This window comes from Spirulina subsalsa FACHB-351 (assembly GCF_026130165.1).
GTDB classification, from domain to species: domain Bacteria; phylum Cyanobacteriota; class Cyanobacteriia; order Cyanobacteriales; family Spirulinaceae; genus Spirulina_A; species Spirulina_A subsalsa_A.
In genome coordinates, this window is sequence record NZ_JAIHOM010000016.1 from 1 (window position 1) to 56,242 (window position 56,242).

The following is a 56,242-nucleotide window of genomic DNA, read 5'->3' on the forward strand; positions in this document are numbered from 1 at the left end:
CGGTAGGGCATACCGGATCTAAAGCTTGGGGAGATTTGCCCTCTAGCCTGGTTGGAGCAATCCTGCTAGGTTATGGCGAGTCTGTGAACCAAGAATCCTCGTGCCTTTAGGCCGAGGAGTGTCAAAAGCTAAAATTACCAAGGTTGGGTTCACCCTAACCCTAACTCTCGCTTCAATAAATTAATCGATTTTTCCCCGATATAATTTTCACTACAGACTAAGTTAGGATGACGAATTAACTCATCTCTTGCGTCTAAAATGGCTTGTTTAACGGATCCATAACTGGCTTTGTCACATACAATGGTGTGGGCGCTGCGAATTAGGGCGTTGACTTTATAGGTGTCTTGAAGTTGGGCAGAAATGACTAATAAATCTTCCCCCCGGAGACTATGAACTAAGATTTCCGCAATGCCTAAAATGCCTGCACTGAGACTGACTAAGCCTAAACAACTATCGCGGGGCAGTTTGCGCACTAAGTCTAATTCTTTGCTGTAATCGTAAATATCAACGGGGATGACGCGCACGGAACGGGGGGCGGCTAAGGCTTCGGCTTGTTTGATAAAATAGCGACTGGTGACGACGGTTCCTGAGTGGGTTTGTTCGAGGATATTACTTAACTCCTCCATGGGGACTAATTGAACGGGAATATTGAGGGCTTTTTCAATTTCTTGTACCATCAATTCTCCTGCGCCGAGATCCCTTGCTGGGACGGTGACTAGGACTCTAGCGCTACAACGTAAACGCCAGTCAATTTCTGAGAGAAATAAGTCTCTGGCTTGGGAGAGGGTACAGCCTTGAGACAGCAGTTCATCTAAACTTTTTTGGACTAATTTATGGGCTTCTGGATTTTGGGTGGTGGGGGAGGAATTGCGTTGGGTGCCGCCTTCGTGTCCTTGGGCTTTTACATAAATCCCGGACCCGGCGAGGGATTCGACGAGGCCGGTTTCTTCGAGTTGGCGATAGACTTTGCTGATGGTGTTGCGGTGGAGTCCGGTAATTTGGGCGAGTTGTCGGGTGCTGGGGAGACGATGACCGGGGGGGTATTGGCGGGAGGCGATCGCAAATTGAATCTGGTCGAATAATTGTTTAGAGGCGGGGATTTCGCCGTCTATTTGGATGTGGAATTGCACTTTACCAGCCATCTTAACCATTCACCCCATAAGGATCTACATCTAGTGTAGGCTGATTGGAGAGACTTGTGAACTCTCATCGGCACTTTTCCCATGACTACTATTCAAACTCAATCGGTACAGGTTCAAAATGGCGACCTCGCTATTGAAGCCTATTTAGCCATGCCCCAAGGTGAGGGGATTTATCCGGCTGTAATTGTGATTCAAGAGGTCTTTGGGGTGAATGAGCATATTAAAGATGTGACCGAACGTTTCGCCCAAGCGGGGTATATTGCGATCGCCCCCGCCATTTACCAACGCCTCGCCCCCGGTTTTGCCGTAGGGTACACCCCCGAAGGACTCGCCCAAGGACGGGAGTATAAAGAACAAACGAAAGCCTCAGAACTCCTCAGCGACCTCCAGAGTACCCTCCATTACCTGCACAGCCTCCCCCAAGTGAAACCCGGTGGTGTGGGCTGTATTGGCTTTTGTTTTGGCGGTCATGTCGCCTACCTCGCCGCTACCCTGCCCGGTATTCAAGCCACAGCCTCCTTTTATGGGGCCGGAATAGCCACCCTCACCCCCGGAGGTGGAGAACCGACCCTCCGCCGCACCTCAGAGATTCAAGGCACTCTCTACGCCTTTTTCGGCGAAGAAGATCCCCTCATCCCCTTAGAACAAGTGGAGCAAATTGAGGCGGAGTTGCAGAAACAGCAAATCTCCCACCAAATTTTCCGCTATGCCGGGGCGGGTCATGGTTTTTTCTGTGACCAGCGCCCAGACTACCGGGAGGCAGCCGCTCAGGATGCTTGGCAGAAAGTGTTACAGTTGTTTAGCTCTACCCTTTAAGCGGCCGCTTGTCGAGTTACCTTATAAAATGAGCAGATGGAACAGAGCAATCCGTCCTCACTTCTGCCCAACTATCAACAGCAGTAACTCCCGAAACTTCTTGGGTGTGCTATTCGTTTATAAGCTGTTGGCGGAAGGCTTCCTTAATTTTTAACCTTTACACTGCTATGACTTCAGAATCCACCCGTCCTCCTAAAGCTAATGTCGCTTTTTCTATGGACGACTTTGCCAAAGCCCTCGAACAGGAACAATATGATTATGTTTTCCAACGGGGACAAGTTGTGCGCGGCAGGCCATTGGAATATACCCCCGAGGGAGTCTATGTTGATATTGGGGGCAAGTCGTCGGCCTTTGTCCCCAAGGACGAGGCCGCATTAGGAGCAGTGGCGGATCTTCGGGAAGTCCTGCCGATGGAGGAAGAACTGGAGTTTGTGATTATCCGGGAACAGGATGCCGATGGTCAAGTGATTCTCTCCCGTCGTCAGTTGGCTCTGAAGCAAGCGTGGAGCGATTTGGTGGAAATGCAGACCACGGGGGAATCTTTGCAAGTCCGGATTAAGGGCGTGAATCGGGGTGGTGTGATTGGGGAGGTCTGGGGATTGCGGGCTTTTATTCCGCGATCGCACCTCATGGAAAAAGAAGACCTAGAAAGCTTAATCGGTCAACAATTGACCGTGACTTGTTTACAAGTAGACCCGGAGAGCAAAAAACTGGTACTCTCCCAACGAGAGGCCGCCCGTTCCCAAGCCATTAAAAAAGTCGAAGCGGGGGGCGTAGTATCCGGGAAAGTAGTCAGTCTCAAGCCCTATGGGGCTTTTGTGGAAACTCAAGAAGGGGTGACGGGACTCCTCCACATTACCCAGGTGAGTGGTTTACCCATTCATGACATCCACACGGTTTTACAAGTGGGACAACAAATCAAGGTGGTGATTACCGAGATTGATGAGTATAAAAATCGCATTTCTCTGTCTACCAAGATTTTAGAAGCCTATCCCGGCGAATTGTTGGAAAATTTGGCGGCTGTGATGAGCAACGCGGAGGAACGTCTCGCGGCAGCTAATAATCCTTCTGAGGCTACGGAAAGCCCGTCCTCACCGGAGACAGAGTAGGGGCGCAAGGTTGGGGAATGGGGAGCAGGGGAGAGGGGGAGCAGGGGAGCAGGGGAATTGATAATTGACAATTGACAATTGATAATTATTTCCGATTCCCTATTACCTATTACCTATTCCCTATTCTCTATTCCCTATTACCTATTCCCTATTACCTATTACCTATTACCTATTCCCTATTACCTATTCCCAATTGGGCGCTAAAGCGCAACTACAAACCCGGAGCGCTAAAGCGCAACTACGAACCCGACTCCCCCTCAATGATCAACCTTGGAGATTCAGAAACTATGGTAAACGAAGCACTTATTCCCGTCGTTGTTAATGGTGCCGCAGGCAAGATGGGGCGCGAAGTGGTGAAAACTGTCGCCCAAGCGGACGATATGATGCTGATTGGGGCGGTCGATCATAATCCCGAAGTGTTAGGACAAGATGCCGGGATTGTGGCCGGATGTGGGGAGTTAGAAGTCCCCATTCTCAACGATTTACAAAGTGTGTTAGTCCTGGCCACTCAGGAGAAAGTGCAAGGAGTGATGGTGGATTTTACCCACCCCGATGGGGTGTATGAAAATGTGCGGAGTGCGATCGCCTATGGAGTCCGTCCCGTCGTCGGCACCACCGGACTTTCCCCCGAACAACTCGACGACCTAGGAGAATTTGCCGAAAAAGCCAGCACCGGAGCCCTCGTCATCCCCAACTTTTCCATCGGCATGGTACTCCTCCAACAAGCCGCCCTCCAAGCCTCTAAATACTTCGATCACGTCGAAATCATCGAACTCCACCACAACCAAAAAGCCGATGCCCCCAGTGGCACCGCCATCAAAACCGCCCAAATGCTCGCCGAAATGGGCAAAACCTACAATCCCCCCAGCGTCCAAGAAAGTGAAAAACTCCCCGGCGCCCGAGGCAGTGTAGGGGAGGAAAACATCCGCATCCATAGCGTCCGTTTACCCGGCCTCCTCGCTCATCAAGAGGTGATCTTCGGCGCACCCGGACAGGTTTACACCCTCCGTCATGATACGAGCGATCGCGCTTGTTATATGCCCGGCGTTCTCCTCGCCATTCGCAAGGTCACAGAACTAAAATCCTTAGTGTACGGTTTAGAAAAAATCCTCTAGTCCCCCTGCCCCTATGCTCATCCCCCTGACTCGCGAAAAATTTGAACAACTGGTGCCAGCCGTCGCAACAGGAGCGCAATATGCCGCGATATGGGGCAGTTGGCAAAACTTTCTCGGCCGTTTACTCATCTCCGCCGTCGGAGTCATTATTATCTGGCTGCTTTACCTCGTCTTTGGCGACCTAGGCGGTCTTAAACTCCTCTTGACCATTATTGTGGGACTTTATTGGCTCTGGTCTCCCGTCTACTTCGCCAGCGTGCGCAATAGCAAATATCGGCGCTTTAAATATAGTGGCTTTTGGCGCGGTCAGGTTTTAGATGTCTTTATATCCGATGATGTCGTCAGCGAGGCCGAAAGCTTCAATCAACGGGGAGATTTAGTCATTGTTGAAAATCGGGAACGTCGGATTAACCTAGAAATCGGTGATTCGACCGGATTCCGCACTATCGTTAAAGCCCCCCTTCGTCGCACCCACAAACTCCTCAAACCCGGTCAACAGGTGGAATGTTTAGTCATGTCCAACCAACCCGATTTGAGCCGCATTCAAGAGGTCAGCGATGTTTATATTCCCAGTCAAAATCTATGGGTGGGAGAATATCCCTGTATCCGGCGAGATTTTTTTGTTGACATGAGTGAGGATATCCGCCAAAATCGCGGCCGTCCCTCCCAACCGATTCGCACCCGTCAACGTCCCCCGGAGTGGGAAGAAGAAGACTATCCCCCCCGTCCTCCCCAACCGATTCGCACCCGTCAACGTCCCCCGGAGTGGGAAGAAGAAGACTATCCCCCCTGTCCCTCCCAACCGATTCGCACCCGTCAACGTCCCCCAGAGAGAGAACAAGAAAACTATCCCCCCCGCCCATCCCAACCGATTCGCACCCGTCAGCGTCCCCCGGAGAGAGAACAAGAAAACTATCCTCCTCGTCGCCCCCCTGCACCCCGTTCCGAACGTGAAAGCAGAGCCGTCCCTCGTCGTCCTCCCCGCCCAGAATCCCGCCGCGAGGATGAATTTGACCCTCCTCCCAGAACTCGCTCCGCGCCCCCTCCCCGCCCTAGGGATTATCCCCCACCCCCGGCCGAGGATTGGGACCAAGAGGAAGACAACACCCCCATGAGTGACTATCGTCGAGACTGGGAACAAGAGCAACGGAGAGGTTGATTCCCGACCATAGCCATCTATCCTAGGGGTAATGTATAAAGTATGGCAACACTGTTATAGAATCTTAGTTCCCGGAGGTAGATTAGTGTGTGTGGTGGGAGATGTTTGTCTATCTCGGCGAAAAAATAAGGGAAGACATACAGTCATTCCCCTTCATGCTGCCATTCAAGAACAATGTCGTCAGATTGGTTTTGATAACCTCTCTCCCATCATTTGGCATAAAATTAGTAATGCTAACTATGAAGCATCTGGCAATGGGGCCGGTTTTTTAGGCAAACCCTATGAACCGAATGGAGTCATTAAAAATGATATTGAGTACATTTTAATGGAACGTAAACCCGGAGGATATAGAAAACCTTCTCTAGAAACTCGTGTACTTTCTCTCATTTCGGCTGAAAATCATCAACAATGGTTTCAATCCATTTGGTCTGGAATTCCCGGTCAATCGACTCGCCATCATCCCGCTCCTTATCCTGAAGTATTAGCGAGTCGTTTGATTAGAATGTTTAGTTTTGTGGGAGATACTGTGGTTGACCCTTTTATGGGAACTGGAACCACTATAGTAGCGGCCGCAAACTGGGGTAGAAATAGCATTGGCATTGAAGTTGATCCCTATTATTTTAAATATGCTGAACAACGAATTCATCAAGCTACATCGTCCTTGTTTTGTCCTGCCAAAATCATTTTGAGCCTAGTTGAGTTGTGAATATTAGCGCGATTTTACCGACCTTTGTTGTCACCCTGCGAGAAGGGTTTGAAGCCGCCTTAGTGGTGGGAATTGTCATGGCTTGTTTACAAAAAGCCCAACAAACTCGCCTCTACCCTTGGGTCTATGGGGGGATTTTCGGAGGGGTGATCACGTCTTTACTGGTGGGGATTCTGTTGGGGGGGATTTTGCAACAGTTGAGTGTGTCTGATCAGCCCTACGCCCCGGTCATTCAGGAGTTTTTAGAGGCTAGTTTTGGGTTGTTGGCGATCGCACTCCTCAGCTGGATGCTCATTTGGATGACCCAACAGGCCAAAACCCTCAAAGCCGAAGTCGAAGGAGCCGTGACCCAAGCTTTGCAAGGGGAAGGGGCGGGCTGGGCTGTCTTTAGCCTGATTCTCATTGCTGTCCTGCGAGAAGGATTTGAGACAGTATTATTCATCGTGGCCAAATTCCAAAGCGGCTTTACTACACCTACCCTCGGAGCCGTTTCTGGGCTATTATCGGCCACCCTTTTGGGCTATCTCCTCTTTCAGTTGGGCGTGAAAATCAATATCCGCCTGTTTTTCCAAGTGATGGGAGTTTTCCTACTCCTGATTGTCGGCGGATTAGTTGTCGGAGCCCTCAAACATATTAACGGCGGCGTTGACCTACTGACCGCCTTAAATCCTCAATATGCCGCCCTCTGTTGGGGAGAAACCACCTGCTTACTGGGGGGGCTGGTATGGGATACCTCTAGCATCTTGCCGGATAAAGCCTTTCCGGGCATTGTCCTGAAAGCCCTCTTCGGGTATCGGGATCATCTTTACGCGATGCAGGCGATCGCCTATCTCGCCTTTTTGTCCCTCGTGGGGGGGCGATACTTCCAAAGTTTGCGCCCCTCCCCGCCAAAAGTCTCTAGCCCCTAACGGATCAATGTCCCCTCCTTGTGCTACCCTAGGAAGGCTGTACAAAAACTCGCACATCTAGACCTTCGGGTGTTTCGTCAAGAAAGACAAGTCTAGATGGAGGATTAACCCGAACAAGGAGAAAAAAAATATGGCAGTTGTTTCCCTAGCTAATTTGCTAGAGTCCGGGGTTCACTTTGGGCATCAAACCCGCCGTTGGAACCCTAAAATGGATCCCTATATTTATACATCACGCAACGGGGTTCATATCATCGACTTGGTGCAAACCGCCGAGTTAATGGAAGAAGCCTATGATTATATGCGGAACGCCGCATCTCAAGGCAAAAAATTCATGTTTGTGGGGACTAAACGACAAGCCGCCGGAATCATTGCCCAAGAAGCCGCTCGTTGTGGTTCCTACTATGTTAACCAGCGTTGGCTGGGGGGGATGTTAACCAACTGGGAAACCATCAAACACCGCATTGACCACCTCAAAGAACTCGAACGCCTCGAAGAAACAGGCAGCATCGAAAAACGACCCAAAAAAGAGGGGTCTGTTCTGCGTCGGGAATTAAGCAAACTGCGGAAATACCTCGGCGGGATCAAAAGTATGCGTCGCCCCCCGGATGTAGTGCTAATTGTGGATCAGCGTCGGGAATATAACGCCATTTTGGAATGCCAAAAACTCCACATTCCCATTGTGTCCCTGTTAGATACAAACTGTGATCCTGACTTAGTGGATATTCCCGTCCCGGCTAATGATGACGCTATTCGTTCCATTAAACTGATTGTGGGACGATTAGCTGATGCCATCTTAGAAGGTCGTAGCGGTGGCAAAGATATCATCGAAGAAATCGACTACTCCGGAGAAATCGACTACGAAGACGATTTTGAGGATGATGAGGACTTCGACGTAGAAGACGACGACAGCGAAGAATAAAACCCCTCGTTGTTTTCTGCCTTGCCTCTTCTAAATAGGGTCTGCTGAATAACACGCCTACGCTAGACCTAACAGGGGAACAGGAAACTGATAATTTCCCGACTCCACTTCGACTAAGCTCAGTGACCCCGATTCCGAACTTTCGGACTTATTCAGCAAGCCCTAACTACGAGGGGATGCAGTCTTGCCCCTGCCCTTTTCAACAAGGGAGTGCAACAATAGTGAGCAGATCAACCCTACTCCAACAGAATCATGGCTAAGAAAGACAAAAAAACGAAAGGAAAAGAAAAAGCAGCGAAAGCCCCAGCACCTGCACCAGAAGAAACTAAAGTAGAAGCCCCTGCCGCCGCCCCAGAGGCCGCTCCTGCTCCTGCCCCGGAGGCCGCCCCTGCCGCCAAAAAACCAGCCGGAGGAATATCCGCCGCCCTCGTGAAAGAACTCCGGGAACAAACCGGGGCCGGGATGATGGACTGTAAAAAAGCCCTGACTGAAAACGACGGCGATATGGAAAAAGCCGTGGAATGGCTGCGTAAGAAAGGGATCGCTTCGGCGGATAAGAAGGCCGGACGGGTCGCGGCGGAAGGTCTGGTAGACAGTTATATTCACACCGGGGGACGAGTGGGCGTTCTGGTGGAAGTGAACTGTGAAACCGATTTTGTCGCCCGTGGGGATAAGTTCAAGGCTTTGGTGCGCGATATCGCCATGCAAATCGCTGCTTGTCCTAATGTGGTTTATGTGAAATCCGAGGATGTAGATCCGGAGTTTGTGGCGAAAGAAAAAGCCATTGAAATGGGACGGGAGGATTTAGCGAGTAAGCCCGAAAACATCCGCGAAAAAATTGTACAAGGGCGTATTGATAAACAACTCAAGGAAATGTCTTTGATGGATCAGCCCTATATTAAAGACCAAACGATCACGGTGCAAGAGTTGGTGAAACGCACGATTGCTGATTTGGGAGAAAATATCCAAGTTCGCCGTTTTAGCCGCTTTGTCTTAGGGGAAGGCATCGAAAAAGAAGAAACCAACTTTGCCGAAGAAGTCGCCGCCCAAGCGGGTCAAAAATAAGCTGATTTTAGTCTGGACTATGGGGACAGATTAACAAATCGGGCTGGGAAAAAGGTAAAAGTTAGAAAATTTTTGCTTCTACTTTTGCCTTTTTCAGGTTTTTACTGATTATATTGTCTGGATTGTCTGGAAAGCCCCTACTATACAGTGGAGTGGGGTCTTTTCAATCTTCTCAATATTGCGGTATCGCAGATCATTGTAAATGGGGATCAGACTATGGCTAAAGCTTTAGATAAAATTAATCAAGAGTTGACGGCTTTAGAGGAAAAGGTCGAGGGGGTTAATCGGGAAATACGCGGTCAATATGGGGAGTATTCTGGGTTAATTGCTCAAACGGTTAAGCGACAGTTGGTGACGTTGTTTTATCAAATTAGCACCCATGTCTATCCTGAGAATTTTTTAAAATTATCGCTCTCGGAACGGGAAAGGTTACAGCAGGCTATTCGAGATTTAGGTCAAACGGGGAGTCTTCTTTTTGAGGAGAATTTAGAAAATCCCCTAGAAGTTCCGCCGGAGAAAAAGGTGGATTTTCGCTCAGAAATTCTCAAGAAGTTACCGATTACGCCGGAACAGTTGGAAAAGGTGCGGCAACATATTTTAAAGCGGAAAGATGCTGAGTTAGCAGGAGAGGACAGTTCTAGTTCTGAGGAATTTATTGTAATTGGTAAGTTGGAGGATGGGGAGGAGTTAGAATTAGATGTTCAGTCGGACTCTCTTGATTCTGATCCTCTGGATTTTATGGATGAGGAGGATGATGAGGATGAGTTAACGGATGAGGAGGATGATGAGGAGGAGGAGGAGGATGAGGACGAAATAACCCATACGTTGCTGGTGTTGGTGCGTTGGTTAAAGCAGGTGGAACGGGGTTTAAATCAGGTTCTGAAGCAATTGTCTCAGGAGGGAAATCAAATTTTAATCCGGGCGCGGATTTTCCCTTCTCAAGTGCCGTCTAAGGTGCTGGAGGCAGCTATTCAAGCGGAGGAAGGGGGTGCCACCGGAAATGCTCCGAATTTGCTAAATTTATTGATTGAGGGGGGACGGGAGCAGGTGGTTCCGGTGACGGCTTTACGCTTGCGTTTGTCGGAGTTGGAGTTTGGGGATCCGATGTTGGCGCGATCGCGCAGTCGCATCCGGGAGTTGAATGCTCAAGTGAAAAGTCTGCATAAACAGTATCAGCAGTTACAACGGGAAAAGGCGATCGCAGAGGCTGAGGCGGCTTGGCGTGCGAGTTGGTATGAGGAGAATTGAGACTTGACTATTGACCATTGACCAATGACTCAGATTCCGGACTGGTTACGTTTAAAAAAAGCACTCACGGTGGAGGCCGAGCGGGGTTTTCAGGACTTACAAGGCAATCAGTACCGCTTTAGTGAGTTTATGACCCTCAGCTTGGGGGAAAGTCTGGCCGTGGGGACATCGGATCATCGTCGCCGTTGGCAGAGTTTGGCGCAGGAATTTGCTCTCTATCCTCAAATGGATCAAAGCCAACGGCAAGCTCTGATCGCCAGTACAAGGCAGTTCCTCCACCAGTTCCAAAAAGACCTAGAAACTCCCCCTGAACCTCCTAAAACCCCAAAAACCCAGCCCTTGGGCATCCGTGAGCCTCACAGCCCCACCTCCGGCAACATTCCCCCCCTAGATGCACCCCTCAACTCTTTGCTGGAGATTGACCGTCGCTGGACGGGGGATGCCTTGGCGCGTTTGGGGTTATATACGGTGCGGGATGCACTGTTTTACTATCCGAGGGATCACATTGACTATGCCCGACAGGTGAATATTGCCCAGTTGGTTGATGGGGAGACGGTGACGATTATTGGCACGATTAAGAGTTGTTCTTGCTTTACCAGTCCGAAAAACAAGAAATTGTCGATTCTCAATGTTCAACTGCGCGATCGCACCGGACAGATTCGACTCAACCGTTTTTTTCATGGGGCTTATTTCACCAATCGGGGCTGGCAGAAGCGTCACGAACTGCAATATCCTGTAGGTGCGATCGCCGCCGCATCCGGACTGGTGAAAAAAAACAAATACGGCATCACCCTAGACAATCCCGAAATCGAGATTCTCGACAGTCCGGGGGGCAGCATTGAATCCCACAAAATTGGCCGCATTCTGCCCGTCTATCCCCTCACAGAAGGCGTTTCCGCCGATATTGTCCGCAAAGCCATTCTAGCCGCCCTCCCCGCCATTCAGCACCTCAAGGATCCCCTCCCCCCCGTCATCCAAAATCAATATAGTTTAATCCCCCTGCAACAAGCCCTCACCCATTTACATTTCCCCCCCGATCAAACCGCTCTCAGCCAAGCTCGTCGTCGTCTAATTTTCGACGAATTCTTTTATCTACAACTCGGCTTTTTACAACGTCGGCAACAACAAAAACAAATTCACAACAGCGCCATTCTCGCCACCACTGGAGAACTGATTGAACAACTAAAAAAAATCCTCCCCTTTGAACTGACCAACGCTCAAAAACGAGTGATTAATGACATTTTAAATGACTTAAATGCACCCATTCCCATGAATCGACTGGTGCAGGGAGATGTCGGTTCAGGAAAAACCATTGTCGCCGTCTTTGCCATTTTAGCCGCCATTCAATCCGGCTATCAAGCCGCCTTAATGGCCCCCACAGAAGTCCTCGCCGAACAACATTATCGTAAATTAGTGAGTTGGTTTAATATACTCTATATTCCCATTGAACTGCTCACCGGGTCTACAGGAGTCCGCAAACGGCGAGAAATTCATTCCCTCTTAGAGACAGGAGAACTGCCGCTTTTAGTGGGAACTCATGCCCTGATTGAAGATCCCATTCAATTTAGAAAACTCGGCTTAGTGGTCATTGATGAACAGCATCGTTTCGGTGTAGAACAGCGCGCCAAACTATTAGCAAAAGGCAAATCTCCCCACGTCCTCACCATGACCGCCACCCCTATCCCCCGCACCCTTGCCCTCACCTTACACGGGGATTTAGATGTATCCCAAATCGATGAATTACCCCCCGGCAGACAACCGATTCAAACCACAGTTTTAACCACAAAACAACGCCTGCAAGCTTACGAGTTAATCCGTCGCGAAATTGCCGACGGAAGACAAGCTTATGTCATTTTACCCCTCATTGAAGAGTCAGATAAATTAGATGCGAGAGCAGCCGTTAAAGAGCATAAACGGTTACAAGAAGTGATTTTTCCGAATTTAAAGGTGGGGTTATTACATGGTCGGATGAATTCTGCTGAAAAGGACGAAATTTTAACTCAATTTCGGGACAATGTGATACAGATTATTGTTTCGACTACGGTGATTGAGGTTGGGGTAGATGTTCCCAATGCTACGGTGATGATGATTGAAAATGCGGAACGTTTTGGACTGTCTCAACTCCATCAATTACGGGGTAGAGTGGGGCGCGGTTCTCATAAGTCCTATTGTTTATTGATGAACAATGGGAAAAGTCCTGACTCTCAGCAAAGATTGGCGGTTTTAGAACAGTCTCAGGATGGTTTCTTTATCTCAGAAATGGATTTACGCTTACGGGGGCCGGGGGAAGTTTTAGGCAAACGACAATCGGGATTATCGGATTTTGCCTTAGCCAGTTTGGTGGAAGATCAAGATGTGTTGAATTTGGCACGGAATGCGGCGGAAAAGATGATTTTAGCAGACGAAAATTTAGAGGGTTTTCCGTCTTTGCAGGAGGAGTTAGAAACCCGGTATCAAAAGATGATCAGCGGGTCAATTCTAACATGAGGTAAGGGGGGTAAGATGACCCGCCATAACCGAATCGCTATAATCAAACTGTCCCCTCATCTTTGGTCGATACTATGCAGCTTCAATCTCAAATCTATCCGCCTTTGGAAAATGGCGATCGCCTCAGCTACCGAGAATTTGAGCGACGTTACAGCGCCATGCCTACGGGTCAGAAAGCAGAATTAATTGAAGGAGTCGTTTATATGGCATCACCCCTGCGGTTTACCACCCATGCCAAACCCCACGCCGATTTAATCGGATTGCTTTGGACTTATAAAATGGCAACCCCAGGGACAGAAATAGGCATTGAACCCACGGTTCGCCTCGACTCCGACAACGAATTTCAACCGGATGGAGTTTTATTGATTCCGGGGGGAAGTTCTCAAATCAGTCCAGAGGGGTACATTCAAGGCGTACCGGAATTGGTGGTAGAAATTGCCGCGAGTAGTGCCGCCATTGATTTAGGGGATAAACAACGGGTTTATCGACGCAATGGGGTGCAAGAATATCTGGTTTGGCAAATCTTTGAGCAGAGACTGGATTGGTTTTATCTAGAAGAGGGAGTTTATCAGTCTCTTGCTCCCAATGATGAGGGGATTTTGTGCAGTCGGGTGTTCCCGGGTTTATGGTTAAACCGAACGCAACTATTAGAAAATAATCTCGCCGCCGTTTTAGAAACCCTACAAACCGGATTGGCATCGCCAGAACATCAGGCTTTTATCAGTTAAGACTTTCCCAGCGTCCGCTTTTCCTGCCATTAGAATGGAGTCACGCCCAAACCCGATTCAGACTGAGGGTAAACCCCGGTAACACCGTTTCCCCGGATAGTGTATTGGGATTCTCCAAAACTTCCACCCCTTGCCCCGGACGGTAAATTTCCACTCGTTTATTTTTAGGGTCAATGAGCCAGCCCAACTTAGTACCATTCTCGATATATTCTGCCATTTTGCTCCGGAGGTCTTGGAGGGTATCGCTCTTGGAGCGCAACTCCACGACAAAATCAGGACACAAGGGGATGAATCCATCTTGCTGTTCTGGGGTCAGGGCATTCCAGGGATCTGGGCTGACCCAGGCGGCATCAGGGGAGCGGTTTGCTCCATTGGGCAACTCGAAACCTGTGGAAGAGTCAAATGCTCTGCCATCGCCCCCTTCTTCCTCAATCCAGCGAACCAGGAAGTAATTGATTTTGCTGTTGTGGTAGCCAGTATTGCCGCCTGTGGGTGGGTTCACAATGAGTTCTCCTGTTGCAGTGCGTTCCAGCCGTAGCTTACGGTTGGCGGCAGCGAGGGCGGCAAACTGCTCGGTGGTGACTCGCAGAGCAATTTGCTCAGGGAGTTGGAGAGATAACGGTTCAGGACGACCTCGTACCATCATTCACCTCATGCTACTGGATTCCTTCTCCATTTTACAGGACGAAAACAGACTCAAATCTATCCGCCGTTGGACAATGGCGATTCTCGTGCCGCGCTCACGGCTACCGGGCAGCACCCACAGGCTTCTTGACCATAAGAAGGGACTGACCGCCCTAAGCGGTCAAACTGTAAACCTAATAAAGAGTGGAAAACTCCAATGGATAAGAAAAACATCACCCCCAACCCCCAACAGCCCGTTGACCGCGTTCCTTCGGGTCAACTGCCTAGTGCTTTGGCGGAATTGAGTGAAGAGGCGATCGGCTCCCTGGCCCTTCCCGCTGAGGGCCCAGCGGGGATGTGTTCCTGTCGGTGTGTGTGTTCCTATGAGGGTGACGACGAGTAGTCGCGGTTGATTCTACCACAACCCTTTTCGATCCTCAAATCGGCTGTTGAGTCAGCCAGGGCGCTTGGTTCGCCTCGATGAATTGACGGGCAACTATACCTCGGGGCTTTCCGATACCTGGCACGCTGCTGGGGTGGAGGGAGCATCACTCCCTCTGCCCCTCTTCCCCCGACCCAGAGTTTTGTTGGACGGAATTGGGTACTACCCCAAACGAGAATTTTCGTGCCGCGCTCACCGCTACCGGGCAGCACAAACAGGCTTCTTGACAATAAGAAGGGACTGACCGCCCTAAGCGGTCAAACTGTAAACCTAACAAAGAGTGAAAAACTCCAATGGAGAAGAAAAACATCACCCCCAACCCCCAACAGCCCGTTGACCGCGTTGCTTCGGGTCAATTGCCTAGTGCTTTGGCTGAATTGAGTGAAGAGGCGATCGGCAAGCAAGCCCAGGCCCTCATGGACAGGGATACCCTGGGGACAGAGGTATGGGACAGCGAGACCTTGTTGCTGTGGGGGTGTTCCTACGATGGGGACGACGAGTAGTCTCGGTTGATTTTTTCACAACCCTTTTCAATCCTCAAACTTCTTGTGAGGACAGCCAGGGCGCTCGGTTCCCCGCGATGAATTGACGGGAAACCGTTGATACCTTGGGGCTTTCCGATACCACCGCACAGGCTGCCGAGACGGGAAGACTGGTCGAAGTCGTTCTCATACGGAATCCGGTTGTCAAAGGTCTATCAAAACCCACAGGCTGAAGCCTGGGGCTATACGGACAAAGCCCGTGGTTCGACTCCCTTCGACTCTTCGACTAGCTCAGAGCTCAGGACAGGCTTCGACATGGCTCAGAGCTCACCAGAGCCCTGCGCGGGCTAAAGAGTAAAAAGGCTTTTACCAACCGTATTTGGTATCACCTCGTCTCCCTCTCTCCCTTTCACTCCGTCACCTTGCAAATATCCTCAAGTCCAAACCCGATTCAGACTGAGGGTAAACCCCGGTAACACCGTTTCCCCGGATAAGGTATTGGGATTCTCCAAAACTTCCACCCCTTGCCCCGGACGGTAAATTTCCACTCGTTTATTTTTAGGGTCAATGAGCCAGCCCAACTTAGTACCATTCTCGATATATTCTGCCATCTTGCTCCGGAGGTCTTGGAGTGTATCGCTCTTGGAGCGCAACTCCACCACAAAATCAGGACACAAGGGAATGAATCCCTCCTGCTGCTCTTGGGTCAGAGCATCCCACCGCGCTTGGCTAACCCAAGCTGCATCGGGAGAGCGGTTTGCGCCATTGGGGAGTTCAAAGCCGGTGGAGGAGTCGAAGGCTGCACCAAGGGTTTCGTTCTCTTCAAACCAGACACTCAATTGTCCTGTAATGCTGAGATTACGCTTGCCAGTCTTGCCGCCTGTGGGTGGGTTCACAATCAGTTCTCCGGTTGCAGTGCGTTCCAGCCGTAGCTTACGGTTGGCAGCAGCGAGGGCGGCAAACTGCTCGGCCGTGACTCGGAGAGCAATTTGCTCAGGGAGTTGGAGAGATAACGGTTCAGGACAACCTCGTACCATCATTCACCTCATGCGACTGGATTCCTTCTCTATTTTACCAAAAATCTGGGTCTAAAGCCCCGTCCTTCTAGGACGGCTTTTTAGGGTTTATGATTAGCATAGCGGATCCTGAAAGTACCCGCACTGCCCGGATTTGAAAATGCGATCGCCCTGTCACCCAATCCCCTTCCCTACTCATCAGTCAGCGATCGCTGTTGGCTTGAAAATCGCCGAATGCGGCTTTGAATTTCCTCTATGATCCTGTCCACTTCTGTCAGGTCACTGGGTAGGAGATGGGCAGACAGGATTTTTAGCAGGTTCTCAAGATCGACTGAATAGTTCAACAGGAGGAGAAGAATGTCGTTTTCATAAATACTGGCTCGACTAAATTGCCCCTGTCGATAAAGAGACGGTAGGGCATAGCATTTCAGCAGCACAAGTCCTTCTACTGTGGCACAGTGAATGATGCGATCGCCAAATTGTCTATCTATCGCAAATTTTTCTAAAACTTCTTGGAATAGCTCATTTTGGGTCAACAAAATATCAACCTGTAATTGGTCAAATAAGCCCCGTATAAAATGATTATTTTCATCATTGATGACTACTTCGGGCAGAACATCCAAATCCGAGGGAGCCAGAATCAAGTTAATGTCTTGAGTATTGCGACCTTCCACATAGCTCAGGAGGGCGACTCCTCCAACCAATAAGTAATTGATGTTTCTGTCAGCCAATGTGTTAAACAGCAATTCAACCGTTTGAAAAAAAGCGTCTCGTTCAGGCATTGCATTTGACCAGTTTTTTACATCAAATAAGATACCATTGCTAATGATTTCCCCAATGGCTGCTGTCATTTCCTTCCCTCTGTAACATTACCCCTCTAGAACTTATGCGTACCTATCCCTTTGCGGTTTCCCTCAATTCCACCATTCAGGTCAGCACTACGGCAGACGGCTATGCCCTCAGCCCCGCGAATCCCGATCCTGGCCAATCCATTGCTCCCTCTATGGTAACTCTCCCTGCCATCACCGGGATGGGCGATGCCCTGGCCCACTTACAAGCAGGAACCGCAACCCTCCAGCAGTTGACCCAAACCCTGAGCGAACAGGAGGGGGCGGAAGCCCGGGAACAGTTAGCCGCCACATTGCAACAGATGGGCGATCGCGGTTGGTTGCAATATGCGGTATTACCGTTGGCGATCGCCGAGCCAATGGTAGAGTCCGCTGAACTTGACCTTAATTCCCCCCACTGGACACAAGCCAAGGTCAGCCTCTCCCGCTTTGCCTACCAACGCAGCCATGCCGGGGGGATGGTGCTGGAATCCCCCTTATCCAAATTTCGAGTCAAACTGTTGGACTGGCGATCGAGTGCAATCTTAGCCCAACTCGCCCAGCCCCAACCCCTGGGTTGGGTCACACCACCCCCCCCAAATCGGGGCAGAAACCGCCTATCAATTCTTAAATTTATTATGGGCGACAGGGTTTCTCACCGTCGAAGCCGAAGCCCCAGAACTGAAACTGTGGGAATTCCATAACCTGCTGTTTCACAGCCGTTGTCGCCAAGGTCGCCACGACTACCTCACAGGCGATATTGCCGCCAGTTTGGATATTTGGGACGAGTTTCCCGTAGTCAAACCACCTATGAGCGGGCAAATTGTCCCCCTACCCCAACTGAGCATTGATGCCATTCGCCAACGGGATAAAACCCTGACGACGGCCATTGAAAAACGGGCATCGATTCGCGAATATGACGAAAATCACCCGATTACGGTTGAGCAATTGGGAGAGTTACTCTATCGCACCGCCCGGGTTAAGGAAATTTATACCCATGATGCCGAACAAATCGAACTGCTCAAAGCCCAATTCGGTGAAGATTTCGACTGGGGGGAAATCAGCCGTCGCCCCTATCCCTGTGGCGGCGCAATGTATGAACTAGAAATCTATCTGGCGGTGCGTCGCTGTGCAGGGGTGAAACCGGGACTTTATCACTATGATCCCCTCAATCACCAACTGGCTCAAATTGATGCGGCTGATGCCGATATTCAAGCTCTGATTAAAGATGCTCACCAGTCCACTGGTGAACAGGGAATGCCCCAAGTTTTGCTGATCATCACCGCTCGGTTTGGGCGGCTGTTCCGCAAGTATCGATCGCTGGCTTATGCCCTGGTTCTCAAGCACGTCGGGATACTGTATCAAAACCTCTACTTGGTGGGGACAAATATGGGGCTGGCATCCTGTGCGGTGGGGGCGGGAGATAGCGATCGCTTTGCCCAAGCGACGGGATTAGATTACGTTGTCGAGTCTTCTGTGGGAGAGTTTATGTTAGGTTCGCTGCCGAATCGAGAGATTGAATCCAGTGGGATGGATCATTCAGCAACGGAGGTTGTGAGTGCTGCTGAATTGGAGATAGAAGTTGAAGCCGAATCCCCATCTGTTGAATCCAGTGAAATCGAAATCCAACCCACGATTAACCCCTCCGAATTGGATGCAGCAATTGAAACAACTGAAGTTGAATCGGATGCTGTCAGCTTGAGCGAAGTCGAAACCGAAGCAACCGTTACCCCCTCCGCCGCTTCTACTGCCCAACATCCCCACGACTTGGACGATCGCATCCCCGGACTGGCGGAACTCCGTAACCAAACCCTCGGCGACTCCCGCATCACCATCGTCATTCTCGATGGCAACCCAGATCACACCCTCTCCTGTTTTGAAGGAGCGGAAATCTCGAAAGTTTTCCCCTACTGGCATCCCCCGGCTGAACCCGTTCCCAACGAGGCTTATCATCAATTTCAGGCGATCGGCAATGATGACACTTTAGATAAAGACCAAAAAGCCGAAGCCCAAAAAGCCGCCTTGCCCGAACCGCTCCTCCAACGCATCCACGGCGATAACCATGCCTGTCACATCACCAGCACCATTGTTGGACAAGAAAACACCCCCTCGCCCGGACTGGCTCCTCGCTGTCGTGTGATTAATGTCCCCCTCAATACCAGTGGCATGGATGAAGAATTCATCTCACCCCTCAATCTGGCTCGTGCCTTTGAACTCGGTCTGGAATTAGGGGCGAATATCATCCACTGTGCCGCCTGCCGTCCCACCCAAACCGGGGAAGGGGAAGAACTCCTCCTGCGAGCTTTGAAGAAGTGCCAGGATAACAACATTCTAATAGTTGCCCCTGCTGGGAATAACAAGGGAGAATGCTGGTGTATGCCCGCTTCCCTGCCCGGAGTCCTGTCGGTGGGGGCGTTGAAACCCGACGGCACACCCTATAAGTTCAGCAATTGGGGCGGTAACAATGCCTTGGAAGGCATCATGGCTCCGGGAGGTGAAATTCTGGGGGCACAACCCGCCAATGAAGAACCTGTGCGCCTTCTGGGAACGAGTATGGCGGCTCCGGTAATGACGGGGTTGTGCAGTTTGCTGATGAGTCTGCAACTGCAACAGGGTAAACCTGTGGATGCGGAGGCGGTGCGAGCAGCGCTGCTGAATACGGCAATCCCCTGTACCCCTGACGATACCGACGAACCGGAACGCTGTCTACGGGGTAAGGTCAATCTCCCCGGTGCGATGGGGTTATTGTTCGGGTCTGCGGTGACGGTTTCTTTTGCCGGTGAGCAAGTCACCCGGACTGAGCATACCGCCATTGATGTCAATGTCACGGCGGGCGAAGTGGGTATTGAGACATCTTCTGTTGGGTTTCGTTCCTCAAGCCAACCTACGGTAGTCGCTCCTGGCGCTTCCCTGATGCCTTCTGGTGTCAAACCGAGCACGGCTCACTCGGGGCACGTTTTCGCCCTTGGCACAATTGGCTATGATTTTGGAGACGAGGCGCGGCGGGATACGTTCAAGCAAAATATGGCTCCGGTGGATTTGAATGGGGTGATGGTACCGCCAGACCCCTATGATGCTCGCCAGATGGTGGAACATCTCGATCGCCATCCGGAAGAGGCTCACTCCCTGATTTGGACGCTGAACCTTGAGCAAAATACGATCTATGTTCTTGATCCCAAAGGCCCATTTGCTAATGATATTTATGAGATGTTTTTGTTGATGCTCAATGGGCAGCTTGAACCGAAAACCAGTGCTGAGTTTATTGAGCGAGTCAGTGTCCCTGGGCGACAAACTGACCGAACCGTAGAACTTTTTTCTGGGGAAGTGGTTCCGGTGCTGAATGTTCGTCATCCTCGGGGGATGTATGGCTGGAATGTGAATGCTTTGGTTGATGCTGCTTTAGCCACTGTCGATAATATAGAAGCGGTGGGGGTAGAAAATCTCCGGGAAGGGCTGAGTGCTTTTTTTAATCGGGTGTATTACGATTTGCATAATATTGGGCAAACTTCTCGCGATCGCGCTCTGAATTTTGCGGTTACCAATACGTTTCAGGCGGCGGCTACCTTTGCTCTTGCGATCGCCTCTGATCGACAACTGGATGCGATCGAAGTGGAAAAAAGCCCCTATTGTCGTCTGAATAGTGACTGCTGGGATGTGCTACTCACGTTCTTCGATCCGGAAGATGGGCGGCGATCGCGTCAGGTGTTTCGCTTCACCATTGATGTGGCGGATAGTATGCCGGTGACGGTGGGGAGTATCAAACGTTGGGCAATTCCGGGTAAAAAGCGAACCGAGGGCGATCGCGCTTCACTCTCCCACGAGTGATTTAAAATAGGGACGCACTCCCCCACTTCGCCGCCAAACAGTGGGGGAGCGTTCATGCCTTTAAAGGACGAAAACAGACTCAAATCTATCCGCCGTTGGACAATGGCGATTCTCGTGCCGAGACGCTTCGCGATCGCCTCAGTTCCCGAGAAGTTGAGCGACGTTACGCCGCCATGCTTACGTTCCCAGTTGCTGCTTCAGATCACGAATGGCTGCACTGGTATTCCTCTGATAAGCAATGACTAAACATTGAGCAACGAGATCGGCTGGGTTTACCGCCGGGAAATATTGGCTTTGGGATGTGATGCTGTATTCATTGCCCTGAAGTTGGTAAATCATCAGTTGCTGGTTCCGAAATAGCCAGACTTCTGGCACTTGATAGGGCAGATAATCCTGCACGTCTGAGTAGCTGGTGATGTCAATTTCTAACACCAAATCTGGCGGGGGGTCATTGCACCAATCAATCCGTTCCTTGCCGGAAATCGCTTGCCAATGGTCAATATAAAAACAATAATCCGGTTCAATTCCGCTTTCTTCTGGTCGTTGCATGGTCACAGGTGTAAAAGCATCGTATTCTCGCCCCTGATTATCCAGCAAGGTTGTAATGATGGCAGCAATCAAATGAGCATCACGACCATGCTTAGGTAAAGGCGACATCAACAATACTTCTCCAGAACGATATTTAAGCCGGGGAATGGAACCCTCTCCGCGCTGTTCACACAATGCTTGATATTCTTGCCAGGTGGCAGGCGATCGCATCACTGTTCCGGCCGAAAGATAAAGTTTTTGGGGTGAAACGATGGTCAACATTTCTTCACCTCTAGATTTTTGCCTGATCCGTATTGTACTCGCCCTATGACGGAGAAGGGGTTACGTCGCAGAATTCGCCAACAAGTTTTAGCCGGAGCGATACCGTTTTGAGAAGGGATCTTGAAAAGTTACTGGACATATTGGAAGCTATAGCGTTTCCAAATCATTGATGAACTCTCAGAGAAGTTTATCATAATACTTCAAGCTCCTTGTAACCCTTGTATACTGTTCCCTGTTCCCTATTACCTATTACCTGTTCCCTTTGCTTTCCCTTGTGGATTACAAAACTCAAATGGGAACGCTATATAGAACTCCCTCACCGTCCGCGCATCCACAGACAATAAACCACCGTCAGCAGCAACCACCCCGATACGCAGCCCAAACCCGCAAACATCACCGGAACACTCGGCACGGACTGCACCCGCACCTCAATCAACTGATTAATCTGAGGTTCCACAAAATTACTATAGGCGTTTTCTAAGGCTTCCCGTTGTTTGAATTTATTCTGAATTCCAAGATAAAAATCACACTTTTTTGTAGAGTTAACATTCATCTAAAACTTCCTCAAAGATGAGCTGAATCAGGCTTTTAGGCTTGATGTATTCACCTTAAAAAAGAAAAAATAGATATTAAATTAGCCACAAATAGAAAACAAATAGATTTTTCCTATTTCCCTTCAATTAAGAAACCCGGTTTCTTTTAATTTCTCCAGCAACCCATCAAAAATGACATCAGAAACCGGGTTTCTGGGGCATCTACAATCAGCCATAATCAATCAAGGCAACCTGACCCAAATCTGAGTTAAAATCAAAACAGTTTGAGCTATCTTGGAAAATGAGTAATCCAGAGCCGAAAAAGCAGTTTTTAGAAGACCTAGCCACCCAGTACAAGTTTTATGGCGATACACGGACGGCGTTTTTAGGTCGGTTTGCTCCCGAGAATGCGGATAAGGCTAATAATCAACTGCGACTAACTTGGCAAAAAGACCCGGTAACTCCGCAACAAAAAATCCAAGATGAATTAAAGAAGATTTATCCAGTCTTGCGGGAAAATGGCTGTGATATTCCAGAAACTCGGAGAGGCCGATATCCCAAGGGTGAAAGTCCTTGGGAACTGGGGTATAAGTGGTTATGGGAAGTTAAATTTCCAGAGTGGCAACAGGGAAAAACTGATATAGAGAAACCGACGGCGACTCTAAAACGTTGCATCCTAGGACTGATAGAGAAACCGACGGCGACTCTAAAACGTTGCATCCTAGGACTGAAGGGCAACTACCAAGAGGCGCAACAGAAACTCACGGAAATCACCCAAACGCTGCAAACTCGCCTCAAGGATAAAACGCTCTCTATTGCCAAGGTTGAGAAAGGCAGTATTATCCTGATTGTGGAGAGTTCCCAAACCGGGTATGAGCAGATTAAAACCCTGATTGGTCAAGAGATTGCAGGTTTTCCGGTGGAATATGCGATCGATGAATGGCAAGATATTTGCCGTCGGATGTTACTTGACCGGAAACCCTTAAGCAGCAATACGGTTTTAGGTCAGGTTTATGGCGATCGCAACTTAATCGATGATGATTTATTTGTCGATTTAGCCCTGGTGAAACCGAAACGCAGTCACAACGAAAAACACCCCCAAGATATTGACTCGGAAAAGGGTTCAGACTTCTTCACCCGTCAGGAAGAAACCATCGAGAAACGCTTTGCTTATCAGGAGTTTCTCGATGAAGTCATTAGCAAACGCACCGAGAAACAGATGGCTATTATTGGGGAACCGGGGGCGGGAAAAACGACGTTACTCCAGAAATTAGCCTTTTGGTTATTGCAAAAAACGGATGATTTGGTGGTTTGGGTGGATTTGGCAGAATTGGGGAGTCAACCCCTGGGAGAGTATTTAGAAGCCCAATGGCTCAAGGAGGCGTTAGGGCCATCCAGAGAGGGGATTAAGGGAGATTGGAAAAAGAAATTTGAGGGGGGTGCAGTGTGGTTGTTGTTGGATGGTTTGGATGAGATGAGCCAGAGTGACCTACAGGGGTTAAATTTCCGAGGGTGGGTGACAGATGCTCGGATAATTGTCACCTGTCGCTTGAATTTGTGGCAAGCCAACCCCAGCCAGTTACAGGGGTTTCAAACCTATCTCACCCAACCGTTTCAGGATGAACAAGTGCAGGAGTTTATCCGGCGGTGGTTTTCGGGGGAAGCGGAATCTTTGTGGTTACAGTTACAGGCGGCGGGGCAGGAACGGATTAAGGATTTATGCCGCAATCCTCTGCGGTTAACGTTGTTATGTGCGACTTGGAAGGTAGAGAATGCGCTACCGGACACGATGGCGGAGTTATATGCGGAGTTTGTCGAAGCGATCTATAGATGGAAGAAAAAAGAGTTTACTGTAACAAAAGAGGAAAAGAAACAGTTAAATACAGATTTGGGGGCGTTGGCGAAGGCATCATTAGATGCGGAAACAGGCCGCTTTCGGTTAACTCATCAGTTCGTATGTAAATACTTTGAAGAACTCGATGAAGATTCCTTAGTATTACGGTTGGGTTGGTTGAATGAGGTGGGGGTGGCGGCGGAAAATCGGCGGGAGAAGGTGTATGGGTTTTATCATGCGACGTTTCAGGAGTATTTTGCGGCGTTGGCGGTGGCGGATTGGGATTATTTTTTACCGAAGGATCATGTGGATCGTCCGGTGGAGGGGAAACGGTATCGGATTTTTGAGAAGCAATGGAAGCAGGTGATTTTGTTGTGGTTGGGGCGTGAGGATGTTAAGCCTGAGGAGAAAGAGGAGTTTATTCGGGCGTTAGTTGAGTTTAAGGATGGTGTTAAAGATTTTTATAAATATCAAGCCTATTTCTTGGCAGCGGCAACAATTAATGAGTTTAAGAACTTTTCCCTTGCGGCTGAGATTGTGCGGCAGGTGGTGAGGTGGGGGTTTGGTGATTTCAATATTGACAAACAGAAATGGCAAACATTTTTAGATCCAATTGAAGAGGGTGCGAAAACTGTTCTTGGTGAGACGATTCGGGAAACGGCGATTACTGCCTTAGTGGAAATCTTACGGGATGCTGGGGCTGATGATTACACCCGTAGCCAAGCAGCCGAGAGTTTAGGGGAAATCGACCCAGGCAACCCAGATGCAATCGCTGACTTGCTTCAAGTCATCCGCACCCCTGAGAATGAACATACCCTTTGTCAGGCAGCGTATACTTTAGGAGAAATTGATCCAGGAAATGCCCATGCAATCGCTGGCTTGCTTCAAGTTATCCGCACAACTGAGGATGAATTGACTCGTTGGGACGCAGCAGAGAGTTTAGAAGAAATTGGACAAGGAAATCCTGATGCCATCGATGGTTTTTTTGAAATTATCCGCACGGCTCAAGATGAATCTATCCGTTGGGTGGCGGCAGAGACCTTAGGGGAAATCGGACAAGGAAATCCCGATGTGATCACTGGCTTACTTGAAATTATTCGCACAACTGAGGATGAATGGATTCGTTGGAAAGCAGCAGAGAGTTTAGCGAAAATCGACCCAGGAAATCCGGATGCGATCGCTGGCTTTCTTCAAGTTATCCACACCACTGAGGATAGTTGGGCTTATTTGGCGACAGAGACCTTAGGGGAAATTGGACAAGGAAATCCCGATGTGATCGCTGGCTTGCTTCAAGCTATCCGCACCACTGAGAATGAATCTACCCGTTGGCGAATAGCATACAGTTTAGGAAAGATAGACCCAGGAAATCCGGATGCGATAACTGGCTTACTTCAAATTATCTGCACAACTGAGAATGAATCGACTCGTAACGTAGCGGCAATGAGTTTAATGCAAATCGGACAAGGAAATTCTGATGCAATCACTGGGTTGCTCGAAATTATCCACAACACTGAAGATGAACATACCCTTAGCCAGGCGGCAGAGAGTTTAGGAGAAATCGACCCAGGTAATCCCGATGCGATCACAGTGTTAGTCAAACTTATCACCACCACTCAGAATGAAAAAATCCGGTATCAGGCGGCAGAGAGTTTAGGGAAAATCGACCCAGGCAACCCAGAGGGGATCGCCGCATTAAAGGAAATTTTACGGGATGCTGGAGCTAATAATATTATCCGTCATCAAGCAGTCTTGAGTTTAGGGGAAATTGCCCCAGGGAACGAGCAGGTGATCTCCGCATTAGTGGCAATTTTACGGGATGCTGGGGTTGATCTTCCCACCCGTAGACAAGCAGCCCAGAGTTTAGGAAAAATCCTTACTACACGCAAGCACTATGCAGGGTTTGTTTCTGCTTTAAAAGACTGTCTCAGCAATGAAATTTACGAAAGCAACTTTGATCAATTCGATGAATGCTACACACTCATCTGGAACTGTGCCGAAAATCTGCCCTATCCTGACTTTTATCAAGCCTGGCACAATACCCCCACCACCCCCCACCCCGAAATCATCGACCAAACCCCCCATAACAGCCAAACAACCCCTGCCACCCCCTTCACCTGCGAATCCCTAAAACACCTGCCCATTTATTGCCTCAACGCCAAACCCCTCGCCACCGAAACCCGCGAAAGCGAAATCGCCCTCACCCTCAGCGAACTCATCTGGGACACCACCTGTCCCGACGAAGACCCCCCCGAACCCACAACCCCCGCCCAACTGCGCCGCGCCCTCAAACAACTGCAACGCCGCCAACTCCTCCCCCACCGCGCCCTCCTCCTCACCAACTGCGAACATCCCACCCCGGAACTCATCACCTTCTGTGAAAAATTCACCGACACCCTAGCCATAGCCCTCCTCACCCACCAACCCCTAGAACCCCCCTTAAAAGGCTTCCCCCCCAATCAATCCAACCTCTTATCTGCCATCAAAACCTGGCTAGAGGAGCTTTGAGAAACCGAGTTTCTAACCCCTTAATAAACTTCCTCATGGCTGCCGAAATCAACAAAAATAGCCTTGTTATCTTCGGTAAGATAAAATAATACTCTCACGTCGTAATCTACAGTGAAACTCCATAAATCCTTCAGCTTTCCTGATAGCTTATGGGTTCTTAATCTCGGATCGTAAGGGTCTGACGTAAATATTTCTAGTTTTTGCCAAAACTTTAACTCTAAATTTTCATTCCCTTTAATCCTTTTTTTAAAAGCCCGTTTAAAAGCTGAACTGAAACTGACTTCCACGATTATTCCTTAATCAGTTGTCTCAATTCGTCAATCTGGTTAGAAAACTTGAGGTTTCCTTGTTGTTGTTCTTTCTGGGCTGCTTGGAAATTCTCATAAATCTTATCGCGACGTTCTTCACGGAGATACTGCTGCAACAATGATTGAATTTCTTCTTTTTCATCGGTAGAAAGACTTTTAATTCCTTCAACTACATCATTAAATGTCATCATTGACGAAGCCTCACGGTACTAAATCACCTTTAATGATATTCTACTTCACCACTTAGCCGCACCCCCCACCACACCCCATCCTGGGACACCCCATGTCCCGACGAAGACTCCCCGGAACCCACAACCCCCGCCCAACTGCGCCGCGCCCTCAAACCACTGCAACGCCGCCAACTCCTCCCCCACCGCGCCCTCCTTCTCACAGACGGAGAACATCCCACCCCGGAACTCATCGCCTTCTGTGAAAAAGGGGGTCATTGCCGTTGCCTTCCTCACTGACGACCCCCTAGACGCGCCGTTAAAAGGCTTTACCCCCAATCAACCCAATCTGATATCCGCTATTGAAACCTGGTTAGAGAAGATTTGAGGATTTGCATTTTTTAGGTTAAAATATCCATAGTTTTATAGACAAAAGAAGATTGAAAATGGTTAACTCCTTTGAATTTAAAGCGCAAATTAAACAAGGTATGATAGAAATTCCGCCCGAATATCAACAAAATATTCAAGAAGGAAGTGACGTTAAAGTGATTATTTTTTCAGAAGAAACAGCCAAACCCAGATTAATGGATCAATTAGCAGAACAACCCATTAGTGTGAAAGGGTGGAGCAAACCCACAAGAGATGAAATTCACGAAAGAAAATCATGATTCATCAAACAATATTTATTGATTCTAATATCTGGTTATATCGTTTATTAGCGGATCAAGACCCAAATCCCCAGGAGGATGCTAGAAAACGCAAAATAGCCGTTTCATTAACCAACCTAAACAATATCGTAGTCAGTACACAGGTTATTAATGAGACTTGCTCGGTTTTAAGGAAAAAAGTTAATTTTCCTGAAACCCAAATTAGTCAACTGATTGAATAATTTGAACAACAATGTCAAGTGATAGATGTAACAACAGATATTCTGAAAAGAGCATCCCAATTGAGAATGAATTACCATCTATCTTTTTGGGATGGATTAATAGTGGCCAGTGCTTTATCTGGTAATGCAAACATTCTTTATTCAGAAGATATGCAAGATGGTTTAATGGTAGAGCATCAATTAACTATCATTAATCCTTTCAAAATCTAGTTTCTCAAAGTCGAATTAACATTTTTTGGCTCAATGCCCCCTGCACCCTCGCTACGCCGCCACCTCAAACCACTGCAACGCCTCCAACTCCTCCCCCACTGCGCCCTCCTCTTCACGGACTGCGAACATCCCACCCCGGAACTCATCACCTTCTGTTAAAAACTCACCAGGGTCATTGCCGTTGCCTTCCTCACCGACGAACCTCTAGAAGCGCCATTTTGAAACTGAAATTCAGCAAACCTTGAATCAACCCGATGCCATTTACCAAAGTCAGCGCGATATTAATGTTTTGCTATTTTATCGCACTATCAAAGCACAAAGATGGCTAGTTGCTGTTGCTCGGCGTTTAAATGGCGAGGGTTACTTGATTACAGCTTACCAAACTGATGCAATAAAAACCGGAGCGAAATTATGGCCCAAATAAAAGTATTTTACGAACCCGAAACCGAACTGTTAACCATTTTTTGGCAATCTCCCCGCCCCAATCAAATTGCGACCGAACTTGAAAACGACATCATCCTGTTTAAAGATGGAGATACCCATGAACCCATTGGCATCGAAATCTTGTCCTATCGTCCTGGCGATGACCGCATCAGTGGCATTTCCCTAGAACTCGGTCAACAAAATCTTGTTAATACCTGAAAAAAATCAACCGAACTCACATCCAAGCAAAAATCGCTTTCCTCACCCACGAACCCCTAGACGCGCCGTTAAAAGGCTTTACCCCCAATCAACCCAAAATGATATTCTACTTCACCACTTAGCGGCACCCCCACCACACCCCATCCTGGGACACCCTATGTCCCGACGAAGACTCCCCGGACACTAAAACCCCCGCCCAACTGCGCCGCCACCTGAAACAACTGCAACGCCGCCAACTCCTCCCCCACCGCGTCCTCCTTCTGACGGACTGCGAACATCCTCGCTTATGTTGCTAATACCATACAACAGGACGAAGACAGAGGTTAGAATTGAAAGGGACAAGAGCTAAATCCCAGATAGGGTTTAGGATCTAGCTCCTGCAACCTTTACTGATAGGCTTCCATCCCCACACAGGAACAGACTAAATTGCGATCGCCAAAAGCATTATCAATCCGTCCGACAGGAGGCCAATACTTAAAGGACTTTAACCAAGGAGCCGGGTAGGCCGCCGCTTCCCGGGTGTAGGGGTGATTCCACTCGCCACAGATCAGGGATTCTGCGGTGTGGGGGGCATTCTTCAACACATTATCAGCCCCGTCTACCTTGCCCTCTTCAATGGCGATCGCCTCCTCATAAATAGCTAACATAGCATCACAGAACCGATCCAACTCCGCCAAAGACTCACTTTCCGTCGGTTCCACCATCATAGTCCCAATGACCGGCCAGGACATAGTAGGGGCATGGAATCCGTAGTCCATCAGGCGTTTAGCCACATCATCCACTTCCACCCCAGCCCGCTTTTTCAAAGGTCGCAAATCAATAATACATTCATGAGCCACTAGCCCCGACTGCCCTTGATAGAGAATGGGATAAGCTCCCTCTAAACGTTTGGCCATATAGTTCGCGCTCAGGATAGCCGCCTTCGTTGCCTCTGTTAAGCCTTGAGCGCCCATCATGGCAATATACATCCAAGAAATGACCAAAATACTGGCACTGCCCCAAGGAGCGGCGGAAATCGCCCCAATTCCCTGACTATGACCTAAATCCACCACACAATGATTGGGTAGGAAAGGAACTAAATGAGCCGCCACCCCAATGGGACCCATCCCCGGCCCACCGCCCCCGTGGGGAATACAGAAGGTTTTATGTAGATTCAGGTGACACACATCAGCCCCCATATCGCCCGGACGACATAGCCCCACTTGGGCGTTCATATTCGCCCCATCCATATAAACCTGTCCCCCATAGTGATGGATGAGGGCGCAAACTTCCTGAATCGTCTCCTCAAACACCCCATGAGTGGAGGGATAGGTAATCATCAAGGCCGCCAAAGCCTCTTGATGTTTTTCCGCCTTTTGTTTTAAATCCGCCAGATCAATATTGCCGTTTTCGTCACACTTCACGGCCACCACCTTCATCCCACACATCACCGCACTGGCGGGGTTTGTGCCGTGGGCAGATTCGGGGATTAAGCAGATATTTCGTTCCCCTTCCCCCCGATGGTGATGATAGGCGCGAATGACTTGTAAGCCCGCATATTCCCCTTGGGATCCGGCATTGGGCTGTAAGGAGATGCCTGCAAAGCCCGTAATTTCGCCCAGCCAGGCCTCTAACTGTTTAAAGAGGGTTTGATAGCCTTGGGTCTGTTCCGGGGGCGCGAAGGGGTGAATTTTGCCCAACTCTGGCCAGGTGACGGGGAACATCTCGGCCGTGGCGTTGAGTTTCATGGTACAAGACCCCAGGGGAATCATGGAGGTGGTGAGGGAGAGGTCTTTACTTTCGAGTTGGTGGAGGTAGCGCAACAGTTCGGTTTCGGAACGGTGGGTGTTGAATACCCCATCCGTGAGATAGGGGCTGGTGCGGGTGAGATGGGGGGGAAGGGTGAAGGGCTGGGGCTGTTCAGCTTTTAGCTCTTCGACGGTAAAGGGTAGGCTTTCCCGGTGGGCGAAGAGGTGCCAGAGGTCGAGAACGTCTTGCAGGGTGTGGGTTTCATCAAAGGCAATGCAGACATAGCCCGGTTCTAATAGACGGAGATTAATGCCTTGGTGGGCGGCTTCCTTGACTAAGGCCTGGGCCCCTTGAGCGCCGACTCCGACGCAGATGGTATCAAAAACGGGTAGGTTTTCGACGGTGTAGTTGAGGTGTTTTAGCCCTTGGGCAAAGAGGACGGCGAGATCATGGATGTTTTGCGCGATCGCCTTTAAGCCACTAGCCCCATGATAAACCCCATACATCGAGGCAATCACCGCTAATAACACTTGGGCGGTGCAAATATTACTGGTGGCCTTATCCCGGCGGATATGTTGTTCCCGAGTTTGTAAGGCCAATCTTAGGGCGGGTTTTCCTTGGGCATCTTTAGACACCCCCACAATACGCCCCGGCATTTGCCGTTTATAGGCTTCCTTGGTGGCGAAATAGGCCGCGTGGGGTCCCCCAAAGCCTAGGGGAACACCAAAGCGTTGGGTACTGCCTACGGCAATATCTGCCCCTAATTCACCGGGGGGCGTGAGGAGGGTTAAGCTGAGGGGATCGGCGGCCATAGTGACCAATGCCCCAATGTCATGGGCGTTTTCAATAAAGGTGCGATAATCATAGACGGCCCCATCGCTGGCGGGGTATTGGAGGAGAACACCAAAAACGGGGGTTTCGGTAAAGTCGAAGGTGTGATGATCTCCCACGACAATTTCTAAGCCCAAAGGTTCTGCCCGTGTGACCACCACATCAATGGTTTGGGGGTGGCAAGCGTTGGAGACAAAGAAGGTCTGGGATTTATTTTTACACAGCCCATAACTCATGGTCATGGCTTCGGCGGCCGCGGTGCCTTCATCAAGGAGGGAGGCGTTAGCGATTTCTAGCCCCGTCAGTTCAATGATCATGGTTTGGTAGTTGAGGAGGGCTTCCAAACGACCTTGAGCGATTTCCGCTTGATAGGGGGTGTAAGCGGTGTACCAGCCCGGATTTTCTAGAATATTGCGCTGAATGACGGGGGGAGTGATACAGTCGGAATAGCCCATGCCGAGGAAGGAACGGGCGATTTGGTTTTGAGTGGCGATCGCCTTTAAACTCTGGAGTGCTTCATATTCCGTTTGGGCAGCGGGGAGATTTAAACGAGAATTTAAACGAATGCCACGAGGCACTGCATCATCAATCAGTTGATCTAGGCTGCTATAGCCTAAAACCCTTAGCATAGTCTCCACATCCGCCCCCCGAAGACCAATATGACGCTTCACAAAGCGATCGCCTTGATGCGCTGTTTCGGCGCTCGATGGGGTGGTTTCGGCTAATAACAGCGCCGTAGATTGGGCGTTGGGCAGTGTCCGATCTAGATTCAGCATTCTTGACTTAAAAGTAAAGATAGAAAGTTAAATATTGTACAGTAATCCACTCGCTCAGATGGTGGGCAAGTTTTCCCCCTACTATAGCTTGTCTCTTCGAGAGGGGGGATAGTGGAGTTAATGATAGAGCATCGGAAAGGGGCTGAAACCTTAGTTTTCCAACCTTGAGGGGAAACATTCATGACAACTGAGGACTCATTAGCAAGACCTGAATGTTTATGATTTGAGCTGCTTTAGAACAGTTGAAGGGAATACTGTAGATTATTAGACTGGAATTCCTGCCATAGCTCCCATGCCTGATGAACAACGTGCCGACTACGATTCTCCTTGGAAAGAAGCCATTTCCCTCTACTTTCCTGCCTTTCTAGAATTCTTTTTCCCTCACGTCTATCAAAGTATTGACTGGAGCAAAAACTACGAATTTTTAGACAAAGAATTCCAACAAATTATTCGAGACACCGAAACCGGACGGAGAGATGCCGATAAACTGGTTAAAGTTTGGCTCAAAAATGGTCAAGAAATGTGGATTCTAATTCACATTGAGATTCAAAGTCAAGTTCAAGCTTTATTTGGCGAACGTATCTACATTTACAACAGTCGGATTTACGATGTATATCGCCGTCCTGTGTTAAGTTTAGCCCTGTTAGCTGATGAGCAAGAAAGCTGGCGACCTAACAGCTACAGCTACGAAATCCTAGGGGGTAGAATGACCTTAGAATTTCCCATGGTTAAACTCTTAGACTATGCCACAGAAAGCTTAGAGTCCAGCGTAAATCCCTTTGGGGTGATAGTCCTAGCGCACCGAGAAACCCAAAAAAGTAGTAAAGACCCCCATCGTCGATATAGAGAGAAATTGAGAATAGCCAAAAGTTTATATCAACGAGGTTATGAGAGAGCGGATATACTAGAATTATTCAGACTGATTGACTGGATGATGAGGTTGCCGGAGTCGTTTCAGTCGGGATTTCAAAGAGAAATAGTTCGTTTTGAGGAGGAAAGTCAAATGCCGTATATCACCAGTATTGAACGTTTTGCCCGTGAAGAGGGATTACAACAAGGATTACAACAAGGATTACAACAAGGATTAACACAAGGAATTGAGCAAGGGATTCTCCAAAAGAGTCGAGAAGACATTCTAGAGGTGCTAGAAGTGCGTTTTAGCTCGACCCGTGAAACAATCGTTGAGTTACTCAATCAAATTGAAGAGAAAACTGTCCTGTCCTCTCTCCTTCGGCAATCGATTACAGTGGATTCTCTCGACACATTTGAGGGAATTGTTATGGAACAGGTGTCCGATTGAACCTACTTGTTATCTGCCAACTTGGAGGTAGTAGAGGGAATACTGTAGATTATTAGACTGGAATTCCTGCCATAACTCCCATGCCTGATGAACAACGTGCCGACTACGATTCTCCTTGGAAAGAAGCCATTTCCCTCTACTTTCCTGCCTTTCTAGAATTCTTTTTCCCTCACGTCTATCAAAGTATTGACTGGAGCAAAAACTACGAATTTTTAGACAAAGAATTCCAACAAATTATTCGAGATACCGAAACCGGATGTAGAGATACTGACTGTTCCATCTGGTTGAAACTGAAACCACAAGGGATCGGAAAGACCATTCCCAAAATGACCCCCAATTTCTGACCAATGAAACCCATAAAAAAGGGCTGAATTTTCTCCTTTAGGTTGGACAAATTTCCCGGCGTACAGTCCCGAAATTAACACTTTTGCCTTGGTTGTAAACGGTGGAAACTCTTGACAATCAAGAGAAACTGGTTCAGATACATGATAATAAGTTCCCGTGACACATTGACTCGGATCGGCCTCATACCGTTGGGCAGAACAATCTTTAGCTTGCGCCGAAAAAATCAGATAAAGTCGTTTAAAGTGACCGTTTTTATGCCAAAATACCTGGGGAACTTCCATTTGATAAAATTCTGGTGATTCTATTAAAATGTGGGGCTGATTGTCCCACTGTTCTAGGTGATCGGAAACACAATAAACGACCATCCCTCCTCGATCAAGTGGCGCAGATTGTGACCGAGTACAAATAAAGGCATAATAGCGTTGATCTTCTCCTTGGATGACATAGGGATCTCGCCAGGCCACACCGTCTAAACCTGCGGCTGTGCCGGGATTGGCCAGGATGGGATTATGGGGGAAACGTTGCCAGTGGCGCAGATCTTCTGAGGTGGCTAAACCAATGTGTTGGGGGCGTTGCCACTCGTGGGCTGTCCACTGGGGGGCATCTTGACGACGGCGACCTGTATAAAAAAGATAGTATTTTTGATCTTGTTGGATAATGCTACCGCTCCAGATGGCTAAATCATCCCAAGTGCCGGGTTTTCCGGGGGAAAAAGCGGGTTGAGGATGGGGGATGGTTTGCCATCCCCAAGGGGTGAGTTGACTATGGCCGAGGACGGCCTGATTATGTCTGCGTTCTGGGTTATAGTGGCACTGGCTGGGGGAGGCTTGTAAGTAGAATAGATGCAGGGTGGAGTCTTGCCAAGTGAACCAGAAGTCCCAGATATATTGGTTTAAGGGGAACCACGGCATAGGGTGTTTGAGGTTAGTTAACGATTTTGTGTTTGTCGGACTTGTTGGGCATAGTCAGCAGGACGAAGTTTCCGCCATCGGTTTAATAGGGTACGGCTGAGGGGCAGGGGAAGGTAAGATAAAAGAATAGCAAGGGTTGCTTTACGAGAGCCTCTGGTGTACTGACTGGACTGTTGAATGAGGTTTCGACCTTGGCTGTTGTGTCCGGCTTCAATGAGGCGCAATCCTAACATGAGTTGGCTTTCTGCGAGACGCGATCGCCTATTTTTTTCCAAAGACTCCCCATCAAACTGGAAATACTCTAAATAAGCCACTTTATCGGCAAGGTAGCGAATATCCCGTTGTAGGCCTTGTTGTTCGCCGTGGAAACGGTATTCCATGAGTAATTCGGGTAAGTAGTAGGCGACTTTTCCGGCTAAGGCTAACCGTACAAATAGGTCGTTATCTTCACAGTTTTGTAGGTTCGGTCGCATAAAATCAACGGTTTTCAAGGCGGAATACCGAAATAAGGTCGCCCCGACTTGAAAACTTTGTTGAACAAAGACTACTTCTAGGAGATTGTCTACAATCCCGGAGGGTAATTGATGTCGTCCCCAGCGTTGGGAATTGGCTTTAGTGGCTTCAGGATTCCGTTGATTTTGTTCATCAATTAACCAGTGATCGGTTCCGACAAAATCTACTTTAGGATGTTGATCTAAAATGGCGCTGGTTTGGCGTAAAAAGTCGGGAGTGAGTCGATCATCATCGTCAAATTTAATAAAATACTCCCCGGTTGCGGCTTCATAACCGGATCTCATGTTATTGCTTTTGCCGATGTTGGTTTCATGGCGAATGTAGCGAATTCGGGGATCTTGGTATTCTGCCATCATTTGAGGGGTGCCATCGGTTGAACCATCATCACAGACTACTAACTCCCAATCGGTATAGGTTTGAGCTAGAACACTGGCGATCGCAATACTTAGAAAATGTTGACGGTTGTAGGTGGGGACGCAAACGGTAACTTTTGGCATAATTTGTCAGTGGAAGGAGAGGGACTGGAAGATAGCATAGACTAGGATAGGCAAGGAATCCCAAGGACAGAAGGTTGAATCATGAAAATCTTAATGCTATCGGCGACCTTTCCCTATCCTCCCACAAGGGGAGGGACTCAAGTCCGCACGTTTAATTTACTCAATTATTTGCGCGATCGCCACTCTATCACTCTTGTCACCCAAAACACTCCCGATGTCACCCCCTCAGAAATAGAAGTGTTGCGGGAAAAGGTCGCCCAATTGCAGGTATTCCCCCGTCTGGCTCCTGATGCAGCGACAGGGGGCCTCTGGGGCAAAATCCAGCGCTTTACGCAGTTTTGGCGGGAAGGCACTCCCCCCAGTGTTTTAGCGGTGTTTTCGCCCCTGATGCAAGCTTGGATCACTGAACGGGTAGAACAGGGATTGTTTGACGTGATTACTTGTGAACATAGCGTTAACGAGATTTTTGTTCAACCCCAATGGAAAAATCAGGTCAGGACTGTGGTGAATATTCACAGTTCTGTTTATGCGACTTGCCAGCAACAACTAAACACCCAGACGGCCGATAATCCTCTGCGCGATCGCCTTAATCTGCCCCTGCTCAAAAAGTACGAACAAAAATACTGCCACAAATTCTCCCATCTTGTGGCCACCACCCCGGAAGATCAAGCGTCCTTACAGCAACTGAGTCCCTCCTCTTCAATTAGCGTCATTCCCAACGGTGTAGACTTAGAACTGTTTCCCCCTCGCAGCCAAGATCCCGGAGGACAGAAATTAGTCTTTATTGGGGCAATGGATAACACCCCCAACATTGACGCAGTATGCTTTTTCAGTCGGGAAATTTTCCCACAATTGAGGCAAAAATATCCCGAAATTACCCTAGATTTAGTGGGCGCTCGTCCTGTGTCATCAGTGCAGGAATTGAGTCGGATTCCGGGGGTTAATGTAACCGGAAAAGTGCCGTCTATGGTGGATTATTTGCATCAAGCTACGATTTGTGTAGTCCCTATGCGGACGGGATTTGGGATAAAAAACAAAACCCTCGAAGCGATGGCCGCCGGAATTCCTGTGGTAGGGAGCGATCGCGGTCTAGAAGGATTAAGGGTGGATGAAACAGGAGTTCCCCTCGCTGCCTTACGAGCAAATACCATTCCCGAATATATCAGCGCGGTGGATCGTCTTTTACAAGATGCCACCTTACGAGCAGAAATTTCCCAAAATGCCCGCCAATTAATTGAGGAAAATTACACTTGGGAAGAGGCAGGACGGCGTTATGAGCAGGTTTTACTAGGGAATAGGTAATAGGTAATAGGGAATAGGGAATAGGGAATAGGTAATAGGGAATAGGGAATAGGAAATCGGAAATAATTATCAATTGTCAATTGTCAATTATCAATTCCCCACTCCCCTGCTCCCCTGCCCCCCCTCTCCCCTGCTCCCCCGCTCCCGACTCCCGATTGGGCGCTAAAGCGCAACTACGAACCTGATTCCCGAAGTTATTCAGCAAGCCCTATAATAGGACTTCCTCCAGCACCCTCGCCCACCCTTCGGGGGCTGGACAGGGGGCAACTCGCCACCCCCGGCCCGCTAAACCGGGATGAATGCCCTTGACACTAGGGAGAATAATGGGGAGGTCTACCGCTTCTAGCATGGGTAGGTCATTAGGACTATTCCCTAAACCAATGGTTAAAAGCCGATCAGAGGTTTGATAAATTTTTACGAGGGCTTGAACAGCTTTGCCTTTGCCAGCTTGAGGACTGATTAAATGGGAAAAGCGATCGCCGACCACCACCTGCCAACCTAACTCCTCTGCCGCCCCTTCAAGAGTTTGAGGACTGAGGCCTTTCGGGGTAACAAACGGTTCGGTAAAGTCCCGTTGTTTGGCTTCTGCGGCATCTTGGGGGGCTAATCCGGTTAACTGTTGAATCTGAGCCACAGTTAAATCCCCAAAACCTTGTAAGGGAAGACCTAACACTTGTTCTAATTGGCGCAAAGCTTGGCGGGTGGTGGCATAATCTCCCCCCAAGCGCACTAGAGTATAATCTCCCCAAGTTTCTCCCGCTACCGGAAACCTTGGGTCGCCTTGGGGGATAAAGATTCCACTGCCATTTTCCACCACAAAGGGATCCCTTAAGCCCACAGCAGCCCGGAGTCCAGCCACCTCTGCCCGGGTTTTGCTGGTCACGGGGATGACGGGAATCTGTTGGGTTTGTAGACGGGCTAACAGGGGTAAAGCCGCATCATAGCGATAGTCTTCTGAGCCTAAAAGGGTGCCATCAAGGTCGGTAAAGAGTAGGATGGAAGTCTGAGCCGTCATGGATTTTTAAGTGAACAATGGAGCGCGATCGCATTTTAGCCTGGTTAGCCGATCAGGTTCCCCCCGCCCGTCTACGTCATATTTTAGGGGTAGAACAACTCGCCCAGGACCTAGCCGCCCACTATCAGCTAAATGTTATACAAGCCCAGAAAGCGGGTTTGATGCACGATCTCGCCAAATATTTTTCTCCAAGTCGTTTATTGGCGATCGCCCAACAAGCAGGCATCGAAATTGACGACATCTGCCACACCACCCCCCACCTTCTCCATGCCGAGGTGAGCGCCATTATCGCCCGGGATGAATTCGGCGAAACGGATCCCGAAGTGCTGAATGCCATTCGCCATCATACCCTAGGGCAACCGGACATGAGTCCTCTGTCCTGTATTCTATTCATTGCCGATGCCTTAGAACCGAATCGTGGCAACAGTGAGGAATTAGTCAAACTGCGCCACACCATGAAAGAGGATCTCTATGGCACAGTCTGGAAAACCAGCGACTATGGGCTGCAATACCTCTTAAACAAGCGCTGTATTATTCACCCTCGCACCATTTTGACTCGGAACTGGGCCATGCAGCAGTCGCTCAAATCCCACAGAGTCCAACAGAAAGACTCCCATTAGACCCGATGCGGAACGCTATTAACGGCGGGAGTGTCAAGAAAAAACACAGAATTCTCCGCTCAGACCGCCTCGACTTCGTTATGATCAACATGATCGACTAGAAACCTATTCACACTGATTTCTGAATGAACTGAATGCTTCCTACCAATCGACCCCTAACCCATCCCAGCAACCTGATGACGGCCGAAGTTCTCTCCCTAGAGGACCCCACCCAGCGCTTAGTCACCACCATTGTCCAAGCAGCCGACGATCGCAAAGCGGCGGATATTCTCGCCCTCAAAGTGACAGAAGTTTCCTTCTTGGCGGATTATTTTATCTTAGCCAGTGGCTTCTCGCGGACACAAGTGCGGGCGATCGCCGATTCCATTGAGGAAAAAGTCGCAACCACTTGGCACCGTCATCCCACACAAGTGGAGGGGAAAGGGGAAAACAACTGGATTGTTCTCGATTATGGTGAAGTCATTGCCCATATTATGCTCCCCACCGAACGAGAGTTTTATAATTTAGAAGCATTTTGGGGTCACGCCGTTCGCGTTGATCTCCCCCCAGAACTGTTCTAACTTACCTGTCACACCATGCCAGAGTCCCCAACTTCCTTCTGTCCTGTCCCGGAAGATCAACAGCCCTTAAATGAATATGAACAACTCAAAAGTTCTTGGTTGTTCAATTGGACAACCCAACCCCTTGGGCAGTATAGCCGGAAACTGGTATGGGTGTGGGTGTGGGGCTGGGTGATCTCCGGCCCGATTGCCGCCGCTAGCTTTCCCCCCAGCAAACTCCCCGTAAAATTTGCCCTAGCGGGGAGTGGCGGGGCATTATTTTTTGTTCTGTTAGTCCTCATGCGTCTCTGGTTAGGCTGGTGGTATGTCAAAGACCGCCTAAATCAGGACACTGTATCCTATGAAGAATCAGGATGGTACGATGGACAGGTCTGGGATAAGCCCCCAGAAGTGCAAATGCGCGATCGCCTCGTGGTATCGTACCAAATAAAACCAATTCTGAACCGACTGCACAAAACCCTCCTAATCCTAGCTGGATTAGTGGTGAGTGGTAGTTTAATCTGGCTTATTATTTAACCTCATCCCACAGAAAAAAGACCCATGACTAGGGGAATCCGAACCCATACCCCAGAACTTGAAATCCACCTCTTGCGCGAAGGGATTATTGAGTCTATTCACAAAGTAGCCGCCGTCGTCTGTGATAATCGCGGCCGTGTATTATCAATGGCTGGCACCTCCGAAACCACCGCCTTTATCCGTTCCGCCCTCAAACCCTTTCAAGCCCTCGCCGTTACCTCCACCGGGGTGATTGAACAATTCGGCCTCAATGACCGGGATTTAGCCATTATTTGCAGTTCCCATTGTGGCACCGTGGAACAAGCACGCCAAGTCTTTAACATCCTCTGGCACTGTGATGTAGAAGCCGATGCCCTTCAGTGTCCTGTTCCCGAAGGCAAAGACAGCGCCCTGCAACACAATTGCTCCGGCAAACACGCGGGAATGCTAGCCGTCTGTAGACAGCGTAATTTTCCCATTGAGAACTATCTCCATCGTTCTAATCCCGTCCAGAAGTTGATTATTGATAAAGTCGGCGAACTCTTGGGGATGCCAGGAGAAGAATTTGTGCGCGCCCGGGATGACTGCGGAGCCCCGACTTACTCTATGCAGTTAGGACAAATGGCCAGCCTCTACGCTATCCTAGCCTCTGGGGATAATGTAGACCTAGAGCGCATTGTCCGCGCCATGACCCACCACCCCGGTATGGTGGCCGGAGATGGGGCTTTTGATACCGAGTTAATGCGCCTCACGGAAGGGGAATTAGTGAGCAAATCAGGAGCCGAAGGCGTGCAATGTATAGGGCGAGTGGGAGAAGGCTTAGGTTTAGCCATTAAAGCCCGAGACGGCGCAAAACGGGCTAAATACGCGGCCGCTATTCATCTGTTATTACAGTTAGGTTGGATTCGTCCCTCGGTGGCGGAAACTTTAGCGGATCAGTTTATGAAGTTTGACGATTATAAGCGCCTCGAAGTGATTGGCGAGGTGGTCATGCTTTAAACAGATTAACGGTCAATTATTAAGTCCCAATTATCAATTGTCAACAGTCTACTCATAACGAACAATTCCATGACCGTGACCAATTTTCAAGTGTGCGATCGCGATCTTGATCTCGACACCCTACACCGTTACCAAAACGCTGAAACCCTTGCCATAGATACCGAAACAATGGGTCTAGTCTTAGGGCGCGATCGCCTTTGTCTCGTCCAAATTTGTGACCCCCAAGGCTTCGTTACCGCCATCCGTATAGAACAAGGGCAAATTGAAGCCCCCCACCTCAAAACCCTAATGGAAGACCCCAAAATCACCAAAATCTTCCACTATGCCCGCTTTGACATTGCCCAGTTAAAATACACCTTCGGCATCCTCACCCAGCCCATTTTCTGCACCAAAATCGCCAGCAAACTCGCCCGAACTTACACCTCCAGTCACGGCCTCAAAGCACTGGTACAAGAACTCGAAAAGATAGAACTCGACAAAAGTTCCCAGAGTTCCGACTGGGGAAACCCCGATAATTTATCCCCCGAACAACTTAGCTACGCCGCCAATGACGTGCGTTATCTCATTTCCTTACGTCAGAAACTCCTGCAAATGTTAGAACGAGAAGGCCGCCTAGAATTGGTCTATCGTTGTTTTGACTGTTTACCCGTGCTAACCGATCTCGATATTCTCCAGTTTCAAGACATTTTTGAGCATAAATAATGCCGGGTGTTCTAGTTTATTTTTTGACCTGTTGAAAGAGATGGAATCCCCGTCCGTTTACGGCGGGGCAGATGTCAAGTATGCCTTTTTTTGAACAATCATCCCGGATAACAGGATTAATTCTGCTCAATCCCAATCCGCTTCGGTTATTTCTCCTACGTTGCGATCGCGCAAACGAATCCCCCTGTTCCCTGTTCCCAGATCCAGTGTTCCCTAGCCCCACGAGTAGAGTTATATGCCTAACGGCACGCTTCGCGTACAGCAAGCCCTATCCATGGATAGAGACACCCCCAGTCTCCCTCCGCCCCCACTCAAAAATTTTTTCCTTCCCCCCTTGACGATTTTGTAACACACTTGTAGTATGTTGATTAAGGGGCAAAAAAACGTCTGAACCCTTTCATAAGCCTTTATTCATATTGCTCCAGAATTAATAACGGGATGTAGCGTAGTTTGGTAGCGCGCCTGCTTTGGGAGCAGGATGTCGTAGGTTCAAATCCTGCCATCCCGATTCCGCCCTGACCATTTCACGGGGGAAAAATCCGATGATTTAGAGGACATTACCAATGCTGAAGCATTGAGCATGAAGCAATTTATTGATCAATACGAGATGATTTTGGGCGCTTTAACCTGTGGCTATGAACGAATTATAAAGGAGTTTACAATAGCCAAACATCAGGTTAAAGAACGCCTCGATAAATTGATTTTAGAAGTCTTAGGTCAAGGGGGAGAAGCGGAGAACTATAAGTCGATTTCTGACAGCTTTTTAGAACGAGAAGGGGTAGAACTGATTGACCCGATCAACTTATTACAAGAAATTCAAACCCGACAAAGCTTTGTCCAAGACTTTAAATCTAATATTGACCGAGTTTTGTCGATTAGCAATGCTCGCACTATGATTGAAGTTGAGGATTAATTCTCGTTCGATACCGAATTAACTGATGTGCGATAAACAATGCTGGTCTCTTGAAAACTTCTGAATTTATGGAACGAGCTAATGGGAAACCAGGCTCAATCCTCTGTTACAGGATCGCCTTAAAGTTTAAAGCTTAACGTTTAACCTTTAACACTTAAGTCTCAATCCTCAATGATTAAAGCTTTAACTCTTAGCTGTTAATCTTTAACCTTCGATTAAATCCAAGATGATTGGTTTTAAGGTTCCATAATACCTAGAAGTTCCCACTTGGCTGAGAGGTCAGCATTTTTATCAAAAATAGCGAACAGGTTAAGTAAACCGCCGCTTAAAGCGGGGATCTACATAATGTTTCTTGCGGCGATTGCAAGGACGACAGAGGGCTTGCAGATTGCTCAGGTCATTTGTTCCCCCCTTCGCCAGAGGAATAATATGATCCACCTCTAAATTCTGAGTGCTGCCACAACTCCGACAGCATCCACCATCACGATTTAATACAAACTGTCTGACCTCCGGAGGCATTTTGATGCGGGGGCTTTTTTCCATTTTTGCATTAAGAATTAACTAATTTTAAGTTCTCTATCAATTGATCAACTTTTCTAAAGTTTTCTTACAAGAAATGACCTCAACAATCCATTTTCTCATGGGGAGAGAGTATTCCTTGAGGACACCAGACCACTCCTAGCTTATTATCTCTTGTTAAGTCGTAGCATAGACTACAAAATCTTATTTTACCTCGTCTTAATATTAACCCCTTGACTATGTTGTTGGGTACTCCAGTGAACAAGGACAACAGCATTCGTTAACAAGCTCAAAAGAGGAGCCTATGGACAAGCAATTTGGTAGACGGAAATTTTTAATCTACGGCTCGGCAGCCCTAGGAACAAGCATTTTGTTAAAGGCTTGTGGAAGCACTCCCACAACGGGAGACACGACTACAGAAGGATCTGCATCTAACCAAGTCGCCGCTAGTGGAGACACGATTAAGGTAGGAATTTTGCACTCCCTCAGCGGCACAATGGCCATTAGTGAAACAACCGTAGTAGATGCGGAAAAACTAGCCATTAAAGAAATTAATGAAGCTGGGGGCGTTTTAGGCAAGCAAATCGAAGCGGTAATTGAAGATGGAGCTTCAGATTGGCCAACTTTTGCCGAAAAAGCGGGTAAACTGATTGATCAAGACAAAGTTGTAACGGTATTTGGTTGTTGGACTTCTGCCAGTCGGAAGGCTGTTTTAGATGTCTTTGAGTCCAAAAACCATATGTTATGGTATCCCGTCCAATATGAAGGACAGGAATGCTCTAGAAACATCTTCTATACCGGGGCAGCCCCCAACCAACAGATTGAGCCTGCTGTTACTTGGTTGTTGGAAAATAAGGGCAACAAGTTTTTTTTAGTTGGTTCAGACTATGTGTTCCCTCGCACGGCTAACACTATCATTAAGGAACAGTTGAAAGCCAAGGGCGGGGAAACGGTTGGTGAGGATTATTTACCTTTAGGTAACACGGAAGTTACCCCAATTATTACCAAAATTCAGGCGGCTTTACCCGATGGTGGGGTAATCTTTAATACGCTCAATGGTGATAGTAATGTGGCTTTCTTCAAACAGTTACAAGGGGCGGGATTAACCCCGGATAAATATCCGGTAATGTCCGTCAGTGTGGCTGAGGAAGAAGTACAGCAAATTGGGGCGGAATTTTTAAAAGGTCATTATGCCTGTTGGAACTACTTCCAAACTGTTGAAACACCGGAAAATCAGGCGTTTGTGGAAGCCTTTAAAGCTGAATATGGTCAAAATCGGGTGACGAATGACCCCATGGAGGCGGCCTATATTATGGTGTACCTGTGGAAACAGGCCGTGGAAAAAGCGGGAACGGCGGATGATCTCGATAAAGTCCGTATGGCGGCCATTGGTCAGGAATTTGATGCACCAGAGGGCAAAGTGACGATGAATGTTAATCATCACATCTCAAAAACGGTGCGGGTGGGTCAAGTTCGCGAAGATGGTCTATTTGATATTGTCTGGTCAACGGAGGGCCCGATTGACCCCTTACCTTGGAATCAATTCGTACCGGATACCAAGGGATATGGTTGTGATTGGACTGACCCCAATAAGGGCGGCCGTTACAAGATTTAAGATTTGGTTTGAGTAGAAAGAAGGGGGAATTGTGGTTATCCTTCTTTCTCAGTTGATTGTGTTGGGTTGCGCTGGCGCTTCACCTAACCGACGGGTGTTTTCCGGGGGGGTGTTGGGTTGCGCTGACGCTTCACCCAACCTACGGGCGTTTTCCGGGGAGGGTGTTGGGTTATGCTGGCGCTTCACCCAACCTACGGGTGTTTTCCGGGAGGGTGTTGGGTTACGCTGGCGCTTCACCCAACCTACGGGCGTTTTCCGGGAGGGTGTTGGGTTACGCTGGCGCTTCACCCAACCTACGGGCGTTTTCCGGGAGGGTGTTGGGTTATGCTGGCGCTTCACCCAACCTACGGGCGTTTTCCGGGAGGGTGTTGGGTTACGCTGGCGCTTCACCTAACCGACGGGTGTTTTCCGGGGGGGTGTTGGGTTACGCTGGCGCTTCACCTAACCTACGGGTGTTTTCCGGGAGGGTGTTGGGTTACGCTGGCGCTTCACCCAACCTACGGGTGTTTTCCGGGAGGGTGTTGGGTTACGCTGGCGCTTCACCTAACCTACGGGGTGCTAGGGTGTTGGGTTATGCTGGCGCTTCACCCAACCTGCGGGGTTCTGGTTGTTGGTTGTTTTGAGATTTTTTGCATGGTTTTACAACTCATACAAGGTTTATTTAATGGCCTCAGTATTGGGTCGGTTTTGTTGGTGGTTGCTCTCGGTCTAGCCATTGTGTTTGGTCTGATGGGGGTGATTAATTTGGCTCATGGGGAGTTAATGATGCTCGGAGCCTATACCACTTTTGTGGTGCAAAATACCTTTAGACCTTTGGGAGAGCCTGTTTTTAGTTTTTATATTTTTGCCGCGTTACCGATGGCTTTTTTGGTGGCGGCCTTGGTGGGGTTAGCTTTGGAACGGGGGGTGATTCGTTTTCTCTACGGAAGACCGCTCGAAACTCTGCTGGCCACTTGGGGGGTGAGTCTGATTTTGCGCCAATTTGTACGAAGTGTAAATGGGTCGTTGGCGTTGAGTTTAGGGGTCTTTTGCCTGTTGTTTTTTGGTGCTTGGGTAATTTTGAGTCGGTTGCGTCGGGATTGGTCTGAGTTACGCAATCGGGTGTTATGGGGGGTGGGGATTTTATCGGGTGCGATCGCCTTTTTCACCCACAAGGTATTAGACAGTAACCCCACCTTTAGCACCCTTTGGTTTAGTGCCAGAAACGTGGATGTTACCGCTCCCCCTTGGTTACGAGGTGGGATTCCTTTGGGCAATTTTCAACTCCCCTACGCCCGCATTTTCATTATTGTTTTAACCCTGATCTGTGTGGTGGGGATTTATTGGTTCCTCAATCGGTCTAACTGGGGTCTACGGATTCGCGCTGTCACCCAAAACCGCAATATGAGCGCCTGTCTTGGAATTCCGACGGATCGGGTGGATGCTTTAACCTTTGCCTTGGGTTCTGGTTTAGCGGGTGTGGCCGGGGTGGCGATCGCCTTATTGGGTTCGGTCGGGCCAAACACCGGACAGAACTACATTGTAGATGCTTTTATGGTGGTGGTAGTTGGGGGAGTGGGCAATCTCTTTGGAACGATTATTGCCGCGATGGCCATTGGGATTGTCACCTATTTAATCGGTTCAGGCACGATTGCCGCCCTACTCCTCCCCATTGATGCCTTAAAACCTGTTACGGAGTTTTTCCTCTTCTTTGCGACCACAAGCATGGCAAAGGTGATGGTTTTCGCCCTGATTATTGCCTTCCTCCAGTTCAAACCTGCGGGAATTTTTGCCCCCAAAGGTCGGACAGCCGAACTTTAAATAAATTATCAATTCTCAATTGTTCCTGTTCCGTCCAAATACAATGACAGTAGATATTTTAAGCAGAAGCCAGAGTCTGAAACGAGAGAGAAAACGGCAGTTTTTGCTCGAAGGAATTGCCATTGTTGCGATCGCCATTTTCCTGATTGGGGTGATGCCACTGTTGCTCACACCCTTTCGTTTACGCCTCCTAGGGCGGTTTTTGTCCTTGGCCATAGTTGCCCTCGGCATTGACCTGATTTGGGGCTACACGGGGCTGTTAAGCCTCGGACATGGCATCTTTTTTGCCTTGGGGGGATATGCGATCGCCATGCACCTGCAACTCCAACTCCCTCCCGGTCAAATCCCCGACTTTTTCCCCCTCTACGGTGTTACCGAACTTCCTTTATTTTGGCAACCCTTTTACTCCTTCCCCTTTACCCTCTTAGCCCTCATTCTGATCCCCAGTTTAGTGGCAGGATTTTTAGGCTATTTGGTCTTTCGCAATCGCATCAAAGGGGTTTACTTTTCCATCCTTACTCAAGCTGCCCTCATTGTCTTTTTTAACTTTTTCAATGGGCAACAAAAGCTAATTAACGGCACAAACGGCTTAAAAACAGACACAAACCAATTATTCGGCGTTGTTGTCAGTTCTCAGCCTGCCCAATTTGCCTTTTATACTGCCACTATTCTCATTTTAATATTACTCTATGTCCTCACAAGATGGCTAACCAGTGGACGTTTTGGACGGTTACTCATTGCCATTCGAGACGATGAAAATCGAGTGCGCTTTTCCGGTTATGATCCCACCGCTTTTAAAGTATTAGTATTTGCTATTTCTGGCGGCATTGCCGGGATATCCGGGGCATTATTCACCGTTCAATCGGGTATTATCACCCCCAGCGCGATGGATGTGGCCTTTTCTATCGAAATGGTGATCTGGGTTGCGGTGGGAGGACGGGGAACCTTAGTCGGGGCAATTTTAGGCGCGTTATTAGTAAACTATGCCCGCACCTTTTTAAGTGAACAATTTGCTGAGGTTTGGCTTTTCTTCCAAGGGGCATTATTCTTAATTGTTGTGACAGTCTTACCTGATGGCATTTTAGGCTGGTTGAGAAGTTGGCAATGGGGCAAAGTTCGCGCTTTATTAGGAATGTCAGCACCTGTGGTGACTTATCCTAGTTTAGAACAAGATCCAGAAGTGCAGAAAGAACGTCAAGAAGTAGGTGAGGACGGTAATCAGTGATATGACAGAAACCATCTTAAAAATTGAAGACTTAACCGTTAGTTTTGATGGATTCAAAGCCATTAATAACCTCAACTTGTCCCTCAAAAAAGGCGAATTACGAGTTATTATCGGTCCCAACGGTGCCGGAAAAACTACCCTGCAAGATGTCATCACAGGCAAAGTTCAACCGACTACTGGACAAGTTTATTTTAAAGGTCGTAAAATTACCGGACTTTCAGAACATGAAGTTGCCCGTTTAGGGATTGGACGAAAATTCCAAACCCCTCGCGTCTATTTAAATCTAACAGTCCGGCAAAATTTAGACCTTGCTTGTAACCGCAATAAAAACCTATTAAGCACCCTATTTAAGACCATTCCCAGCACAGAAAAACGCCATGTCGTGGGCTTATTAGAAACGATTGGGTTAACCGCTAAAGCCGATTTATCAGCTAGTTTGTTATCTCATGGGGAAAAACAACGGTTAGAAATTGGGATGTTAGTGGCACAATCTCCTGATTTATTATTAGTTGATGAACCGGTAGCTGGATTAACTGATGAAGAAACGGAAAATGTCGGCGCGTTATTATTAGCACTCGCTGAAAGTCACTCTATTATCGTGATTGAACATGATATGGAATTTGTGCGGCAAATTGCCCGACAAGTGACGGTTCTCCATCAAGGTTCTGTGTTGTTTGAAGGGATGATGGATGAAGTGCAAACTAATCCTAATGTCATTGAGGTGTATTTAGGCAAATCGCCGGAATTAACACCGGAACAGATGACTGTTTTGCAAATTATTGCTCTATTTATTGATAGTGACGGGTTATTTGAAATTGATGATAAACGGCAGATTATATCAGAAGTTGCGGCAAAATTTGCGGGAGGTCAAGACCCTACTTTAGTGGAGGAAACCTTACAGTTGTATCTATCTGAGGAGATTGAATGGGATTATGCGATCGCGCAACTCCAACATCCTGGTCAAAAAGAGCAAGTTTTACAACTCAGTCAGGATATTTTAACCTCCCGTGGCATGGAATCCAGTGAGTGCAAAATTTATCAAACTCTGGTGCAACAACTGACGAAAGAGGATGTAGTCCCCAATGCAGAAGAAGCGTTTTAATTTGGGAACTGTTTTGTTGGGTTGCGCTGTCGCTGCACCCAACCTACAAATATACTTTAGAAAAAGTGATTTAAAATGACTCAAGTTCAAGATCATTCCCCTACTCCCCAAGTATTAAACCCTCCGCTATTGGGTATTTCTGGCCTCAATGTTTATTACGGAGAAAGTCACATTTTGCGCAATGTAGATTTAACCGTAGGTCAAGGTCAGATGGTTTGTTTAATTGGCCGGAATGGGGTGGGAAAAACCACCCTGTTAAAAACCGTGATGGGATTGCTTTCTCCTCGGGAAGGCCAAATTAGGTTTAGGAATGAAATCATCACGCGGAAAAGTCCTCACCAACGAGCGAGAATGGGGATTGGATATGTTCCCCAAGGTCGAGAAATTATTCCCCGTGTAACAGTGCGTGAGAATTTGTTATTAGGATTAGAAGCGCGTCCTCAAGGTCGAAAGGGAAATGATACAATTCCCGAGGAAATTTTTGATCTGTTCCCAGTGTTAAAAACCATGTTACACCGCATGGGAGGGGACTTAAGCGGCGGACAACAGCAACAATTAGCCATTGCCCGCGCTTTGATGGGGAAACCGCAATTACTGGTTTTAGATGAACCCACAGAAGGGATTCAACCCTCTATTATTTTGGAAATTGAGGCCGCTGTGAGGGGGATTATTGAAGCTACAGGAATCTCGGTTTTATTAGTGGAACAACATTTACATTTTGTGCGACAAGCCGATCGGTATTATGCCATGCAGAAAGGGGGCATTGTAGCCTCGGGAGCGACAAAAGACTTGAGTCAGGAAGTGATTCAGCGCTTTTTATCGGTTTGATACCCCGAGGGACTCATTTGGGCTAAATTCCAATCGGGTCGCAGATTCTTCGCTTGCCCTAAATAGACGTGAATCATGGCGGCTTGGGGGTGGGGGGTGTTAACGTGAATTAACACCCGAATACAGCGTTCTAGGCTGTTTTCTACGGACATCTGTTGGACATCGAGGAGGGCGACATTATCCCAATTGGGGCGATCGCGAGCAACAGAGGCCGGAAAGATAGCATTTAGGTCAGGAGTGGCCGTAAACACCGCGCTGATAATCTCTTCCGGGTCTAGTTGATTGCGATACTCAATCTCATCCATTAACTCCTTCACAGCCACCTGAATGGCCTCTACTGTATTCTCTACGGCCGTTGTTGCCCCACGAATTGCCCGCACTTTCCAGTCCACTGTTACATCCTCCACTGCTGCAAAATTTCCCGTAACTTGTTAAGGTCGGTAGATCCACATTGGTTGTCCTTGGGTGGAGAGTTCAAACTCTAACCAATCCAAAGAGGTGGCAAGACGCGATCGCCCGGAGACACTACGACCAGACAACAGACGCATCAGGACGGGTTTTTTCTCCTCAATGGTGCGACATTTCGCTTTTTCCGGGTCAAGGTCTACTAAATCCGCTAACCACCGACGGGCATCCTCTTCCGTTCCTAAACGATCCACCACTCCCAATTCTAGAGCTTGCTGACCCGTAAAAATTCGACCATCGGCAAAACTTTTTACTGTCTCAACGGGCAAATTGCGGCCTTGGGCAACGGTTTCTACAAACTGCTCATAACTGGTATCAATCAACTGTTGCAGGATGTCCATTTCCTCGGGGGTGGATTCCCGGTCAAAGGCTAGAATGTCCTTATAGGGGCCGGATTTAATGGTTTTGAAGGATACCCCTACTTTCTCTAACAGACGTTCTAAATTATTGCCCCGAATAATGACCCCAATACTCCCGGTAATGGTGCCTGGATTGGCCACAATGTGATCGGCCCCTACGCCAATATAAACCCCTCCCGAAGCCGAAATATTGCCGAAACTGGCGATGACTTTCACTCCCTTATGGCGAATCCGTTGCAGTGCGTCGTAAATTTCTTGGGAGTCTCCTACGGTACCCCCGGGGGAGTCAATGCGTAATAACAGGGCAGGATAATGTTCCTCTTCAACGGTTTTAAGGGCTTTGAGGACTCTTTTCCGGGTTTCTGAGGCGATCGCACCCGTGATTTCAAGGCGGGCAATTTGCTTACGTTTATTCGGTTTGAAGGGCCAGATCATGGACAAGTTCACCAGTCAGTAAAAGCCTACTGTTCTATTTTACTCGCGAAGGGGGTGATCTCACTCTAGCCAAAAATACCCCCCAGTCGCTACAATAGTTCATTGAACCCATATCGACCTTGGAGAGGTGGCAGAGTGGTTGAATGCGACGGTCTCGAAAACCGTTAAGGCGGCAACGTCTTCGAGGGTTCAAATCCCTCCCTCTCCGTTCTTGTTGCCTTCGTTAATGGTTGACTATAATCTGAGCAAAAATAGTAAGCTAGTTGGCATTTAAACCACCTCTTCTAAAAGCTGAACCCTTTAGCTAGCTTGGATCGAGACAGAAATTTAAATCATTAACAGATTATTAGCAAAATATCCACCCAAATCGCCCAAGAGATAGGCTTCGCCCAAGAGATAGGCTTGATTTGAGTGGATTTTAGGGGAATTATTTTAGGCGAATTCTAACCTAATTTTTTGCCTGCTACTCCTAGAAACCTATACAAATTTAGGCTTCTAGAGTTATCGGAGCGGCGGGATTTGAACCCACGACCCCCACTACCCCAAAGTGGTACGCTACCAAACTGCGCTACGCCCCGATTGCTTTTCAGCTTAGTCATCCTAACACAATGTTTTAAAAAATAGCAAGGGGTTTAGAAAATTTGTAGGCTAGAGAGGGCTTGAACCATAGCGGGGACAGCATCAGGGGACCAATTGCCCTCACATTGGCGATCGCCCGACACAATCAAACGCAGATCATAGGCCAGGGGAAACCCTTCCACTCCTACCCAAATCCCCTCGCTTTCGGCCTCACAACTAATCCGTTCCTCCTCCATCAACTCCTCGGCCATTTGGGTCATAGTAGCCGCTAGTTGTGCCACTAAACGACAAAAGGCTTGATATTCCGCCTCCGTTAGCTCAAAAGCCCAATTATCCCCCCCTACCATTGCCTTGTAGCGGGGAGCCTCACCATCCCAACCTAAACGCCATCCGTTACCTTGTTTTAAGAATCGTGCCAAAACTTTACGCCCCTCGTCAGATTTCCGTTTTATAGTAGTTTTAAAATTGGCGCAGTCCTCTCCAAATCGTAAATTTCAGGAAAATACTATGGCTCTTGAATATCCAGATGACTTGAAGTATCTCGATACCCATGAATATGTCCGTCTTGACGGTGAAATCGCCACAATTGGGATTAGTGCCTTTGCCGTTGATCAACTGGGGGATCTTGTGTTTCTCGAATTACCGGAAATTGGGGACTCCCTTGAAGCAGGCAAGAGTTTCGGTACCGTGGAGTCAGTGAAGGCTGTGGAAGAGTTGAATGCTCCGGTGTCGGGGACTGTGATAGAACGGAATGATGCCATGATTGACAATCCCGAAGCGATCGCCGACGATCCCTATGGAGAAGGTTGGCTCGTCAAAGTCCGTTTAGATGATCCTGACGGAGAAATTGACGAAGTGCTAACCGCCGACGAGTACCGGACCCAAGTGGAAGGCGAAGATTAAACCCCCTCCCAAGATATTCAGTGAGGATTGACCGCCATGCAGGTGAGTGAACTAGCCATTTATCCCATTAAGTCCTGTCGAGGGATTGCCTTGACGCAAGCTCAGGTTTTGAGCAAGGGTTTTTTGTGGGATCGGGAGTTCATGATTACCAATGAGCAGGGTCAGTTCCTCACCCAACGGGAATTTCCCCAACTGGCCACCCTGGGGGTGACAATAGACGGGGAGAGGATCACCCTTTCCGGTGAGGCGATCGCACCCTTGAGTGTTCAGACCACGAATCAGGGAACAAGCCAAGAGGTTCAAGTATGGCGCGATCGCACCCCCGCCATTGATCAAGGGGAAACCGTTGCCCAATGGTTAACCCAAGCCCTCGCCCTTCCCTTCCCCGTCCGTCTTTTTCGCCAATCTCCCCACCCCCTCCGCATCGCCGATCCCCACTATACCGGACGCACCGATCAGCCCGTCAGTTTTGCCGATGCCTACCCCTTCCTCCTAACCAATACAGCATCCCTAGCCGAATTAAATCGCCGTTTAGAGGCCACCTATGGCAACTCCAGCCAACAAGTGCCGATGGCGCGTTTTCGCCCCAATATTGTGATTCACAGTGATCATCCCTTCCTTGAGGATCACTGGCAAACCGTACAAATTGGCGCGCTCCGATTTGCCGTCGTTAAACCTTGTAGTCGCTGCCTTGTCACCACCACCGATCAACAAACGGGGCAAAGAAACCCCCTCAAAGAACCCTTAAAAACCCTCAACACCTTCCGCAATCAAGGCGGCCAGATTATGTTTGGCCAGAACTTAATTCCCCTCGCAGAAGGACGAATTGCTGTAGGAGATCCGGTGACAGTAATTGGGACTTGCTGAATAAGTCCGGGAGTCCGGTTCGTAGTTGCGCTTTAGCGCCCAATCCGGTTCGTAGTTGCGCTTTAGCGCCCAATCCGGTTCGTAGTTGCGCTTTAGCGCCCAATCGGGAGTCGGGGAGCAGGGGAGCAGGGGGGCAGGGGAGCAATTATCAATTATCCTCAACTCACTCAAATTAAAGTATTTAAAATCGTTTGTAACTTTAACTGCACCTCCGCTAATTCCTTCTCTGGATCAGAACCTGCCACAATTCCCGCCCCACCATACAAACGGGCTTGATTTCCGGTAATTAAAGCCGAACGAATCCCCACAATAAATTCACTATTCCCCGCCATATCTAACCAGCCTAAAGGTGCTGCATAGAGTTCCCGATTAAAAAGCTCATAGTCTTGGATATGTTGACAAGCCGTTTGGCTGGGTAAACCTGCCACAGCCGGAGTCGGATGGAGTTGAGCTAAAATTTTAAGCGGATGGAGATGATTAGGAACAGTCGCTTGAATAGGAGTCCAAAGATGTTGAATGTTAGCCAGTTTTAACAACTGCAAAGGAGAACTTTGAGCCGTAATTCCTAGCTTTTTCAGTTGCTGTAAAATATAACAACTGACCGCTTGATGTTCCCGTTTTTCTTTCTCACTATTTAATAACATTTGGGCAAATTGAACATCTTGTTCCGGGGTTTTTCCTCGGGGAGCAGATCCGGCTAACGCATCGGTTTCTAACTGACCATGCCACAAGCTCATTAACCGTTCAGGACTCGCCCCGATGAAATATTGATCCTGTTGGTTGCTGGTGGAAAAAATATAACAATCTGGGTGTTTTTGCCGCAAGTTATATAAAGAGTGGATTAACTGAAACGGCACAGGAGAGATTACATCTAAACTATGGGCTAATACAATTTTCTGTAGCTTATTTTGAGCAATGAGGTTAAGCGCAGATTGTACAGAAGTTTTGAAATTTTGCGGATAATTAGCAACGGTTTCTAATGGAGGATTGTAAGGCAGATTTTCCGAGATTTTCCAGTAATTACTTTTTTGACAAATTTGGTCTACTTTTTGTTGAAAGTGATAAATTTCTTCTAAAACTTTGTTTAAATTCGATTGAGGATGAATGGAGAAATTGAGAACTAAGCTATAATGATTTTGCTGCCGCGTAATTTGTACTTGGGGGAAAAAGACCGTCGCGGGGGAAAAACAGGATTCAGTCTGGATGGCTTGGTCAAAAAAGGTAAAATTTGCAAAGAATTTAGCCGGGTTAATGGGTTGGGAATCCGTGGTAATTTTGAGAATCGTTTGCTGTTGTTGGCTAATAAAAGCATCAGCTTCCTCAAAACGTCTTTGACCGGAAAAATGAACCGCTAAAACCTGCCCCATTGCAGCAATAGCTGTCTGTTTTTTACCGTTTTCCCAATAAAAATGGAGTTGATGGGGGCGTAAATACTCCTGTAAAAAGAGTAACGGATCAAGGGGGGCGATCGACTGGGATAAACTGACAATTTGAGGGCAGTTTAAACGAATTGCTTGTTGTTGACAATTCCAGAGGGACTTGTACAGTTCGTGGGATTCTAGGGTGAGATCGGCAAGACAGGGAATGGCTGACATGGGGGCAAAAACGTGAATTTTTTTATATTTTTATTAAAATTGTCTTGACAGAAATGAGATGTCTAGGCAGGATATTTTCCGGTCGTAGTTGCTGTCCGTTGGCAGTTGCTGTCCGTTGGCAGTGGCTCAGGATGCACTCTCTGGTTCTCAGTCAGAGCAGCATGATTCGACTGAGGAAGTTTTTTATTCATAGTATCGAACAAAGGTGTTTTCTGTCCCATGACTACGACAAATTTTTCCCCAGAATCTCGTCGTGAACTGTGGTGGGCTGCTATTAAGCCCCCGATGTACACCGTTGCAATTACGCCGATTTCTGTGGCAACGGCGGCAGTTTATGGAGCAACAGGTCAGATCAATGGGTTTACATTTGGGCTATTTTTAGTCTCAGCAATTGCGGTGATTGCTTGGATTAATTTGAGTAATGATGTTTTTGATTCAGAGACAGGAATTGATCAAAATAAAGCCCATTCTGTGGTGAATTTAACCGGGAACAAAGCCCTAGTTTTTTGGCTCAGTAATGCTTGTTTGCTGGTGGGGATTGGGGGGATTGGTGCGATCGCCTATTTCCAACAAGATTGGCGTGTCCTCGGTGCGATCGCCCTCGCCTGTGCATTAGGCTATACCTACCAAGGCCCCCCCTTCCGTTTAGGATACCAAGGATTAGGAGAGTTGATCTGTTTAATCACCTTCGGCCCCCTGACCTTCCTCGCCGTCTGTTACTCCCAAGCCTCCCCCCCCTCCCCTACCCTCTGGGGTGCTTCCCTCTTCGTGGGGATTAGCACCGCCATTATCCTGTTTTGTTCCCATTTCCACCAAGTCGAAGACGACTTAGCCGCCGGGAAGCGTTCCCCCATTGTCCGTCTCGGCACCGCCAAAGGCTCCACAGTCCTCGCTGTCTCTACGGTGAGTTTATACATCCTTACGCCCCTGTTCATCCTATGCGGCTACTTTTCCCCTTGGACTCTTCTCCTGTTCCTCACAGTGCCTGTAGCCTACGAATTAGTGAATCATGTGGGGCAATACCACAATCAACCGGACAAGGTGCGCAACTGTAAATTTATTGCCGTCAAACTCCACTTCTGGACTGGTCTATGCTTAAGTTTAGGCTTAATTCTCTAGCCCCTGATGAATCATGAGATCCTCTGGAAAAGTGTACTTACTCGGGGCCGGAGTCCAAGACCGAGGCACCCTCACCCAACAAGCCCTAAACCTCCTACAACAGGCAGAAGTCCTCATTTATGATGCCCTCGTCGAGGATGACCTGTTACAGTACGTTCCCCCCCACTGTGAGATCATCGACGTAGGCAAACGGGGGGGCAAACCTAGCACCCCTCAAGGGCAAATTAATCAACTCTTAGTGAAATACTGTCAACAGGGGAAACGAGTGATTCGCCTCAAAAGTGGAGATCCCCTGATTTTTGGCCGGGCCCGGGAAGAAGTGGAAGCCCTACAAGAAGCCCATTGTGCCTTTGAAATTGTCCCCGGCCTCTCCTCCGCCCTCGCCGCCCCCGCTTTAGCGGGAATTCCCCTGACGGACAAATATTTAAGCGGTTGTTTTGCCGTCCTCAGCGCCCACGCCCCAGCTACCCTCAACTGGCAAGCCCTCGCCCAAATAGATACACTTGTATTGCTTATGGGCGGTCGTAATCTGCCCCAGATTGTGGAACACCTGCAAAATCAGGGCAAATTCCCGAGCCATCCCGTCGCCATTATTCAAAATGCCGGAAGCCCTGACCAACAAACCTGGGTGGGAACCTTAGCTGATATTGTAGAAAAAACGGCAGGGGTTGCCCTGTCCCCTTGTATTATCGTCGTGGGCGAAGTTGTGAGCTTACAGAATACCTTTCAATCCCCCCAGTCGTCCCCCTTAGCGGGAAAAATGATCTTAGTCACCCGGGCCGCAGACCAGGCCAGCACCTTTACCACC

At 48.5% G+C, this 56,242-nt stretch carries 54 protein-coding genes, 3 tRNA genes and 4 pseudogenes (1 of these 61 cut by a window edge); 41 read left to right on the forward strand and 20 right to left on the reverse strand.

Translation table 11 applies throughout. The annotated features are described in order from the left end of the window. Positions 1–149 precede the first annotated feature (149 nt). The gene (locus tag K4A83_RS04600) at positions 150–1,142 is read right to left on the reverse strand and encodes a GntR family transcriptional regulator (RefSeq protein ID WP_265263250.1); all 993 of its coding nucleotides are present in this window, start codon (positions 1,140–1,142) and stop codon (positions 150–152) included. 81 nt (positions 1,143–1,223) lie between these two features. Between K4A83_RS04600 and K4A83_RS04605 the strand changes: the two genes are divergently transcribed. The 11 genes and pseudogenes from K4A83_RS04605 (at position 1,224) to K4A83_RS04655 (ending at position 13,402) form a co-directional block, all read left to right on the forward strand. Continuing rightward, complete coding sequence (locus tag K4A83_RS04605; protein WP_265263251.1) at positions 1,224–1,958, forward strand: dienelactone hydrolase family protein; 735 nt, start codon at positions 1,224–1,226, stop codon at positions 1,956–1,958. Between the two features lie 167 nt (positions 1,959–2,125). Then, the gene (locus K4A83_RS04610; protein ID WP_265263252.1) at positions 2,126–3,067 is read left to right on the forward strand and encodes a S1 RNA-binding domain-containing protein; all 942 of its coding nucleotides are present in this window, start codon (positions 2,126–2,128) and stop codon (positions 3,065–3,067) included. A 287-nt stretch (positions 3,068–3,354) separates the two neighbouring features. Next, the gene (dapB, locus tag K4A83_RS04615; RefSeq protein ID WP_265263254.1) at positions 3,355–4,182 is read left to right on the forward strand and encodes a 4-hydroxy-tetrahydrodipicolinate reductase; all 828 of its coding nucleotides are present in this window, start codon (positions 3,355–3,357) and stop codon (positions 4,180–4,182) included. 13 nt (positions 4,183–4,195) lie between these two features. Beyond that, positions 4,196–5,341 carry a hypothetical protein gene (locus K4A83_RS04620; protein ID WP_265263255.1) on the forward strand — a complete coding sequence of 382 codons (1,146 nt, stop codon included), beginning with the start codon at positions 4,196–4,198 and terminating at the stop codon, positions 5,339–5,341. Between the two features lie 37 nt (positions 5,342–5,378). After that, positions 5,379–6,047: pseudogene (locus tag K4A83_RS04625) on the forward strand (DNA-methyltransferase); the annotation flags it as partial. Continuing rightward, complete coding sequence (locus tag K4A83_RS04630) at positions 6,044–6,955, forward strand: FTR1 family iron permease (protein WP_265263257.1); 912 nt, start codon at positions 6,044–6,046, stop codon at positions 6,953–6,955. The pseudogene K4A83_RS04625 and the gene K4A83_RS04630, both read left to right, overlap by 4 nt. A 130-nt stretch (positions 6,956–7,085) precedes the next feature. Beyond that, positions 7,086–7,874 carry a 30S ribosomal protein S2 gene (gene rpsB, locus K4A83_RS04635; RefSeq protein ID WP_265263258.1) on the forward strand — a complete coding sequence of 263 codons (789 nt, stop codon included), beginning with the start codon at positions 7,086–7,088 and terminating at the stop codon, positions 7,872–7,874. Between the two features lie 252 nt (positions 7,875–8,126). Next, positions 8,127–8,939, forward strand: a complete 813-nt coding sequence (gene tsf / locus K4A83_RS04640) for a translation elongation factor Ts (RefSeq protein ID WP_265263259.1) — start codon at positions 8,127–8,129, stop codon at positions 8,937–8,939. A 216-nt stretch (positions 8,940–9,155) separates the two neighbouring features. Then, entirely contained in the window at positions 9,156–10,187 is a 1,032-nt protein-coding gene (locus K4A83_RS04645; protein ID WP_265263260.1) for a hypothetical protein, read from the forward strand. A 24-nt stretch (positions 10,188–10,211) separates the two neighbouring features. After that, positions 10,212–12,674 carry an ATP-dependent DNA helicase RecG gene (recG, locus tag K4A83_RS04650; RefSeq protein ID WP_265263262.1) on the forward strand — a complete coding sequence of 821 codons (2,463 nt, stop codon included), beginning with the start codon at positions 10,212–10,214 and terminating at the stop codon, positions 12,672–12,674. A gap of 74 nt (positions 12,675–12,748) precedes the next feature. Next, the gene (locus tag K4A83_RS04655; RefSeq protein ID WP_265263263.1) at positions 12,749–13,402 is read left to right on the forward strand and encodes a Uma2 family endonuclease; all 654 of its coding nucleotides are present in this window, start codon (positions 12,749–12,751) and stop codon (positions 13,400–13,402) included. Positions 13,403–13,442: 40 nt separating this feature from the next. On the opposite strand, the gene K4A83_RS04660 is transcribed toward K4A83_RS04655, so the two are convergent. Beyond that, the gene (locus K4A83_RS04660) at positions 13,443–14,045 is read right to left on the reverse strand and encodes a Uma2 family endonuclease (protein WP_407809828.1); all 603 of its coding nucleotides are present in this window, start codon (positions 14,043–14,045) and stop codon (positions 13,443–13,445) included. Positions 14,046–14,243: 198 nt separating this feature from the next. Between K4A83_RS04660 and K4A83_RS04665 the strand changes: the two genes are divergently transcribed. Next, a complete protein-coding gene (locus K4A83_RS04665; protein WP_265263265.1) occupies positions 14,244–14,429 on the forward strand; it encodes a DUF5837 family cyanobactin class RiPP in 186 nt (61 codons plus the stop codon). 332 nt (positions 14,430–14,761) lie between these two features. Then, the gene (locus tag K4A83_RS04670; RefSeq protein WP_265263266.1) at positions 14,762–14,971 is read left to right on the forward strand and encodes a DUF5837 family cyanobactin class RiPP; all 210 of its coding nucleotides are present in this window, start codon (positions 14,762–14,764) and stop codon (positions 14,969–14,971) included. Between the two features lie 413 nt (positions 14,972–15,384). On the opposite strand, the gene K4A83_RS04675 is transcribed toward K4A83_RS04670, so the two are convergent. After that, positions 15,385–15,987, reverse strand: coding sequence for a Uma2 family endonuclease (locus K4A83_RS04675; RefSeq protein WP_407809829.1), 603 nt, complete (start codon positions 15,985–15,987; stop codon positions 15,385–15,387). A gap of 170 nt (positions 15,988–16,157) precedes the next feature. Continuing rightward, on the reverse strand, positions 16,158–16,817 hold the full coding sequence (locus K4A83_RS04680) for a hypothetical protein (RefSeq protein WP_265263269.1): 660 nt from the start codon (positions 16,815–16,817) through the stop codon (positions 16,158–16,160). Positions 16,818–16,852: 35 nt separating this feature from the next. Here K4A83_RS04680 and K4A83_RS04690 point away from each other — a divergent pair. Then, positions 16,853–20,618: pseudogene (locus tag K4A83_RS04690) on the forward strand (PatA/PatG family cyanobactin maturation protease). A gap of 177 nt (positions 20,619–20,795) precedes the next feature. Here the strand turns inward: K4A83_RS04690 and K4A83_RS04695 are convergent. After that, positions 20,796–21,428: a Uma2 family endonuclease gene (locus tag K4A83_RS04695; protein ID WP_265263272.1), complete on the reverse strand. Its 633-nt coding sequence runs from the start codon at positions 21,426–21,428 to the stop codon at positions 20,796–20,798. A gap of 316 nt (positions 21,429–21,744) precedes the next feature. Continuing rightward, positions 21,745–21,981 carry a hypothetical protein gene (locus tag K4A83_RS04700; RefSeq protein ID WP_265263273.1) on the reverse strand — a complete coding sequence of 79 codons (237 nt, stop codon included), beginning with the start codon at positions 21,979–21,981 and terminating at the stop codon, positions 21,745–21,747. Positions 21,982–22,262: 281 nt separating this feature from the next. Here K4A83_RS04700 and K4A83_RS04705 point away from each other — a divergent pair, with 281 nt between their 5' ends. Beyond that, complete coding sequence (locus K4A83_RS04705) at positions 22,263–26,300, forward strand: HEAT repeat domain-containing protein (RefSeq protein ID WP_265263274.1); 4,038 nt, start codon at positions 22,263–22,265, stop codon at positions 26,298–26,300. 20 nt (positions 26,301–26,320) lie between these two features. On the opposite strand, the gene K4A83_RS04710 is transcribed toward K4A83_RS04705, so the two are convergent. Both K4A83_RS04710 and K4A83_RS04715 read right to left on the reverse strand, forming a co-directional pair. Continuing rightward, the gene (locus K4A83_RS04710) at positions 26,321–26,587 is read right to left on the reverse strand and encodes a type II toxin-antitoxin system RelE/ParE family toxin (protein WP_265263275.1); all 267 of its coding nucleotides are present in this window, start codon (positions 26,585–26,587) and stop codon (positions 26,321–26,323) included. A 2-nt stretch (positions 26,588–26,589) separates the two neighbouring features. Further along, complete coding sequence (locus tag K4A83_RS04715; protein ID WP_407809830.1) at positions 26,590–26,796, reverse strand: hypothetical protein; 207 nt, start codon at positions 26,794–26,796, stop codon at positions 26,590–26,592. A 138-nt stretch (positions 26,797–26,934) separates the two neighbouring features. Here K4A83_RS04715 and K4A83_RS23005 point away from each other — a divergent pair, with 138 nt between their 5' ends. From K4A83_RS23005 to K4A83_RS04745, 7 genes and pseudogenes are all read left to right on the forward strand, one after another. Further along, the gene (locus K4A83_RS23005; RefSeq protein WP_407809831.1) at positions 26,935–27,075 is read left to right on the forward strand and encodes a hypothetical protein; all 141 of its coding nucleotides are present in this window, start codon (positions 26,935–26,937) and stop codon (positions 27,073–27,075) included. Continuing rightward, a complete protein-coding gene (locus tag K4A83_RS04725; RefSeq protein WP_265263283.1) occupies positions 27,038–27,163 on the forward strand; it encodes an NACHT C-terminal alpha/beta 1 domain-containing protein in 126 nt (41 codons plus the stop codon). Before K4A83_RS23005 ends, K4A83_RS04725 begins: the two co-directional genes overlap by 38 nt. Positions 27,164–27,221: 58 nt before the next feature. Next, entirely contained in the window at positions 27,222–27,443 is a 222-nt protein-coding gene (locus K4A83_RS04730) for a hypothetical protein (protein ID WP_265263285.1), read from the forward strand. Further along, a pseudogene (locus tag K4A83_RS23010) lies at positions 27,440–27,874 on the forward strand (PIN domain-containing protein). The gene K4A83_RS04730 and the pseudogene K4A83_RS23010 overlap by 4 nt, the downstream one beginning before the upstream one ends. Positions 27,875–27,907: 33 nt before the next feature. Next, positions 27,908–28,033 carry a hypothetical protein gene (locus K4A83_RS04740; protein WP_265263287.1) on the forward strand — a complete coding sequence of 42 codons (126 nt, stop codon included), beginning with the start codon at positions 27,908–27,910 and terminating at the stop codon, positions 28,031–28,033. A gap of 55 nt (positions 28,034–28,088) precedes the next feature. Then, positions 28,089–28,298: pseudogene (locus K4A83_RS23015) on the forward strand (hypothetical protein); the annotation flags it as partial. Next, positions 28,286–28,516, forward strand: a complete 231-nt coding sequence (locus K4A83_RS04745) for a hypothetical protein (protein ID WP_265263288.1) — start codon at positions 28,286–28,288, stop codon at positions 28,514–28,516. The pseudogene K4A83_RS23015 and the gene K4A83_RS04745, both read left to right, overlap by 13 nt. A 155-nt stretch (positions 28,517–28,671) precedes the next feature. Here the strand turns inward: K4A83_RS04745 and K4A83_RS04750 are convergent, their stop codons facing one another. Together K4A83_RS04750 and gcvP are read right to left on the reverse strand one after the other, a co-directional pair. Further along, entirely contained in the window at positions 28,672–28,794 is a 123-nt protein-coding gene (locus K4A83_RS04750) for a hypothetical protein (protein ID WP_265263289.1), read from the reverse strand. A 108-nt stretch (positions 28,795–28,902) separates the two neighbouring features. Continuing rightward, positions 28,903–31,851 carry an aminomethyl-transferring glycine dehydrogenase gene (gcvP, locus tag K4A83_RS04755; RefSeq protein WP_265263290.1) on the reverse strand — a complete coding sequence of 983 codons (2,949 nt, stop codon included), beginning with the start codon at positions 31,849–31,851 and terminating at the stop codon, positions 28,903–28,905. Positions 31,852–32,143: 292 nt separating this feature from the next. Here gcvP and K4A83_RS04760 point away from each other — a divergent pair, with 292 nt between their 5' ends. Continuing rightward, a complete protein-coding gene (locus K4A83_RS04760; protein WP_265263291.1) occupies positions 32,144–33,151 on the forward strand; it encodes an RpnC/YadD family protein in 1,008 nt (335 codons plus the stop codon). Positions 33,152–33,363: 212 nt separating this feature from the next. Here the strand turns inward: K4A83_RS04760 and K4A83_RS04765 are convergent, their stop codons facing one another. Next, positions 33,364–34,407 carry a glycoside hydrolase family protein gene (locus K4A83_RS04765; RefSeq protein WP_265263292.1) on the reverse strand — a complete coding sequence of 348 codons (1,044 nt, stop codon included), beginning with the start codon at positions 34,405–34,407 and terminating at the stop codon, positions 33,364–33,366. A gap of 17 nt (positions 34,408–34,424) precedes the next feature. Then, the gene (locus tag K4A83_RS04770; protein WP_265263294.1) at positions 34,425–35,417 is read right to left on the reverse strand and encodes a glycosyltransferase family 2 protein; all 993 of its coding nucleotides are present in this window, start codon (positions 35,415–35,417) and stop codon (positions 34,425–34,427) included. A gap of 81 nt (positions 35,418–35,498) precedes the next feature. Between K4A83_RS04770 and K4A83_RS04775 the strand changes: the two genes are divergently transcribed. Further along, a complete protein-coding gene (locus K4A83_RS04775; protein WP_265263295.1) occupies positions 35,499–36,719 on the forward strand; it encodes a glycosyltransferase family 4 protein in 1,221 nt (406 codons plus the stop codon). A gap of 208 nt (positions 36,720–36,927) precedes the next feature. Here K4A83_RS04775 and K4A83_RS04780 read toward each other — a convergent pair whose 3' ends face one another. Further along, positions 36,928–37,734, reverse strand: coding sequence for an HAD-IIB family hydrolase (locus K4A83_RS04780; protein WP_265263296.1), 807 nt, complete (start codon positions 37,732–37,734; stop codon positions 36,928–36,930). A 17-nt stretch (positions 37,735–37,751) separates the two neighbouring features. Between K4A83_RS04780 and yqeK the strand changes: the two genes are divergently transcribed. From yqeK to K4A83_RS04815, 7 genes are all read left to right on the forward strand, one after another. Continuing rightward, positions 37,752–38,354 (forward strand): bis(5'-nucleosyl)-tetraphosphatase (symmetrical) YqeK, encoded by a 603-nt coding sequence (gene yqeK / locus K4A83_RS04785; protein WP_265263297.1) that lies wholly within the window; start codon positions 37,752–37,754, stop codon positions 38,352–38,354. Between the two features lie 134 nt (positions 38,355–38,488). After that, entirely contained in the window at positions 38,489–38,914 is a 426-nt protein-coding gene (gene rsfS / locus K4A83_RS04790; RefSeq protein WP_265263298.1) for a ribosome silencing factor, read from the forward strand. Positions 38,915–38,929: 15 nt separating this feature from the next. Further along, entirely contained in the window at positions 38,930–39,430 is a 501-nt protein-coding gene (locus K4A83_RS04795; protein WP_265263299.1) for a CGLD27 family protein, read from the forward strand. A gap of 24 nt (positions 39,431–39,454) precedes the next feature. Beyond that, a complete protein-coding gene (locus K4A83_RS04800; protein WP_265263300.1) occupies positions 39,455–40,408 on the forward strand; it encodes an asparaginase in 954 nt (317 codons plus the stop codon). Positions 40,409–40,477: 69 nt separating this feature from the next. Continuing rightward, positions 40,478–41,110 (forward strand): ribonuclease D, encoded by a 633-nt coding sequence (locus K4A83_RS04805; RefSeq protein WP_265263301.1) that lies wholly within the window; start codon positions 40,478–40,480, stop codon positions 41,108–41,110. 434 nt (positions 41,111–41,544) lie between these two features. Next, positions 41,545–41,618, forward strand: a tRNA-Pro gene (locus K4A83_RS04810). Between the two features lie 72 nt (positions 41,619–41,690). Beyond that, positions 41,691–42,023: a hypothetical protein gene (locus K4A83_RS04815; protein ID WP_265263302.1), complete on the forward strand. Its 333-nt coding sequence runs from the start codon at positions 41,691–41,693 to the stop codon at positions 42,021–42,023. 309 nt (positions 42,024–42,332) lie between these two features. Here K4A83_RS04815 and K4A83_RS04820 read toward each other — a convergent pair whose 3' ends face one another. Then, positions 42,333–42,566 (reverse strand): HNH endonuclease, encoded by a 234-nt coding sequence (locus K4A83_RS04820; protein ID WP_265263303.1) that lies wholly within the window; start codon positions 42,564–42,566, stop codon positions 42,333–42,335. A gap of 280 nt (positions 42,567–42,846) precedes the next feature. Here K4A83_RS04820 and urtA point away from each other — a divergent pair, with 280 nt between their 5' ends. Next, on the forward strand, positions 42,847–44,157 hold the full coding sequence (urtA, locus tag K4A83_RS04825) for an urea ABC transporter substrate-binding protein (protein ID WP_265263304.1): 1,311 nt from the start codon (positions 42,847–42,849) through the stop codon (positions 44,155–44,157). Positions 44,158–44,205: 48 nt separating this feature from the next. On the opposite strand, the gene K4A83_RS04830 is transcribed toward urtA, so the two are convergent. Beyond that, a complete protein-coding gene (locus K4A83_RS04830) occupies positions 44,206–44,547 on the reverse strand; it encodes a hypothetical protein (protein ID WP_265263305.1) in 342 nt (113 codons plus the stop codon). Between the two features lie 243 nt (positions 44,548–44,790). On the opposite strand from K4A83_RS04830, the gene urtB reads away from it, so the two are divergent. The 4 genes from urtB to urtE all read left to right on the forward strand — a co-directional run bounded on the left by urtB (position 44,791) and on the right by urtE (position 49,112). Next, the gene (urtB, locus tag K4A83_RS04835; protein ID WP_265263306.1) at positions 44,791–45,957 is read left to right on the forward strand and encodes an urea ABC transporter permease subunit UrtB; all 1,167 of its coding nucleotides are present in this window, start codon (positions 44,791–44,793) and stop codon (positions 45,955–45,957) included. Positions 45,958–46,000: 43 nt separating this feature from the next. Next, entirely contained in the window at positions 46,001–47,182 is a 1,182-nt protein-coding gene (gene urtC / locus K4A83_RS04840; protein WP_265263307.1) for an urea ABC transporter permease subunit UrtC, read from the forward strand. A gap of 1 nt (position 47,183) precedes the next feature. After that, positions 47,184–48,284 carry an urea ABC transporter ATP-binding protein UrtD gene (gene urtD / locus K4A83_RS04845; protein ID WP_265263308.1) on the forward strand — a complete coding sequence of 367 codons (1,101 nt, stop codon included), beginning with the start codon at positions 47,184–47,186 and terminating at the stop codon, positions 48,282–48,284. 75 nt (positions 48,285–48,359) lie between these two features. Then, a complete protein-coding gene (gene urtE, locus K4A83_RS04850) occupies positions 48,360–49,112 on the forward strand; it encodes an urea ABC transporter ATP-binding subunit UrtE (RefSeq protein ID WP_265263309.1) in 753 nt (250 codons plus the stop codon). Here urtE and aroH read toward each other — a convergent pair. Then, positions 49,091–49,504, reverse strand: a complete 414-nt coding sequence (gene aroH / locus K4A83_RS04855; protein WP_265263310.1) for a chorismate mutase — start codon at positions 49,502–49,504, stop codon at positions 49,091–49,093. The two genes, urtE and aroH, sit on opposite strands and share 22 nt — an antisense overlap. A gap of 39 nt (positions 49,505–49,543) precedes the next feature. Then, entirely contained in the window at positions 49,544–50,371 is an 828-nt protein-coding gene (gene sppA / locus K4A83_RS04860; RefSeq protein ID WP_265263311.1) for a signal peptide peptidase SppA, read from the reverse strand. A gap of 121 nt (positions 50,372–50,492) precedes the next feature. Here sppA and K4A83_RS04865 point away from each other — a divergent pair. Continuing rightward, positions 50,493–50,579: transfer RNA gene (locus K4A83_RS04865), tRNA-Ser, on the forward strand. A gap of 296 nt (positions 50,580–50,875) precedes the next feature. On the opposite strand, the gene K4A83_RS04870 is transcribed toward K4A83_RS04865, so the two are convergent. Together K4A83_RS04870 and K4A83_RS04875 are read right to left on the reverse strand one after the other, a co-directional pair. Continuing rightward, positions 50,876–50,949, reverse strand: a tRNA-Pro gene (locus tag K4A83_RS04870). 54 nt (positions 50,950–51,003) lie between these two features. After that, on the reverse strand, positions 51,004–51,369 hold the full coding sequence (locus K4A83_RS04875; RefSeq protein ID WP_265263312.1) for a DUF1818 family protein: 366 nt from the start codon (positions 51,367–51,369) through the stop codon (positions 51,004–51,006). 88 nt (positions 51,370–51,457) lie between these two features. Between K4A83_RS04875 and gcvH the strand changes: the two genes are divergently transcribed. Further along, on the forward strand, positions 51,458–51,853 hold the full coding sequence (gene gcvH, locus K4A83_RS04880; RefSeq protein ID WP_265263313.1) for a glycine cleavage system protein GcvH: 396 nt from the start codon (positions 51,458–51,460) through the stop codon (positions 51,851–51,853). A 36-nt stretch (positions 51,854–51,889) separates the two neighbouring features. Further along, complete coding sequence (locus K4A83_RS04885) at positions 51,890–52,720, forward strand: MOSC domain-containing protein (protein ID WP_265263314.1); 831 nt, start codon at positions 51,890–51,892, stop codon at positions 52,718–52,720. A 167-nt stretch (positions 52,721–52,887) separates the two neighbouring features. Here the strand turns inward: K4A83_RS04885 and K4A83_RS04890 are convergent, their stop codons facing one another. Next, positions 52,888–54,315, reverse strand: a complete 1,428-nt coding sequence (locus tag K4A83_RS04890; RefSeq protein ID WP_265263315.1) for an isochorismate synthase — start codon at positions 54,313–54,315, stop codon at positions 52,888–52,890. A 219-nt stretch (positions 54,316–54,534) separates the two neighbouring features. Here K4A83_RS04890 and menA point away from each other — a divergent pair, with 219 nt between their 5' ends. Beyond that, positions 54,535–55,434 carry a 2-carboxy-1,4-naphthoquinone phytyltransferase gene (gene menA, locus K4A83_RS04895; RefSeq protein WP_265263316.1) on the forward strand — a complete coding sequence of 300 codons (900 nt, stop codon included), beginning with the start codon at positions 54,535–54,537 and terminating at the stop codon, positions 55,432–55,434. Between the two features lie 13 nt (positions 55,435–55,447). Continuing rightward, positions 55,448–56,242 carry the 5' portion of a uroporphyrinogen-III C-methyltransferase gene (cobA, locus tag K4A83_RS04900; protein WP_265263317.1) on the forward strand. The gene runs 729 nt beyond the window's last position, so 795 of the gene's 1,524 nt are visible here — the first part of the coding sequence; it begins with the start codon at positions 55,448–55,450; its stop codon lies off the right edge, out of view.

What these genes read in the sequence shown, in the direction of transcription:
- K4A83_RS04600 (WP_265263250.1), bottom strand. Translation starts at nt 1,142, where the DNA reads ATGGCTGGTAAAGTGCAATTCCACATCCAAATAGACGGCGAAATCCCC.
- K4A83_RS04605 (WP_265263251.1), top strand. Translation starts at nt 1,224, where the DNA reads ATGACTACTATTCAAACTCAATCGGTACAGGTTCAAAATGGCGACCTC.
- K4A83_RS04610 (WP_265263252.1), top strand. Translation starts at nt 2,126, where the DNA reads ATGACTTCAGAATCCACCCGTCCTCCTAAAGCTAATGTCGCTTTTTCT.
- dapB (WP_265263254.1), top strand. Translation starts at nt 3,355, where the DNA reads ATGGTAAACGAAGCACTTATTCCCGTCGTTGTTAATGGTGCCGCAGGC.
- K4A83_RS04620 (WP_265263255.1), top strand. Translation starts at nt 4,196, where the DNA reads ATGCTCATCCCCCTGACTCGCGAAAAATTTGAACAACTGGTGCCAGCC.
- rpsB (WP_265263258.1), top strand. Translation starts at nt 7,086, where the DNA reads ATGGCAGTTGTTTCCCTAGCTAATTTGCTAGAGTCCGGGGTTCACTTT.
- tsf (WP_265263259.1), top strand. Translation starts at nt 8,127, where the DNA reads ATGGCTAAGAAAGACAAAAAAACGAAAGGAAAAGAAAAAGCAGCGAAA.
- K4A83_RS04645 (WP_265263260.1), top strand. Translation starts at nt 9,156, where the DNA reads ATGGCTAAAGCTTTAGATAAAATTAATCAAGAGTTGACGGCTTTAGAG.
- recG (WP_265263262.1), top strand. Translation starts at nt 10,212, where the DNA reads ATGACTCAGATTCCGGACTGGTTACGTTTAAAAAAAGCACTCACGGTG.
- K4A83_RS04655 (WP_265263263.1), top strand. Translation starts at nt 12,749, where the DNA reads ATGCAGCTTCAATCTCAAATCTATCCGCCTTTGGAAAATGGCGATCGC.
- K4A83_RS04660 (WP_407809828.1), bottom strand. Translation starts at nt 14,045, where the DNA reads ATGGTACGAGGTCGTCCTGAACCGTTATCTCTCCAACTCCCTGAGCAA.
- K4A83_RS04665 (WP_265263265.1), top strand. Translation starts at nt 14,244, where the DNA reads ATGGATAAGAAAAACATCACCCCCAACCCCCAACAGCCCGTTGACCGC.
- K4A83_RS04670 (WP_265263266.1), top strand. Translation starts at nt 14,762, where the DNA reads ATGGAGAAGAAAAACATCACCCCCAACCCCCAACAGCCCGTTGACCGC.
- K4A83_RS04675 (WP_407809829.1), bottom strand. Translation starts at nt 15,987, where the DNA reads ATGGTACGAGGTTGTCCTGAACCGTTATCTCTCCAACTCCCTGAGCAA.
- K4A83_RS04680 (WP_265263269.1), bottom strand. Translation starts at nt 16,817, where the DNA reads ATGACAGCAGCCATTGGGGAAATCATTAGCAATGGTATCTTATTTGAT.
- K4A83_RS04695 (WP_265263272.1), bottom strand. Translation starts at nt 21,428, where the DNA reads ATGTTGACCATCGTTTCACCCCAAAAACTTTATCTTTCGGCCGGAACA.
- K4A83_RS04700 (WP_265263273.1), bottom strand. Translation starts at nt 21,981, where the DNA reads ATGAATGTTAACTCTACAAAAAAGTGTGATTTTTATCTTGGAATTCAG.
- K4A83_RS04705 (WP_265263274.1), top strand. Translation starts at nt 22,263, where the DNA reads ATGAGTAATCCAGAGCCGAAAAAGCAGTTTTTAGAAGACCTAGCCACC.
- K4A83_RS04715 (WP_407809830.1), bottom strand. Translation starts at nt 26,796, where the DNA reads ATGACATTTAATGATGTAGTTGAAGGAATTAAAAGTCTTTCTACCGAT.
- K4A83_RS04730 (WP_265263285.1), top strand. Translation starts at nt 27,222, where the DNA reads ATGGTTAACTCCTTTGAATTTAAAGCGCAAATTAAACAAGGTATGATA.
- K4A83_RS04740 (WP_265263287.1), top strand. Translation starts at nt 27,908, where the DNA reads ATGCCCCCTGCACCCTCGCTACGCCGCCACCTCAAACCACTGCAACGC.
- K4A83_RS04745 (WP_265263288.1), top strand. Translation starts at nt 28,286, where the DNA reads ATGGCCCAAATAAAAGTATTTTACGAACCCGAAACCGAACTGTTAACC.
- K4A83_RS04750 (WP_265263289.1), bottom strand. Translation starts at nt 28,794, where the DNA reads ATGTTCGCAGTCCGTCAGAAGGAGGACGCGGTGGGGGAGGAGTTGGCG.
- gcvP (WP_265263290.1), bottom strand. Translation starts at nt 31,851, where the DNA reads ATGCTGAATCTAGATCGGACACTGCCCAACGCCCAATCTACGGCGCTG.
- K4A83_RS04760 (WP_265263291.1), top strand. Translation starts at nt 32,144, where the DNA reads ATGCCTGATGAACAACGTGCCGACTACGATTCTCCTTGGAAAGAAGCC.
- K4A83_RS04765 (WP_265263292.1), bottom strand. Translation starts at nt 34,407, where the DNA reads ATGCCGTGGTTCCCCTTAAACCAATATATCTGGGACTTCTGGTTCACT.
- K4A83_RS04770 (WP_265263294.1), bottom strand. Translation starts at nt 35,417, where the DNA reads ATGCCAAAAGTTACCGTTTGCGTCCCCACCTACAACCGTCAACATTTT.
- K4A83_RS04775 (WP_265263295.1), top strand. Translation starts at nt 35,499, where the DNA reads ATGAAAATCTTAATGCTATCGGCGACCTTTCCCTATCCTCCCACAAGG.
- K4A83_RS04780 (WP_265263296.1), bottom strand. Translation starts at nt 37,734, where the DNA reads ATGACGGCTCAGACTTCCATCCTACTCTTTACCGACCTTGATGGCACC.
- yqeK (WP_265263297.1), top strand. Translation starts at nt 37,752, where the DNA reads ATGGAGCGCGATCGCATTTTAGCCTGGTTAGCCGATCAGGTTCCCCCC.
- rsfS (WP_265263298.1), top strand. Translation starts at nt 38,489, where the DNA reads ATGCTTCCTACCAATCGACCCCTAACCCATCCCAGCAACCTGATGACG.
- K4A83_RS04795 (WP_265263299.1), top strand. Translation starts at nt 38,930, where the DNA reads ATGCCAGAGTCCCCAACTTCCTTCTGTCCTGTCCCGGAAGATCAACAG.
- K4A83_RS04800 (WP_265263300.1), top strand. Translation starts at nt 39,455, where the DNA reads ATGACTAGGGGAATCCGAACCCATACCCCAGAACTTGAAATCCACCTC.
- K4A83_RS04805 (WP_265263301.1), top strand. Translation starts at nt 40,478, where the DNA reads ATGACCGTGACCAATTTTCAAGTGTGCGATCGCGATCTTGATCTCGAC.
- K4A83_RS04815 (WP_265263302.1), top strand. Translation starts at nt 41,691, where the DNA reads ATGAAGCAATTTATTGATCAATACGAGATGATTTTGGGCGCTTTAACC.
- K4A83_RS04820 (WP_265263303.1), bottom strand. Translation starts at nt 42,566, where the DNA reads ATGGAAAAAAGCCCCCGCATCAAAATGCCTCCGGAGGTCAGACAGTTT.
- urtA (WP_265263304.1), top strand. Translation starts at nt 42,847, where the DNA reads ATGGACAAGCAATTTGGTAGACGGAAATTTTTAATCTACGGCTCGGCA.
- urtB (WP_265263306.1), top strand. Translation starts at nt 44,791, where the DNA reads ATGGTTTTACAACTCATACAAGGTTTATTTAATGGCCTCAGTATTGGG.
- urtC (WP_265263307.1), top strand. Translation starts at nt 46,001, where the DNA reads ATGACAGTAGATATTTTAAGCAGAAGCCAGAGTCTGAAACGAGAGAGA.
- urtD (WP_265263308.1), top strand. Translation starts at nt 47,184, where the DNA reads ATGACAGAAACCATCTTAAAAATTGAAGACTTAACCGTTAGTTTTGAT.
- urtE (WP_265263309.1), top strand. Translation starts at nt 48,360, where the DNA reads ATGACTCAAGTTCAAGATCATTCCCCTACTCCCCAAGTATTAAACCCT.
- sppA (WP_265263311.1), bottom strand. Translation starts at nt 50,371, where the DNA reads ATGATCTGGCCCTTCAAACCGAATAAACGTAAGCAAATTGCCCGCCTT.
- gcvH (WP_265263313.1), top strand. Translation starts at nt 51,458, where the DNA reads ATGGCTCTTGAATATCCAGATGACTTGAAGTATCTCGATACCCATGAA.
- K4A83_RS04885 (WP_265263314.1), top strand. Translation starts at nt 51,890, where the DNA reads ATGCAGGTGAGTGAACTAGCCATTTATCCCATTAAGTCCTGTCGAGGG.
- K4A83_RS04890 (WP_265263315.1), bottom strand. Translation starts at nt 54,315, where the DNA reads ATGTCAGCCATTCCCTGTCTTGCCGATCTCACCCTAGAATCCCACGAA.
- menA (WP_265263316.1), top strand. Translation starts at nt 54,535, where the DNA reads ATGACTACGACAAATTTTTCCCCAGAATCTCGTCGTGAACTGTGGTGG.